The sequence below is a fragment of the Nostocoides jenkinsii Ben 74 genome (genome assembly GCF_001046875.1).
Taxonomy (GTDB): domain Bacteria; phylum Actinomycetota; class Actinomycetes; order Actinomycetales; family Dermatophilaceae; genus Nostocoides_A; species Nostocoides_A jenkinsii.
This window is the reverse complement of record NZ_HF571038.1, coordinates 1810300-1851500: the sequence shown is the minus strand read 5'-3', so window position 1 is coordinate 1851500 and position 41201 is coordinate 1810300. Positions and strand designations below refer to the sequence as shown.

General features: G+C 68.6%; 38 protein-coding genes and 1 tRNA gene. 23 read left to right on the top strand and 16 right to left on the bottom strand.

Annotated features, from left to right (window positions below):
* Positions 1-7: 7 nt before the first annotated feature.
* Positions 8-1057, bottom strand: coding sequence for an IS30 family transposase (locus BN13_RS08615; protein ID WP_235433932.1), 1050 nt, complete (start codon positions 1055-1057; stop codon positions 8-10).
* A gap of 342 nt (positions 1058-1399) precedes the next feature.
* Between BN13_RS08615 and BN13_RS08610 the strand changes: the two genes are divergently transcribed.
* Positions 1400-2545: a glycine amidinotransferase gene (locus BN13_RS08610; RefSeq protein ID WP_048546054.1), complete on the top strand. Its 1146-nt coding sequence runs from the start codon at positions 1400-1402 to the stop codon at positions 2543-2545.
* Positions 2546-2554: 9 nt separating this feature from the next.
* On the opposite strand, the gene BN13_RS08605 is transcribed toward BN13_RS08610, so the two are convergent.
* Together BN13_RS08605 and BN13_RS08600 are read right to left on the bottom strand one after the other, a co-directional pair.
* Entirely contained in the window at positions 2555-3775 is a 1221-nt protein-coding gene (locus BN13_RS08605) for a cytochrome P450 (RefSeq protein ID WP_048546052.1), read from the bottom strand.
* Positions 3772-4488: an SDR family NAD(P)-dependent oxidoreductase gene (locus BN13_RS08600; RefSeq protein ID WP_162199934.1), complete on the bottom strand. Its 717-nt coding sequence runs from the start codon at positions 4486-4488 to the stop codon at positions 3772-3774. The genes BN13_RS08605 and BN13_RS08600 overlap by 4 nt, the downstream gene beginning before the upstream one ends.
* A gap of 22 nt (positions 4489-4510) precedes the next feature.
* Between BN13_RS08600 and BN13_RS08595 the strand changes: the two genes are divergently transcribed.
* Positions 4511-5482 (top strand): phosphotransferase, encoded by a 972-nt coding sequence (locus BN13_RS08595; RefSeq protein WP_048546048.1) that lies wholly within the window; start codon positions 4511-4513, stop codon positions 5480-5482.
* A 153-nt stretch (positions 5483-5635) separates the two neighbouring features.
* Here the strand turns inward: BN13_RS08595 and BN13_RS08590 are convergent, their stop codons facing one another.
* Together BN13_RS08590 and BN13_RS08585 are read right to left on the bottom strand one after the other, a co-directional pair.
* Entirely contained in the window at positions 5636-5977 is a 342-nt protein-coding gene (locus BN13_RS08590) for a hypothetical protein (RefSeq protein ID WP_235433992.1), read from the bottom strand.
* A gap of 250 nt (positions 5978-6227) precedes the next feature.
* A complete protein-coding gene (locus BN13_RS08585; RefSeq protein ID WP_048546044.1) occupies positions 6228-6608 on the bottom strand; it encodes a winged helix-turn-helix transcriptional regulator in 381 nt (126 codons plus the stop codon).
* Positions 6609-6689: 81 nt separating this feature from the next.
* On the opposite strand from BN13_RS08585, the gene BN13_RS08580 reads away from it, so the two are divergent.
* The gene (locus BN13_RS08580) at positions 6690-7298 is read left to right on the top strand and encodes an NAD(P)-dependent oxidoreductase (protein WP_048546042.1); all 609 of its coding nucleotides are present in this window, start codon (positions 6690-6692) and stop codon (positions 7296-7298) included.
* A gap of 49 nt (positions 7299-7347) precedes the next feature.
* On the opposite strand, the gene BN13_RS08575 is transcribed toward BN13_RS08580, so the two are convergent.
* From BN13_RS08575 to BN13_RS08565, 3 genes are all read right to left on the bottom strand, one after another.
* Positions 7348-8115 (bottom strand): peptidylprolyl isomerase, encoded by a 768-nt coding sequence (locus BN13_RS08575; protein ID WP_048546040.1) that lies wholly within the window; start codon positions 8113-8115, stop codon positions 7348-7350.
* A 124-nt stretch (positions 8116-8239) separates the two neighbouring features.
* Positions 8240-11764, bottom strand: coding sequence for a TM0106 family RecB-like putative nuclease (locus BN13_RS08570; RefSeq protein ID WP_084733646.1), 3525 nt, complete (start codon positions 11762-11764; stop codon positions 8240-8242).
* 67 nt (positions 11765-11831) lie between these two features.
* Entirely contained in the window at positions 11832-13394 is a 1563-nt protein-coding gene (locus BN13_RS08565) for a dolichyl-phosphate-mannose--protein mannosyltransferase (RefSeq protein WP_048549020.1), read from the bottom strand.
* Between the two features lie 105 nt (positions 13395-13499).
* Between BN13_RS08565 and BN13_RS08560 the strand changes: the two genes are divergently transcribed.
* The 3 genes from BN13_RS08560 to rsmI are packed head-to-tail and all read left to right on the top strand — an operon-like array spanning position 13500 to position 16547.
* Positions 13500-14255: an ABC transporter ATP-binding protein gene (locus tag BN13_RS08560; RefSeq protein ID WP_235433991.1), complete on the top strand. Its 756-nt coding sequence runs from the start codon at positions 13500-13502 to the stop codon at positions 14253-14255.
* Positions 14252-15673, top strand: a complete 1422-nt coding sequence (locus BN13_RS08555) for a hypothetical protein (RefSeq protein WP_048546036.1) — start codon at positions 14252-14254, stop codon at positions 15671-15673. The genes BN13_RS08560 and BN13_RS08555 overlap by 4 nt, the downstream gene beginning before the upstream one ends.
* A 43-nt stretch (positions 15674-15716) precedes the next feature.
* Entirely contained in the window at positions 15717-16547 is an 831-nt protein-coding gene (gene rsmI / locus BN13_RS08550) for a 16S rRNA (cytidine(1402)-2'-O)-methyltransferase (protein WP_048546035.1), read from the top strand.
* 31 nt (positions 16548-16578) lie between these two features.
* Here rsmI and BN13_RS08545 read toward each other — a convergent pair whose 3' ends face one another.
* Positions 16579-17271, bottom strand: coding sequence for a spermine/spermidine synthase domain-containing protein (locus BN13_RS08545; RefSeq protein WP_157038509.1), 693 nt, complete (start codon positions 17269-17271; stop codon positions 16579-16581).
* Positions 17272-17497: 226 nt separating this feature from the next.
* Here BN13_RS08545 and BN13_RS08540 point away from each other — a divergent pair, with 226 nt between their 5' ends.
* From BN13_RS08540 to BN13_RS08525, 4 genes are read left to right on the top strand one after another with little or no spacing between them, the layout of a single operon-like run.
* On the top strand, positions 17498-18193 hold the full coding sequence (locus tag BN13_RS08540) for a succinate dehydrogenase cytochrome b subunit (RefSeq protein WP_048546034.1): 696 nt from the start codon (positions 17498-17500) through the stop codon (positions 18191-18193).
* A gap of 7 nt (positions 18194-18200) precedes the next feature.
* Positions 18201-20225, top strand: coding sequence for a fumarate reductase/succinate dehydrogenase flavoprotein subunit (locus tag BN13_RS08535; protein ID WP_048549017.1), 2025 nt, complete (start codon positions 18201-18203; stop codon positions 20223-20225).
* 27 nt (positions 20226-20252) lie between these two features.
* Positions 20253-20996 (top strand): succinate dehydrogenase/fumarate reductase iron-sulfur subunit, encoded by a 744-nt coding sequence (locus BN13_RS08530; RefSeq protein WP_048546032.1) that lies wholly within the window; start codon positions 20253-20255, stop codon positions 20994-20996.
* A gap of 23 nt (positions 20997-21019) precedes the next feature.
* Positions 21020-21535: an ASCH domain-containing protein gene (locus BN13_RS08525; RefSeq protein WP_048546030.1), complete on the top strand. Its 516-nt coding sequence runs from the start codon at positions 21020-21022 to the stop codon at positions 21533-21535.
* A gap of 13 nt (positions 21536-21548) precedes the next feature.
* Here the strand turns inward: BN13_RS08525 and BN13_RS08520 are convergent, their stop codons facing one another.
* From BN13_RS08520 to BN13_RS08510, 3 genes are all read right to left on the bottom strand, one after another.
* On the bottom strand, positions 21549-22772 hold the full coding sequence (locus BN13_RS08520; RefSeq protein WP_053079760.1) for an MFS transporter: 1224 nt from the start codon (positions 22770-22772) through the stop codon (positions 21549-21551).
* Positions 22773-22919: 147 nt separating this feature from the next.
* Complete coding sequence (locus BN13_RS08515) at positions 22920-23693, bottom strand: CPBP family intramembrane glutamic endopeptidase (RefSeq protein WP_048546029.1); 774 nt, start codon at positions 23691-23693, stop codon at positions 22920-22922.
* An 11-nt stretch (positions 23694-23704) separates the two neighbouring features.
* Positions 23705-23893, bottom strand: coding sequence for a hypothetical protein (locus BN13_RS08510; RefSeq protein ID WP_048546027.1), 189 nt, complete (start codon positions 23891-23893; stop codon positions 23705-23707).
* A 93-nt stretch (positions 23894-23986) separates the two neighbouring features.
* Between BN13_RS08510 and BN13_RS18320 the strand changes: the two genes are divergently transcribed.
* On the top strand, positions 23987-24610 hold the full coding sequence (locus BN13_RS18320; RefSeq protein WP_053079759.1) for a TetR/AcrR family transcriptional regulator: 624 nt from the start codon (positions 23987-23989) through the stop codon (positions 24608-24610).
* On the opposite strand, the gene BN13_RS08500 is transcribed toward BN13_RS18320, so the two are convergent.
* Both BN13_RS08500 and BN13_RS08495 read right to left on the bottom strand, forming a co-directional pair.
* Entirely contained in the window at positions 24601-25233 is a 633-nt protein-coding gene (locus tag BN13_RS08500) for a DUF4126 domain-containing protein (RefSeq protein WP_048546026.1), read from the bottom strand. The genes BN13_RS18320 and BN13_RS08500 overlap by 10 nt on opposite strands.
* Before the next feature lie 209 nt (positions 25234-25442).
* Positions 25443-25769: a hypothetical protein gene (locus BN13_RS08495; protein ID WP_048546024.1), complete on the bottom strand. Its 327-nt coding sequence runs from the start codon at positions 25767-25769 to the stop codon at positions 25443-25445.
* A 243-nt stretch (positions 25770-26012) separates the two neighbouring features.
* On the opposite strand from BN13_RS08495, the gene metG reads away from it, so the two are divergent.
* The 6 genes from metG to BN13_RS08465 all read left to right on the top strand — a co-directional run bounded on the left by metG (position 26013) and on the right by BN13_RS08465 (position 33790).
* Positions 26013-27806 (top strand): methionine--tRNA ligase, encoded by a 1794-nt coding sequence (metG, locus tag BN13_RS08490; protein ID WP_048546023.1) that lies wholly within the window; start codon positions 26013-26015, stop codon positions 27804-27806.
* Positions 27807-27814: 8 nt separating this feature from the next.
* Complete coding sequence (locus tag BN13_RS08485) at positions 27815-28663, top strand: TatD family hydrolase (protein WP_048546020.1); 849 nt, start codon at positions 27815-27817, stop codon at positions 28661-28663.
* Positions 28664-28901: 238 nt separating this feature from the next.
* Positions 28902-30074, top strand: a complete 1173-nt coding sequence (locus tag BN13_RS20760) for a resuscitation-promoting factor (protein ID WP_053079758.1) — start codon at positions 28902-28904, stop codon at positions 30072-30074.
* Between the two features lie 46 nt (positions 30075-30120).
* Positions 30121-30975 carry a 16S rRNA (adenine(1518)-N(6)/adenine(1519)-N(6))-dimethyltransferase RsmA gene (gene rsmA / locus BN13_RS08475; RefSeq protein ID WP_048546018.1) on the top strand — a complete coding sequence of 285 codons (855 nt, stop codon included), beginning with the start codon at positions 30121-30123 and terminating at the stop codon, positions 30973-30975.
* A gap of 59 nt (positions 30976-31034) precedes the next feature.
* Complete coding sequence (locus BN13_RS08470; RefSeq protein ID WP_048549013.1) at positions 31035-31967, top strand: 4-(cytidine 5'-diphospho)-2-C-methyl-D-erythritol kinase; 933 nt, start codon at positions 31035-31037, stop codon at positions 31965-31967.
* Entirely contained in the window at positions 31967-33790 is a 1824-nt protein-coding gene (locus BN13_RS08465) for an ABC-F family ATP-binding cassette domain-containing protein (RefSeq protein WP_048546016.1), read from the top strand. The genes BN13_RS08470 and BN13_RS08465 overlap by 1 nt, the downstream gene beginning before the upstream one ends.
* A gap of 3 nt (positions 33791-33793) precedes the next feature.
* On the opposite strand, the gene BN13_RS08460 is transcribed toward BN13_RS08465, so the two are convergent.
* On the bottom strand, positions 33794-34294 hold the full coding sequence (locus BN13_RS08460; protein WP_048546013.1) for a MarR family winged helix-turn-helix transcriptional regulator: 501 nt from the start codon (positions 34292-34294) through the stop codon (positions 33794-33796).
* Positions 34295-34357: 63 nt separating this feature from the next.
* On the opposite strand from BN13_RS08460, the gene BN13_RS08455 reads away from it, so the two are divergent.
* Positions 34358-35158 carry a methyltransferase domain-containing protein gene (locus tag BN13_RS08455; RefSeq protein ID WP_048546012.1) on the top strand — a complete coding sequence of 267 codons (801 nt, stop codon included), beginning with the start codon at positions 34358-34360 and terminating at the stop codon, positions 35156-35158.
* A 30-nt stretch (positions 35159-35188) separates the two neighbouring features.
* Here BN13_RS08455 and BN13_RS08450 read toward each other — a convergent pair whose 3' ends face one another.
* Positions 35189-35788 carry a TetR/AcrR family transcriptional regulator gene (locus BN13_RS08450; protein ID WP_048546011.1) on the bottom strand — a complete coding sequence of 200 codons (600 nt, stop codon included), beginning with the start codon at positions 35786-35788 and terminating at the stop codon, positions 35189-35191.
* Between the two features lie 103 nt (positions 35789-35891).
* On the opposite strand from BN13_RS08450, the gene BN13_RS08445 reads away from it, so the two are divergent.
* The 5 genes from BN13_RS08445 to BN13_RS08425 all read left to right on the top strand — a co-directional run bounded on the left by BN13_RS08445 (position 35892) and on the right by BN13_RS08425 (position 41165).
* Positions 35892-35970 (top strand) — tRNA-Gln (locus tag BN13_RS08445).
* A gap of 170 nt (positions 35971-36140) precedes the next feature.
* A complete protein-coding gene (locus BN13_RS08440; RefSeq protein WP_235434141.1) occupies positions 36141-37571 on the top strand; it encodes a substrate-binding domain-containing protein in 1431 nt (476 codons plus the stop codon).
* A gap of 149 nt (positions 37572-37720) precedes the next feature.
* On the top strand, positions 37721-39187 hold the full coding sequence (gene glmU, locus BN13_RS08435) for a bifunctional UDP-N-acetylglucosamine diphosphorylase/glucosamine-1-phosphate N-acetyltransferase GlmU (RefSeq protein WP_048546007.1): 1467 nt from the start codon (positions 37721-37723) through the stop codon (positions 39185-39187).
* A gap of 9 nt (positions 39188-39196) precedes the next feature.
* The gene (locus tag BN13_RS08430; RefSeq protein WP_048546005.1) at positions 39197-40174 is read left to right on the top strand and encodes a ribose-phosphate diphosphokinase; all 978 of its coding nucleotides are present in this window, start codon (positions 39197-39199) and stop codon (positions 40172-40174) included.
* Between the two features lie 325 nt (positions 40175-40499).
* Positions 40500-41165, top strand: coding sequence for a 50S ribosomal protein L25/general stress protein Ctc (locus BN13_RS08425; protein ID WP_048546003.1), 666 nt, complete (start codon positions 40500-40502; stop codon positions 41163-41165).
* Positions 41166-41201: the final 36 nt, after the last annotated feature.

Below are 41201 nucleotides of genomic sequence, written 5' to 3'. Positions count from 1 at the left end.
GGCGGTGTCAAGGCGTCGTAGCAACGTGGGGTTGGCCGAGGAGGAGTCGTTCGAAGGATTCGCGGGGGGTGAGGTAGCCCAGGACGGCTCGGGGGCGTTCGTTGAGTTCTTCGGCGATGGAGTTCAGGTAGGGCTGATGGGCGGGGATGTTCTCGCCCTTGGGGATGTACTCACGGATCAGGCCGTTGGTGTTCTCGTTGCTGGGACGCTGCCAGGGGCTGTGTGGATCGGCGAAGTACACCGGCAGGTCGGTGGCGACGGTCAGCGCGGCGTGGCGGGCCATCTCGCTGCCTTGATCCCAAGTCAGCGAGGCGCGCATCATTTCGGGTAGGGCGTTGACGTGCTCGATCAGGACCTCGGCCAGGTCGTCGCTGGACTTGCCGTGATGCAGGGCCACGATCACGGTGTACCGGGACATCCGCTCGACCATGGTGGCTGCAGCGCTGGCGCCGTTCTTGCCGATGATCAGGTCGCCTTCCCAGTGCCCGGGTACCCTCCGCTCGGCGCTGCCGGGGTGTTCGTTCTCCCGGGCGGTGATGGGACGCATCCCCACGATCGGGGCCCCGCGCCTGCTCGATGAGCGGGGCTTTCGCTGGGTGCGCTTGGAGCGCAGGAAGACCCCGTGGCGGACCAGCTCGGCGCGGGGCATGGCGTAAATGAACTGGTAGATCGCCTCGTGCGAAGCCAGCAGGCCACCGGCCGGTAGGGAACCCTTCATGACCTCCACGGTGGCGTCCTCGGCCTCCAACTTCAACCGGCCGGCGATCTGACGGGGCGTGCGAGACTGCCGCAGATCGGCCAACACCCGCTGACCCAGCAGCGGATCGGCGGCCACCTTGCGCGGCTGCGGACGGGCGCGGCGCCGTTGGGCCCGCACGTCGGCGCTGACCACCCGATACCCACACGTCTTGGTGGAGTTCCGGGCAATCTCCCGGGTGATCACTGACCGATCCCGGCCCAGGTCACGCGCGATCCGCGCCGGGCTCCAGCCCGCCTTCAACCCAGCCGAAATCTCCGCCCGGTCCTTGATCGTCAACTGCCGTCTCGTGCCTGCCACCGGTCCAGCCTCCCAGCCTTCAGCCCCGATCCAGTGGAGGCTGTTGCTTGGACGCTATGACCCTGCCGACAAGTTCGTCGTTGAATTGGCTGACGCTCCAGTTGCCGAGGCGTAGGCCATGAACGTTCATTCGATCATCGGTGCTCGCTCGGGATCGGGCTCAATGGTGCGGACTTCGCGCTCGAGCTCGTCGCGCTTTCATACGTTCAGATAGCTGATGGGCCGCGGCCGCCGACCCCCCTGCCGTGCCTCACCGAAGGATGGTCCCGAGGATCGAGAACTGGTCTACTTGTCGTTTGCACGTCCTGCTGCCCGAACCCGTACGAGAGGTCGTCCCACCCGATGAAGGCCAACAGCTTCAACGAATGGTCGCGCCTGCGCGAAGCGATCGTTGGCACCTCCGCTGGCTACGAGGCACACGAGCTGGAGTTGTCGTTCCGGCTGTTCTTCAACGATGTCGCGCACTCGTCGTTCTTCTACCCGAGCATCACGGCTCGTGGCCCGCTCGACGCCGCCGACTCGCGTCGAGATCTCAACCACCGCTACGTGGAGGAGCTCGCGGAGGATGTCGAGGGGCTAGCCCAGGCGCTCGCGTCAGCTGGCGTCGTCGTGCACCGCCCCGAGGCGCTTCCGCCGGGAGCGCGGTTCTCGACGCCGCACTGGGAGGCGACAATGATCCCGGCACTCAATGTGCGCGACCAGACGATCGTTGTCGGTGACGAGATTATCGAGACGGCGCCGCAGGTGCGGGCCCGCCAGCTCGAAGGCGACCTGCTTAAGCCCGTGCTGTCGCGCTACTTCCGCGAAGGGTCGCGGTGGACGTCAATGCCGCGCCCACGCATGCTCGACGCGTCGTTCGACACGTCTTACGTGTCGGGCCACGCGACCCCGGCGATCGAGGACGTTGGGGAGTCGACTGATGGGTCGCCCGATGCGTTCGAGATCATGCTCGACGGCGCCCAGGCCGTGCGGTTCGGAAAGGACATCCTGGTCAACGTCTCGACAGCCAACCATCTGCTCGGTGCGGAGTGGCTCAAGCGCCATCTCGAGGGCCGGTTCCGCGTGCAGATCATGCACCGCTTCGCCGACAACCACATCGACAGCCTCGTGCTGCCGCTGCGTCCCGGCCTGCTGCTGCTACGCAACCCAGCCGTCGCCGACCGCCTGCCCGCTCCGCTCCAGGCGTGGGACCGTATCTACGCTCCGACGCCGTCCGAGGTGAACTTCCCGGTCTACGGCGACGATGACGTCATCATCAGCAGCCCGTACATCGACATGAACGTGCTCTCGGTTGACGAGGACACCGTTGTCGCGAACTCACTGTTTCCCGAGCTCATCAGCGAACTCGAGCGCAACGGCTTCGACGTGATCCCCGTGCGGCACCGTCACCGGCGGCTCTTCGGCGGAGGCTTCCACTGCTTCACGCTCGACACCGTGCGTGACGGCGGACTCGAGGACTACTTCGGCTATGTCGACTGGGGCCTCTGAGGAGGATGCCTAGAGTGGCGAAAATCGCAGCGACGCCGTTCGGGGGATTAGGTTGAGCCCCACGCGGAAGCCCGATTGCAGTGGCGTCGCGGCCTCGACGCTCGAAGTGCGCACGACATCGGCCAGCACGCTCGCGATCGCGTCGAACGAATAACGCTGCGCCACGCACAGGCGCGAGGCGCGGCCGAAAGGCATCCACGCGCGCTTCCAGTCTTGGTTCGCGAGATAACGCTCGGGACGGAATTCGCCGGGCGCCTCCCAGAACTCCGGATGCCGGTGCACGCTCGGCAGATGAATGATGACGCGGTCGTCGACGGCGACTGCGGCTCCCGCGAGAACGTCGGGGCGCGCGGCGCGACGCTGCACCCAATACGTCGACGGGCACAGTCGCAGCGCCTCGCGCACGATTCGGCTGAGCAGGTCGCTTTCAGGGTCGTCGAGGGATGCTCGCAGCTCGCGCTGAATGTTGGTGTGGGTGGCGAGTAGTCGAAGCGCCCACTCGGTCGGGATCGCGAGGGTACCGACGCTCAGCAACTGGGAGAGCACCTCGTCGCGGACGCGCTCGGTGCCGAGGTCGGGGAGGTGGTGGCGGAGGGGCGCACCGACCGAGGAGTCCAGGATCCAGCGGTCGACGGTCGCCTCCAGGTCGGCGGTGACCAGGGCCGCGCGACGGGTCCGCAACGGCTGCGGCCACGGCAGCTTGCCCGACCAGAAGTCGCGTCCGAGGGTGCGGAACCCGTCGACGACCGTGTCGATGTCGCGCGGGTCGGCGTCGACGCTGAGGAAGTGCCGCACGAGGTCGCCGACGACGCGCCGCTCGAGTCCGCGCCGCAGGGTACTGCCGTCGACGACGCTGAACGGCACCGACCACGAGGCCGGCGGACGTGAGGACCGGAAGACCCGGGCCGCGGCTGAGCGTCGGCGCCGCCACTCCGGGTCCATCGCGTTCCAGGTCGAGAGGCCGGATCCGACAAACGGCAGCGACAGCCGCCGGAACCCGCTGCTTCCGCCCTTGTCGGGATAGGCGTCGTTGACGTTCTCAAGCACACGAGCGGCCGCCTCGGGATGCCCGACCACGAGCACGCGTTCGCCGCAGAGATACAGCCAATAGGCGTCGCCGAGACGGCGGCCGGTCTCAAGCAGGAAGTCGTGCCCGCCGAACCGCAAATGAGCGAGCGCGCCGACGAGCGGCAGGCGAGGCGCGGTCGGTGTGACCTGGGCGGTGGTCACAGGCGTCGCAACGAGGCGCCGCCGTCGACCCCGAGCACCTGACCACTCAGCGCGTCGGGCGCTCCGTCGAGCAGGTAGGAGACAACGTCCGCGACCGCGCCGGGCGCAACGAGCGCGGCGTCCGGGATGCGCGCCGCGGGACCCGAGAACAGCGGATCGCCGTCGGTGCGGTGGCTGCGGATGATGCCCGGCGCGACAGCGTTCACCCGCACCGGCGCGAGGTGCAGCGCGAGGGCACGGGTAAGGGCGTCCGTCGCGCCCTTCGAGGTCGTGTAAGCAACCGATCCAAGGTCAGCGATTGAAGCCGCGATCGACGACAGCAACACGACATCGCGCAGGGTGCCCCGCTTTGCGAGCTCGCGCGCGAGGGCGAAGGCCGCCGTCACGTTGACGGTTAGCACCTCGGCGAAGTGCTCGGCGTCGAGCGACGCGACGGGGGTGTGGTCGACGAGGGCTGCCGCGTGAACGAGCGCCTCGACGGGGCCGGCGCGATCGGCCACCTTGTCGAGTAGCTGGGCGATGTTGAGAGACCGGAGGTCGGCTCTCACCGCGACGAGCCCGGGCGCCTCGGCGACGAGTCTCTCGGCGACGGTGGAGTTCGCGCCGTAGGTGAGGCACACTCGGCGTCCTGTGGCGAGCAGCCGACGCACAACCGCCTGCCCGACGACGCCGGTGCCGCCCGTGACGAGGGTGCATGCGGTAGCTTCTGTCACGACCATTCCCCCTGGAGTTCGAGTGCCGACACCCTATCCTCCCACCTCGCTGGAGCACATTCGGGAACTGCGACGGTTTACCGGGCACGACGGTCTGTCGGGCGCCGAGCTCTACCGCGGCGTTCTGATCGACGGCACACCGGTGGTCGCGAAACGCTCGGTTGCCGACGGCGACGTATTTCAGCGGCTGCTCGGGCACCGCAATAGCCTTGAACTCGCGCTGTGGCGCGAAGGCGTGCTCGACCGTCTGCCCGACGGCGTCTCCTCACCGACGATCGGCGGCTGGACCGAGCACGACGCGAGCTGGATCGTGATGCGTGACCTGGGCGACACGATCGTCGGGCCCGACCATCCCTTTGATGATGCCGAGGTCGACCGACTGCTAGACCGGCTCGACCGCCTGCACTCCTCGGGACTGCGACCGGCAGCGACGACATCGCTCGCTGCAGCGATCGCGATGTTCTCCCCGCCCCGGGTCGCCGAGTTGGGCACGGTCGACCTCGCTACCGCTGTCGAAGGCGGCTGGGCGGTGTTCCGCGATCTCGCCCCGGCCGGTGTCGCCGATTCGGTCGTCGCCCTCGCGCGTGACCCGGCGCCCCTCGTCGCGGCGCTCGAAGCTCGGCCGATCGGATTCTGCCACGGTGACATCGCCGGAGTAAACCTCGCCTGGCAGGGAGACGGTCTCGCGTTGCTCGACTGGGGCCAGGCCGTGCTCGCGCCGCCCGCGTTCGACATCGCGCGGTTCCTGCCTTCGGGACTCCGAAGCTCGATTCTCACCAACGACGACCTGCTCGACCGATACCGGGCTGTCACCGGGACCCGGTTCGACGAGTTCGCACTTGAGCTCTCGCTGCTCGCCGCGTTCGTCTGGTATGGCTGGCAGAAAGCGCTGGATGTCGTCGAGGTCCGTGATCCGGCCCGTCGGCGGGTCGAGGCGGATGCCTTCGCGTGGTGGGTGGATCGGCTGCCGCGCGCGATCAGCCTGCTGACGTGAGGGCTTGGAGACGCGTGCCGCGGCGCGCTCCAGGACTCGTGAGCCTGGTGCTGCTCGGACGTGCGCGCCTGCGCGATGCCGTGATCCGTGGTCATCAGCGCCGCGCGGTGCTCGTCGAGGCAAGCCCCGTGAGCCTGCCCTTTGTCTCTAGGCTCAACCGGCAGCGGATGCCGTGATCCGCGAACGACGGCCCCCACCCGGCCGGATCACGACACCGTGCGAAGCGAGCGCTCGCCGGACAGCCTGAGGCCCTGCCCCAACCTTCACGCCGACCTCTACCAGCGTCAACCCGCTGAGGTAGAGGTCGGCTGCTTCGTGGATGCGAGAAGAGTCGAACCGTCCGCGTCGGATGGTGACCTCCCGTCGGGTGATGTGGGTGGCGACCGTGCGGCGGTTCACTCCGAAGATGGATGCCAGCTCGACGAGCGTCGCGCCCTTGCGGTACTGCGCCACCAGATCGTCGACCTGCTCGGGGCGCAGAAGGGTTTGAGCCATCCCAAGTGATCGCACCACTCGACCCCTGGAATCGGAAACGTTAGGCTCAGCGGAGCGCCAGTCGTGGTTGTAGAAGCCCCGTGACCTGCGTAAAGACAAGGTTTTCAGGTGTGGGCAGGGGTTCTCAAACTCTCTACGGAGGTCCACCACCAAGAAATGGACCGACTCCGTCGGTCCGTTTTCTTGTTGGCGAAGCAGTGTGGCCCCACCCTCAGCTCCACCACCAAGAAATGGACCCTCGGCCAGTTTCTCAGTGTCCACGGGTGGCCGCGTGACCACAGTCATAGCGGGCCCGATTGGCCAGGACGGCCTCCACGTTGGACTCCGCCCACTCCCGGAGCGTCTCGACCGGCGTGGTCAAAGTGCGTCCCAGTTCACTCAGCTCGTAGTCCACGCGCGGGGGAGATGAGGGGGTCACGGTGCGCACAACGAGCCCGTCGCGTTCCATCGAGCGGAGTGTCTCGGTCAGCACTTTTGGCGTGATGGTGCCTATCCGGGCGCGGAGTTCGCCGAAGCGAAGAGCGTTGGGGACGAGGGCCAGCACAATCAGTGGAGCCCACCGGTCGGTGAGGTGGCGCAGGACGGTTCGCGAATCGCACGCCGGGTTGAGGACATCCGGGACTTGGTTCATCTCATTCTTGGTTACGTTGAGGTATCTGATATCCAATCCATACCATTATGCCCGGTCGCTTTCCACCACCAAGGAGTCATCATGAGAATTACTGTCATCGGAGCTACCGGGATGATCGGATCACGCGTTGTCGCCGAAGCCGCGCAGCGCGGCCACGACGTGACCGCGCTCAGCCGGTCCGGACGCGATGTGCTAGGCGCATCGACCGCCGGCAAGCTCGACTTGAGCGACACAGCAGGAGTCCGCGAGGCGATCGACCAATCGGACGCGACCGTCATCGCCGTGCCGTCCGATCGCACCGGCGGCTCGCATGAGCCGACGATCGAGGCCCACCGCAACCTCATCGCCGACCCGCCGCGGCAGCGCGTCCTCGTCGTCGGTGGGGCCGGGTCACTCGTCGTCGACGGAATCGCGCTTAAGGACTCCGCTGGGTTCCCCGTGGAGTACCGCGCCGAAGCCGAGACATTCACCACAATCCTGGAGCTCTATCGCGAGTCCGAAGGTGTTGATTGGACCTTGCTTTCCCCAGCCCCGGCTATCACCCCCGGCGTGCGCACCGGCGGCTATGTGACGGGCGCTGACAGCCCCGTCGGCGCCGAGATCAGCGCGGAGGACTTCGCGGTCGCCGTAGTTGACGAGTTGCAGTACCCAGCGCACCGCTTGGCTCGCTTCACGGTGGCCGCACGCTGATGACCGAGCGTGCCCGGCGCCTGGCGCGCCGGGCACGGGTCACGGCAGGTCAGAGGCCGCCGGTCCGTTTGGCCCGCTCGATGGTCGTGGCCATCGCGGGGGCGCCATCCTCCGGGTAGCCCTCGTCACCCGGGGCCACACCGGCGTCGGCGATCTTGTCGAGGACCGCCATCCCGGCCTCGGTGACCTCCCCGAAGACGGTGTAGTCCGGGCGGAGGCGGGAATCGGCATACACCAAGAAGAACTGGCTCCCATTGGTATCCGGGCCCCCATTGGCCATCGCGAGCAGGCCGCGCGTGTAGTTCTTGCGCGATCCGTCCGCGAAGCCTGGCCAATTGGGCAGCGCGTGGGCTGTCGTGAGTTCGTCCTTGAACCAGTAGCCAGGGTCGCCCCAGCCGCTACCGAGCGGGTCACCGCACTGCAGAACCGAGAGGGCGGATGGCGTTGTGTGATAGGCGGTCAGCCGGTGGCAGTCCGTGCCGTCGTAGTACTTCTGGCGGGTGAGGTAGAGGAAGCTCGCGACGGTGCACGGGGCGCCGGCCTTGTCGAGAACGACCGGGATGTCGCCGTGATTGGTCTTGAGGACGACCGAGGCGTTGCCCTTGGTTTGCGCGTTCTTCGGGTCCGGCGGCAGGCCGACCCAGGTCGAGTAGGTCTGGTCGTCCAGCGGCGTGAAGGCGCAGGCGCCGGTCGTCGGAGGCGAGGTCGGACTGTCCGGCTTCGCTTGGGCGGCCGGCGCGATGGCGGCGGTCGTGGCCAGGGCCAGGGTCGCGATAGCGGTTCTCGTGAGGGTGCGGGCGCGTCGTGTGGTCAGCATGATTTCCTGCCTCTCGGATGCCGAGGCCGGGTGGGCCTCCCTTGGCACCATAGGCCCGTCTGATCGGTCGGGCACCTCGAAGCGCCCGCCCAGCTACCGCCGCCGCAGACGCTGCTGCTCAACGTCAGCTACTGGTGAGCCGCAGGAAGTCGCCCAAGAGCATCAACTCGTCCGGGGTCGCAGGGGTGAAGTCGGTCAACTCGGGGGAGTGGATCACGAACGCGGCCCACTTGCCTCGCGAAAGCGCCACATTGAGCCGGTTGCGGTTGAGCAGGAAGCCCATTCCCCGGGACACATCGGTGCGCGCGGACGCGGCCATCGAGATGAAGACGAGCGCGCCCTCCTGACCTTGGAACTTGTCGACGGTCCCGATAGGCACGCCGGTCAGACCGGCCGCGTCGAGGACCGTGCGCAGCACGTGCACCTGCGCGTTGTAAGGCGTAACCACACGAATGTCGCTCTCCCGCAACGGGCGAGGTCCCTCTGCGTCGTCCGGGTCGTCCCAGAGCAGGCCGAGTAGTCCCGCGATGCGTGCGGCGATTGCCTCCGCTTCCTCCACCGACTCCGTGGTGTTGTCCCGATGGACCACGGGTATGACGTGCACTCCCGCCTCGATCCCGGCCAGCGATCGGCGGGTGGTGACGGTGGGCTCGGCGGCGAGGGAACCGGCATACGACAAGGCGGACACCCGATCCGCCAGGGCCGGGTGCATGCGGTAGGTGGTCGCCAGGAAGTAGCCCCGGGACTCCGCAAGCGTGGGTCGGCCCTCGATGAGCCAGCCGAGGGCCGAGGTATCGATCGGCTCCGGGTGACTGCCCTGGCTCACCTCCGGAAGCTGTTGCGGATCACCCAACAGCAGCAGCCGGTCGGCGACGACCGACACCGCAACCGTGTTGGCCAGGGAGTATTGCCCGGCCTCGTCGATGACGAGCAGGTCGAGTTGGCCGCGTTGGAAGCGCCGGGGATGGGTGAAGTCGTATGCCGTGCCACCGATCACATAACCCGACTCGGCGTGCTCGACGGCGAAGGCCACGGTGTCCTTGTCGCGCTCGACCAGGCGTTGCCAGGCAACGCCTTCTCGGTCGGGGGCGTACTTCGCGACGCGGTCGGGGTCCAGGCCGGCCTTGACCACCGCGTCCAGCACATTCTCGACGGCGGCGTGGGCTTGGGCGACGACCCCGATCTTCCAGTGGTGCTCCGCGACGAGGCGGGCGATGACGTGGGCGGCGACATACGTCTTGCCGGTGCCGGGTGGGCCCTGGACGGCGAGATAGGAGTGATCGAGGTCCAGCGTGGCGGAGCCGATGGCGTGGACGAATTGGTCGGCGCTTCCGTCGAGCGGCGGCAGCGTGGAACCGCTGGCCAACCGTGGCGGGCGGCGGGCCAGCAGATCGAGCGCGGGTCCCGCCGGCAGCATCGGCCACGATGTGGCCACCGACTCGGCGACCTCGGCCAGGGCCGTGTCGAGGTGCATCGTCCCCGGTGGCGGTTTCGGGACAAGGGCCAGTGGCAGGTCGCCAAACGGCGTGAACCGGGTCGGCAGCGTCTCCTCGACCTGCCACACCTCCTGGCCGTCCGGACCGGCATTGACGGCAAGCACCTTCGCGCCGGTCTCGGCCGCACGGACGCCTCGATCCGCAGGAGCGAGCTCGGCAGGAGCCGGGATGTCATAGAGGACCGTGAAGTCCGAGCCGACCCGGACGGGGCGACTGCCGCGACCCAGGCGTCCGGTGATCTCCACGACCCGTCTCAGGGTGCGTTGCTTGCCCTCCTTCCCCCAATCGCTCAGGGCCGTGGCGTGGTGAATGTGGAACACGTCGGCCTGCCCCGCCCACTCATCCACCGGGTGGCGCAGCCGATCGAAGTGGGTCCACCAGAAGGGTTTCTGCTCGCGCCGGTTGTATTGGACCGCGGCCGCCATCAGGGCCAGCGCCTGCTGGTCGGCGTCACGATCCTGGACGGGGATGTCGCCGAGCAGGGCACGCAACTCCGCCTCGACCGCCTCCGCCCGTTGCCAGGTCGCCGACCGGACGGGGGGCGTGGCCTCCGCCGACTCAGGCAGGCTTGAGGCACGCGACGACTCCGCCTCGGCAGCGGACACCGGATCGCGACCGATCTGGCTGAGGAGCCAGTCGCGCAGCCTCAGTGTGGAGAGGCAGTCGTATTCGTTGTAGGCGCGAATGGCCTCCAATCGTGCATGTGCCTCATCCTGGCGTCCCTCGATCACGGCCTGACTGAACTCGTGATAGGCCACGATCGAGTCGCCGCCGGTGGCCACCGACCCCGTCCGCAGATCGTCGCCCATGTAGAGCGGCTCGAGCTTCTTGATCGAGTAGGAGTCCTGGGAGACCCGGATGGCGGCGCGGACCACGGCATACAAATCGACCAGCACGCCTGCGCGGAGGAGGTCGTCCACGGCCTGCTCGCCCACGCCGTAGCGGGCCGCGAGCCGCAGCAGGGTGGTTTTCTCGTAGGCCGCGTAGTGGTAGATGTGCATGTCCGGAAAGGTCGCCCGCCGGGCCTCCACATAGGCCAGGAAGTCGGCGAGAGCCTGCCTCTCCTGCGCTCGGTCGTGCGCCCAGAACGCCCGGAAGACCGGCTCGGCCCCGTCGACAGGCGCCTCGATGATCCCGAACAGGTATTCCAGGCCCCAGCGATGCGAGCCTGGCTCGGTCCACATCGGGTCGCCCTCGAAGTCGAAGAAGATGTCGCCCGGGCTGGCTGGTGGGAGGGTTTCGAGTGGGAGTGGATCGATCACCTCGGCGCTGACCCGACCGGTCTCGGCCTGGGAGCGTTGCATCCGGGCCTGGGCGACGACCTTGGCCAGCGTGGTGTCGGGCAGGTCAGGCACGGACTCGGTGCGGACCGCCAGGTCCGCCATCGTCTCGACTCCGGCCGCGATCAGGCGTTTGCGCTGGCTGGGATAGACGCCGGCGACCAGGAGGACGTCGTCGGTGGCCTGCAATTCGGCAACGCACTCCGGGCAGTGACCGCACGCGTGGACGCCGGTCGCCCCCCATCGCGCAGGCTCGCCGGAGTCGTGGTGGGCATCCAGCAGCTCCAACAGCCGGCGCCGGCGGCTGCGCTGGACGGGCCCGACGACGGCGAGGGGATAACTCTGGCGCTCGCCGTGGCCGAGGATCAGCATCGCGTCGGGAGCCACCGGGACCCCGCTCTCGGCGAGCTCCTCGGCATACGCCGCGAGTTGCAGCAGGCTCGCGACCGACTCGTGTCGGGAGAGTTTGGTGTCCCACACCTGCCAGCGGCCGCTCTCGTCCCGGACCACGAAATCGGCGAAGCCGACGAAGCGCTCGTCGACGAAGGCGGCTTGATAGATGACGTCCGCCTCGCCGGACAACGACTCCCGCGTATGCCGCGCCGCGCCTTCCAGCGCGGCCCTCGTCAGGCGGGGGCGGGGGATCTGCACGACCCGCCCGGGATGGTCCCGCATCAACTCCCGGAGCACGCGTTGCTCGTGCGCCAGGCCCAAGGCGGCGGTGCGCTCGGTGAGGGCATCCGCCCCGCCGGCGGCCGCGCTGCGCCCGAGGACGGCATCGAATGATCGCAGCAGCGACCACTCGCACGCCGCGGCGGCACGCAGATCGGTTGCGCTGACCATGACGCGCGACTCGCCGGGAAGGATGAACACAAGGGGGACCATATGCGCTGCCGCCGACAACCCCTTTTCCGGCGTGGCGCGTCCGGCAGTCGGCCGATCAGATCCAGCTCGGCAGCCACATGCGCAGTCGCCAGGAGTCGTACGGAATGACCTGGGCCGTATAGATCGGCCAGTAGAACGCGAAGAGTGCCAGGGAGGCAAGGCAGAAACCGCCCACCCACAGCAACCCGATACGCCGTCGGCGAGGGCTGTCGGTGGCCTTGCCCAGAATCAACCCCAGGACAAAGACGGCGGAGAGGACGACCCATGGCTGGAACGCAATGGCATAGAACTGAAAGATCGTCCGGTGCTGCAAGTTGAACCACGGCAGCCAGCCAGCGGCGAGGCCACACAAGATGGCGCCCGCCCGCCAGTCGCGCCGGATCGCCCAGTGATAAACCAGGAAGAAGATCCCGATCGCGGCCAGCCACCAGATCGTGATCGTGCCGAGCGAGGAGATCGCCTTCGAGCACTCCGTGACCGTGCAGCCGTCCTGGCCCTTCTTGGGGCCTTCATAGAAGAACGATGTCGGTCGTCCCTGCACGATCCACGTCCACGGATTGCTCATGTAGTCGTGCGGGGAGGTCAGCGTCTGGTGGAAGCGATACGCCTCCGTGTGATAGCTCCACAGCGACCGGAGCGCGTCCGGGATCCAGCCGTGGGTCGCCGGGTGGGTCTCGGCCCACTGTCGCTTGTAGCCATATGTACTGAGGAACCAGCCCGTCCAGGAGAGCAGATACGTCACGAGGGTCAGCCCGACCATCGTGATGGCGGCAATCGGGGCTTGGACGAGGAGGGTCGAGGCGACCCAGCGGCGCACCCCGGCGGCCCGATAGGCACCCATGTCCCACAGGACGGTCATCAGTCCGAAGGCAACCAGGAAGAACAGCCCGGACCACTTCGTGCCGGTGGCCAGGCCAAGGCAGATTCCGGCCACCCAGCGCCATGGGCGGAAGCCGAGGATGGGTCCCCACGTCTCATACGTATGGACCGAGACCCGCCCCACGTGTTCGGCCAACCGCTCGCGGGCCTGATCCCGGTCGATCAACAACGCGCCGAATGCGCTGAGCACGAAGAACATCAGGATCAGGTCGAGCAGGCCCGTGCGGGACTGCACGAAATGGTGGCCCTCGAAGGCCGTCAGAAAGGCCGCGATCGTCCCGAGCAGGCTGGAGCGAAAGAGTCGGCGCGCGATGCGGCCGATCATCAGGATCGAGAGGGTGCCGAGCGTGCAGACGGAGAACCGCCATCCCCAGCTCGAGGTCCCCCCAAATATCCATTCGCCGATCGCGATGACCCATTTGCCGACCGGCGGGTGCACGACCATGTCGCCATTGGCCGTGCTGAAGACGCTCAGATTCCCGTGCGTGAAGAGCGGGTCGACGACCTTGCCCTCGCCGAGCCAGCGCATCTCGACGCCGTACTCGAGCATCGAGATGCCCTGCTTGACGTAGTAGGTCTCGTCGAAGACCAGTTGATGCGGTCGATCGAGCCGCCAGAAGCGGATCAAGCCCCCGAGGACGGCGAAGAGCAGCGGCCCGAACCAGCCCATGAACCGGTCGGTCGGGCGGTATCCGAGCAGCCGCAATTGCAGTTGCTCGGTCCTGGTCACGCGGGTCATCGTATGTTGCGCGCCCGAGTCTTCCGGTGAGGTCGCGACCGCGCAGGCGATCCACCCGGCGAGCCGCGAGGGCGCAATTCGTGTGGGGTCCATAGGCTCGCGGGTGTGAAGCCCCGAGCCACTGCGGATCAAACAGCGGATCAATCCGGGTCGACGGGCGTCGGTCCGCGGGTGACCGTCGACGAAGTGTCCAAGGTCGTCGGTGATGTCACACTGCTGGCTCCGGTGTCGCTGGTGGTCGAGCCCGGCCAGTGTGTAGTCGTTCGCGGCCGCAACGGAATCGGCAAGACCACCTTGCTCAAGATCATCGCCGGGCTGCTCGAGCCCACCACCGGCTCGGTGCTGATCGGAGACCGCCGCGCCGACGAGCGCGACCAGGCCATCCGGGGTCGGGTGGCGGCACTGTTGGGGGCGCCCGCGGCATACCGCGATCTGACCTTGGCCGATCACCTCACCTTGATCGACGCCACCTGGGGACGCGACGCGCAGTCGTGCGAGGAGCGCGTGGACGCCGCCCTGCACCAGGTCGGCATCGGCGATCTCGGCGGCCGGTTCCCGCACGAGTTGTCGTCCGGACAAGGCCAACTGTTCCGGCTCGCCTTGACGCTGTTCCGCCCGGCCGATCTGCTCATCCTCGATGAACCCGAGCAGCGGCTCGACACCCAGAAGCGGCGCGCGCTCGCAGCGATCCTGAGCGAGCGGCGCGATGCCGGCGCCACGCTGCTGGTCGCCAGCCACGACCCCCTGCTCACCGACGCGATCGCCGACGAGGTGCTCGACCTCGGCTGGGGTGAGGGGAATCCCGAGGGCGCGGAGGGCCACGCCGATGAGGTAGACGACGACCCTGCCGGCTCGCCGTGACCAGGCGCCCCGCAAGCATCGACATCGCGCGTCTCGACGATGCACTCCACGTCCTGCATGGCGAGGAGGGCACCGGCACGATCCGCCGATTGCTCTACGCCTTCTATCTGGTGGCGATCTTCGGCGGCGTCTATGGCTTCAACCTGCTCCGCGCCCTGCTGGTGACCTCCGATCCGCAGTGGGTCAGGTCCGCCGCGCAGTCCGTATGGGGAGTGCTCGCCCTCCTCGCGACATCGGCGGCTCTCACCGCGCTCGCCTGGGCGACGGGACGCGTGCGCGGGCCGGTGGTGCCACCGCTGCCCTTCATCGATTCGGTCGTGGCCTCGGCGATCGACCGGGCCGAGGTTCTGCGCGAGCGCGCGCTCGCGCTCTTGATCGCGGGGGCCGGAATCGGAGCGCTGATCGGCGCCCTGGTCGGGGGAGCGGTCGTGGGGGCGGGGCTGGGTGGCGTTGCCGCCGTCATCGTGACCATCGTCGCCGCGACGACCCTTGGCCTGCTTGTCGCGGTGACGGCCTTGCTGGCCCAAGCCGCAGACTCGGACGGCCTGCGCCGCGACACCCGGGCAGCCGACCCGGCCAGCCGCCACCGCCTGACTGTCGCCAACCTGCTGCGCAGCCTGCGCCTTGAGCAACTCCGCGTCCACGCCGTGCGCACCACCCACATCGGCGGCGCCGTCCTCGCCGGGGACCTCCGCGCCGCGCGCCTCGACGTCGCCGCGCCGATCACCCGCGCACGGAATCGCCGGCTCCGGCCAGGCTCGCCGATCCTGACGGTCGTGCGGCGCGACCTGCTCGGTCTGCGGCGCACCCCACGACGCGCGGTTGCCGGGCTGCTCGGGCTGGGCGCGGCATACGCCCTGATCGCGGTCGCGGCCGGGCAGCCGGCGGCCCCGCGCATCCTCGGCCTCCTCGCCCTGGTGGTGGCGTATTTCGCGTTTGGCGCGCTTGCCGAGGGGGTGCGCCTCGTCGCCGACAACGCCGGGACCCCGCCACTGATCGGCCTCGCCTTCCGCACCGAGGCGGCCGCCCACCTGGTCATCCCGGTCCTCGGTGCCCTCGTCATCGGTCTGCCCGTGGTCGCCCTCGTCTCCGGCGCCACCGGCCTCGACCCTCGGATCCCCCTCGGCGCCGCCGGCGCCGCCACGCTCATCCTGGCCGGCACCACCTTGATGGCGGCATTCCGCGGCTCCCCGCCGGACCTCTCGTTCGTCGCCGAGGTCGGCCCGATGACCATGGCTTATTGGTATGCCCGTCCGGTCACCGTCGCGGCCTTCTCCGGCGGGTTGCCCCTCGCCGCACTGGCCGACCGGCCCCTTCTCGCGCCGTTGACCATCGGGTTCGTCCTCGGGGCGGGTGTGTTCACCATCTGGTACGGCCTGCGCCTCGCCCGCCAACTCGAGCTCGGTCACCGCATCTGAGTTCGCTCACCGACCACTGGATTGCTCGCCGACCACTGGAAGGATGGCGGCCATGCCACTGGTCCTTGCCGCCACACCGATCGGTGACCCGCGCGATGCCAGCGCCCGCCTCATCGCGGAGCTCGCCGGCGCCGACGTCATCGCCGCCGAGGACACCCGTCGCACCCGCCGACTGTGCGCGGCCCTCGGCGTCACCCCGCAGGGTCGATTGCTGAGCTACCACGAGCACAACGAGTCGGCGGTCACCGCCGATCTCATCGCCCGGCTCGCCGCCGGCGAGCGCGTCCTGCTCGTCACCGACGCCGGGATGCCGTCGGTCTCCGATCCCGGCTATCGCCTGGTCGCCGCCGCCGTCGCCGCCGACCTCCCCGTCACCTGTGCCCCCGGTCCCAGCGCGGTTCTGGTCGCGCTCGCCCTCTCGGGGCTGCCGGTCGACCGCTTCGCGTTCGACGGCTTCCTGCCGCGCAAACCGGGGGAGCGGGCCCGCGTCCTCGCCGACCTCGCCACCGAGCGGCGCACGATGGTCTTCTTCGAGGCGCCCCATCGCACCGAAGCCACGCTGCGCGCGTTGGCCGAGGCATTCGGTGCCGACCGCCCGGCCGCCGTCTGCCGCGAACTCACCAAGACCTACGAAGAAGTCCGCCGCGGTTCGCTCACCGATCTCGTCGACTGGGCGGCGAACGGCGTCCTGGGCGAGGTCACCATCGTGGTGGCGGGTGCGACGGCGCCGGTCACCGACCTCGCCACCGCGGTGGCGCAGGTCCGCGAGCTCATGAATGACGGCCTGCGTCTGAAGGACGCGTGCGCCGAGGTCGCCGCGCTCACCGGGCAATCCAAGAAGGCCCTGTATGACGCGGTGCTCGCCACCCGTTAGACAGGGCAGCCCCCTGGCGGACGCCCCACAGCTATGCCGCGGGGCGCGTCACCACGTAGAGCGCGTAGTCGAACGCCCTCCCGTCCCGGTGGATCGGCAGCACGACCTCGCTCACCCGGTCGGGTCCCGCCACCTCACCCAGGAGCGCCAGCAACGCCGGCTCGCGCTGCGCGGCCCAGATCACCAGCACCCCGCCGGGTGCCACCCGGGCGAGGGCCGCGCGGAGGGCGGGCTCGCCATACAGAAGGTGGTTGGGTTCGTGGACGAGGAACGAGGGTCCGTTGTCGACGTCTAGCAAGACCACGTCGTATTCGGTGCCCGCCGTCCCAAGGAAGGCACCGACATCCCCCTCGACCAGGCGAACCCGCGGATCCGCGCCGACCGCGGTCAGCGCCGGCACCAGGTCGGCGCGCGCCCAGTCGAGCAGCGCGGGTTCGAGTTCCACGACGGTGACCTCCTCGACCCTCGCATCCCGCAGGACCGCGAGGGCGGTATGCCCGAGCCCGAGCCCGCCGATGAGCACCCGGTCGGGCCGGGGACAGCGGGCGAGCGCCACTTCCGCTAATGCGATCTCGCTGGAGGTTTCGGCGTCGTCCATCGCGAAGATGCCGGCCACGATGAGTTCGTGCACCGGCCCGGCCGGACCCTGCCGAACCCGAAGTGCCACGACGCCGCGCGCACCGTCGGCGCGGGCCACGGTTCGTGGAGGCTCAGCGGGCAGCACGCCGCGATCGTATGCGGCGCCAGCCGGCCAGCTACGGGAGGCTTTCCGGCGCTATGCATGGCAAACCCACAGTCAGAAAGCCTCCCAAAGCGCCGGGTAGTGGGATTGGGCGGGAATCCGACACCCTCCGGCGGCGTGGGAGGCTACCGGCCGGTAGACCTAATCTCACACGCCACGCGGGGGGTCCGGGGCGGCGATTGTGCGAGGTGAGCGATAGGTTGCCCTCGTGGCAACCTCGACCCTTCCCGCAACGAAGCCGGCATCGCGGTCGTCGATCGGCTTGAAGCTGCTCATGGCGGCGACCGGCTTGATCTTCGTCGGCTATGTGCTCCTGCACGCCTACGGCAACCTCATGGTGCTCGGCGGCGCGGACACTTTCAACGCCTATGCACACCACCTGCGCACCTTCGGTGAGCCCATGCTGCCCTATGGCGGCCTCCTCTGGATCGTGCGCATCGTGCTGCTGGTGAGCCTGGTGCTGCACGCCTATTCGGCGATCACCTTGTGGGGACGGGCCAATTCCGCCCGCAGCACGCGCTACGCCGTCAAGAAGAATGTCGGCTCGACACTGGCCTCGCGCACGATGCGCTACGGCGGCCTCGCCCTGCTGCTCTTCGTGGTCTTCCACATCCTGCACCTGACCACCCACACCATCCACCCGCAGGGCGAGCAGCCGACGCCCTATGCCAATGTCGTCAACAGCTTCGACAAGTGGTGGCTCGTGCTGATCTATGTGTGCGCGGTGCTGGCGCTCGCCTTCCACCTCTTCCATGGCGTATGGAGCGCCGCCCAGACCCTGGGCCTGACCTCCACCGCCGCCTCCCGTGCTCGGGCGAAGCTCGTCGCCCACTTCGTCGGCGCGCTCGTCGCGACGGCCTTCTTGATCCCCCCCCTGGCCATCTTGTTCGGAATCGTGGAGTGAGTTGCTGATGACCGACACCACCACCGTGAGCACGCCCGCGGGCGTCGACGCGTCCTACTACCGTCTCGGTAGTCCGCTGGCCGACACCAAGGCCCCGGCCGGCCCGATCGAGAAGAAGTGGACCCAGCGCCGCTTCGACGCCGCCCTGGTCAACCCGGCCAACCGCCGCAAGCTGTCCGTCATTATCGTCGGCACCGGACTGGCGGGCGGCGCGGCCGCCGCGACCCTCGGCGAGGCCGGCTATCACGTCAAGTCCTTCTGCTTCCAGGACTCTCCGCGCCGGGCCCACTCGATCGCGGCACAGGGCGGCATCAACGCGGCCAAGAACTACCAGGAGGACGGCGACTCGATCTATCGCCTGTTCTACGACACGGTCAAGGGCGGCGACTACCGCTCCCGCGAGACCAACGTCTATCGCCTCGCCGAGGTCAGCGCCAATATCATCGACCAGTGCGTGGCCCAGGGGGTTCCCTTCGCCCGTGACTACGGCGGGCTGCTCGACAACCGCTCCTTCGGCGGCGTGCAGGTCTCCCGCACCTTCTATGCCCGCGGCCAGACGGGCCAGCAGTTGCTCATCGGCGCCTACCAGGCACTGGAGCGCCAGGTGGCCGCCGGCACCGTCGAGGCGTTCACGCGCCACGAGATGCTCGAACTCATCGTCGAGGACGGCCGCGCCCGCGGGATCATCGCCCGCGATCTCGTCAGCGGCGAGATCGAGACTCACCTGGCCGACGCCGTCGTGCTCGCCTCGGGTGGCTACGGCAACGTCTTCTTCCTGTCCACCAACGCGATGGGCTCCAATGTCACCGCGTCCTGGCGGGCGCACCGCAAGGGCGCCTACATGGCCAACCCGTGTTACACCCAGATCCACCCGACCTGCATCCCGGTCTCCGGCGATCACCAGTCGAAGCTCACCCTGATGTCGGAGTCGTTGCGCAACGACGGGCGCATCTGGGTGCCCAAGCGCCGCGAGGACTGCGAGAAGGACCCGCGGCAGATCCCCGAGCAGGACCGCGACTACTACTTGGAGCGGATCTATCCGGCCTTCGGCAACCTCGTGCCGCGCGATATCGCCTCCCGCCAGGCCAAGAACATGTGCGACGAGGGGCGCGGCGTCGGCCCTAAGGTCGGCGACTTCCGGCGCGGGGTCTACCTCGACTTCGCCGACGCCATCGCCCGCCTCGGCCGGTCAACGGTCGAGGAGAAGTACGGCAACCTCTTCGACATGTATGCCCGCATCACGGGCGAGAACCCCTACGAGACACCGATGCGGATCTATCCCGCGGTGCACTACGTCATGGGTGGCCTGTGGGTCGACTACGACCTGCAGTCGACGATTCCCGGGCTTTTCGTTGCCGGTGAAGCCAACTTCTCCGACCACGGCGCCAACCGCCTCGGCGCCTCGGCGCTGATGCAAGGCCTCGCCGACGGCTACTTCGTGCTCCCCAACACCATCCGCGACTACCTCGCCAAGGGCCCCTACCCCAAGATCGATGAGTCCAGCGAGGCGGTGGCCGAGGCCAAGCGCTCCGTGGAGGAGCGCACCCAGCGGCTGCTCGCGGTCAACGGCGAGCGCTCCGTCGACTCCTTCCACAAGGAACTCGGCAACATCATGTGGGAGTACTGCGGGATGGAGCGCACCGAGGAGGGCCTGCTCAAGGCGATCGACCTCATCCGCTCGTTGCGCGCCGAGTTCTGGCGCAACGTCCGCGTCCTCGGCAGCGCCGACACCCTCAACCAGAGCCTGGAGAAGGCCGGCCGCGTGGCCGACTTCCTGGAACTCGGCGAGTTGATGTGCATCGACGCGCTCCACCGACGCGAGTCGTGCGGCGGTCACTTCCGTGGCGAGTCCCAGACCGAGGACGGGGAGGCGCTGCGGCATGACGACCAGTTCCTCTACGTCGCGGGCTGGGAGTGGGGCGCCGGAGACAACGACCCCAACCAGCCGGGAGAGTCGATGGGCACTCCGGTGCTGCACAAGGAAGATCTCGTCTACGACGCCATCCAGCTCAAGCAGCGCTCCTACAAGTAGCCCGCCCCGCGACGAAAGCAAGCCAACGTGAAACTGACTCTGAAGATCTGGCGCCAAGACGGCCCTCGCGCTCGCGGTGAGCTGAAGACCTACGCCGTCGACGACATCTCCGAAGACATGAGCTTCCTGGAGATGCTGGACGTCCTCAACGAGCGACTCAACGCCAAGGGCGAGGAGCCGATCGCGTTCGACTCCGACTGCCGCGAAGGCATTTGTGGGATGTGCGGGCTGATGATCTCCGGCGAGGCCCACGGCCCCGAGAAAACCACCACCTGCCAGCTGCACATGCGCAGCTTCCGCGACGGCGAGACGATCACCGTCGAGCCGTGGCGCGCCGACGCCTTCCCGATCATCCGTGACCTGGTCGTCGACCGCAGCGCCTTCGACCGCATCATCCAGGCTGGCGGCTTCATCTCGGTCAACACCGGCGCAGCCCCGGAGGCCAACGCCGCCCCGGTGCCGAAGCCGCACGCCGACCGCGCCTTCATGGCGGCCGAATGCATCGGCTGCGGTGCGTGCGTCGCCGCCTGCCCCAACGCCAGCGGCATGCTCTTCATGGGCGCCAAGGTGACCCACCTCGGCGAGCTTCCGCAGGGCCAGCCGGAGCGCGCCAAGCGTGTCCAGGCCATGGTCGCCACCCACGACGGCGCCGGTTTCGGCGGCTGCACCAATATCGGCGAGTGCTCGCACGCCTGCCCCAAGGGCATCCCGCTCGATGTGATCAGCCAACTCAACTCCGACCTGCGCAAGTCCGCCAGCGGTCGATTCTGACCGGGTCGACCGGGCCAGCAGCCATGGACCAGAGCGAGCAGCAGCACGAGATCGAGGTCTTCTGGGAGCTGGCCAAGGTCAAGGCCAAGCTCAACCGCTTCGAGGTGTATGCAGGGGTCAACGCCCGGTCGGCGCTCATCCCGCCGGCCTGGGCGTTCGGCGCAACCCCTGAGCAGGCCGACTCCCTCCTCGCTCTGGTCCTCGACGGCATCAAGACCGGGACCGCCGGTGCACTGTGGGACTACGAGGTCGAGAACGAACCCGTCCCCGAGCCGGGCACCTTGTCGATCATCCTCGACGGCGCCGGCCACCCCCGGGCCCTGATCGAGACGACCGCCGTGTCGGTGGTCCCGTTCCACGAGGTCGACGCCGACTTCGCCGCCGCCGAGGGTGAGGACGACCGATCCCTGGCGAGTTGGCGGCGTATCCACCAAAAGTTCTTCACCGAGGTCGCCGACCACGACCGCGGCTTCCATCTCGACATGCCGGTCGTCTGCGAACGCTTCCGACTGCTCTATCCCACCCGCCGCAACGCCTAAGTGGCCGTCACGCCTAGGCAGCCGTCACGCGGGCCGAGACGGCCGGCAGCCGATGCCCGAGCGACTGGACCAGCGACGCGCCGACCGTGGCAATCAGAATCAGGGCTCCCCATACGCTGAAACGGTCGTGGTCGAGCAAGGTGAGATACAGGGCCGGCGCCACGATCCCGGCCACCACCCACGACAGTTGGTATGCCGCGAGGTAGCGCCCGCGAAGCTCCTCCGGCGCCGCCTCGACCGAGGAGGCGGACAGCGGTGGCCCGCCAAGCATCTCCCCGAACGTATAGATCCCCACCGCGACCAGCACTCCGGCGACCGCGGCGGCGCGCGGCAATGTCCCGCTGGCGGCGAGGACGAGGAAGCCGGCGGCATACATCCCGAAGGCGAGCACGATGATGCGGAACCGGCGATGCCCGCTCATCCGGCGCACGACCAGCCCTTGGCCGAGGCCGACCATGATCGTGTTGACCGTGAACAACGCCCCGCTCACCCACCCGGGCAGGCGCAGGACGTCGATGGCATAGACCGGCATCGCGATATTCAGCGACACCGTGCTCAGGGCGTATGCCGCGTTCGTCGTCACGAGGACGAGGTAGGGGTGGTCTCGTAGCACCATCCCCCATCCCGGGCGGGCGACCCCGGCGTCGCGCGGCACCGGGCCACCGGCGGGGACGCGGGTGAGGGCGGCGAAGGCGAAGAGATAGCTGACCGCATTGGCCAGCACGAGGGCATGGAAGGCCCGGTCCGTGCCGATCATGACGACGGCGCCGGCCGCGAGCCCACCGATCGCGAAACCGACATTGCGCAAGGCGCCGAGGAAGCCGAACCACACCTCCCGCTCACCGGGCTCCGTGCTCGCGGCGACGAGATTGGAGTAGGCGCTCCAGAACGCGCTCTGCCCGAGGGCGGCGAGCGTCTCCACCGCCACGATGGCCCAGAAGGTGTCGGCGAAGACATAGCCGACGAACGCGACGGCCTGAATCAGGTTGCCCGCCAGGATAATTCGCTTGGCGCCGAAGCGGTCGACGAGGCCGCCCGCGACGAGCACGAAGGGCACCGCCATGACGGCGGCGAGGCTCATCGCGAGCCCGACGCGGGTCTTGCCGGCGTCAGTGGTGACAAGGAAGTAGAGCACCGAGACCGGGATGAAGACGCCGCTACCGAGCGCGTCGATCCCGATTCCGGTGACGAGGGCGGGGTGCCGGCGCGCGTCCGGGAACCCCAAGCGCTGCAGCACCCGCCGAGTCTCGCATCTCTCGCCGCTGGCCGCAGGCTAATTCGAGGTCGCGCGATGCTGGGGTGTCCTTGTCCCTGTTGCGAGATTCCCGGAGGGGGTCCCCGCGGAGTATCGGAGCGAGGGACGAGCGGAGAACTTCGTGGGGTTTTAGAGCCAGGCCCAATGCTCGTGCAGCAACGTGTAGCCCACGAACGCGACGATGTCGAGCACCGCGTGCGCGATGACGAGCGGCAGGACCCGCCGGGTCCGGGTGTAGACATAGCCGAAGATCATCCCCATCACGAGGTTCCCGACGAAGCCGCCGAAACCCTGATAGAGGTGGTAGCTCCCGCGCACGAGGGCCGAGACGCCGATGGCGACCGGCGTGCTCCAGCCGGCCTGCCGCCATCGGGTGAGCAGGTAGCCCACCATCACGACTTCTTCGAGGATGGCGTTCTGGAAGGCGGCCAGGATCAGCACGGGGATGGTCCACCAGTGGTCGGCGAGGTTCGCCGCCGCGATGGTGGTGTTGAGACCGAGGGCGCGGGCCACGGCATACAAACCCAGGCCGGGTATGCCGATCACTCCCGCGAGCAGGATTCCTCGCCCGAGATCCCTCCCGGGCTCGCGGGCGTCAAGGCCGATGAAGGCGGGGGCAGCGGGATCGTCGCGCCGGAGCAGGTGCACCGCCAATGCCGCGGGCAGGACGCCGAGGGCGATGGGGAGCAGTTGGTAGGCGAGATCGAGCCACGGCCGGTCGGGGGTGACCGAGTTGTTCATCGAGGTCGTCTGCTGGGCCAGCGCGATGTGCTTGGTGAGCTTGTCGATCAAGCTCAACAGCGACCACAGGGCCGACGCGCCCAAGCTCAGTCCCAGCAGGAGCCACGTCTCGGCCAGGAGGGTGGCCCGCTGCAGGCCAGTGGCGGGCAAGGCATCGGTCATGCAGGCCAGTATCAGTGGCCGAGGACGAGACCGCGGTAGTAGGTCGGGATCGACTCGTGGCGGGTGATGCGCGCCGTGTGGTTGCTGCGGATGGCCGGGGTCGCGAGGGCGATCAGGGCGATGCCGAGGACGATGGCGGCGGCAGAGACGAGGCCGGTGAGGAAGGTGGTGACAGTGGCGAGGTAGGTCATGGTGCCCATGGCTGCTTCTTCTTTCTCTACAGGTGTAGTGCTTTCTCCAGAGACTACATATGTAGTGGTCGCGATACAACTCCAGACCGGCACAATGTCTGCGTGCCGTCGAAACTTGCCCCTGACTTCGGGTTGGGGCCGCCCGCCACGGGCCGCCGTCGTGAGCTGCTCGATGCGGCAGCGGATGTCGTCGCGCATGGCGGGCTGCGGGCATTGACGCACCGCGCGGTGGATGCGCAGGCCGGTCTGCCCGAGGGGTCAACGAGTTCGTCCTACCGGACGCGGCTTGCGCTGCTTACGGCCCTGATGGAGCACATCGCCTGGCTGATGGCGCACCGGATCGAGGCCGCGCGGACGCGCATTGCCGACATTCCGGCGCAAGAGCACGAGCAATGGGTCGAGGAGATCGTCGCGCTCGCGGTGGATTTGGCCAAGCAGCCCCGGCTGGTGCGCGTGCAGGCCGAACTCACGCTGGAGGCGGTGCGTACGCCGGAGCTTCGGCTCACCTTTGCCCCCTGGCGTGGCCGGTTCCTGGATTTGGTGGGACGAATTGCCGAGGCCGTCACTCCGGGAGTAGTTGAAGGGCGTGTCGAGACCGTGGTGGCTGCCTTCCAGGGCGTGCTCACGACGTCACTGATCCAGCCGGATGACGAGCGGGCGGCCTATGTCGAGCGAGGCACCCGGCAGTTGTTGGCTCTGCTTGAGCAGCAGCCGCCTCAGGCGTAGGACGCGCCCGAATCGCCATACGAGCCCGGTCCGTCGATCGGGTCGCCCCGGCGGCGGCGCCACCGGCGAACGCGTCGCCACAGCCAGAAGAAGAGTCCGAAGAGCGCGATCAGGGCCAGGATCACCAGAATCGGCAGGAAGATCGCGATGAGGGACAGGCCGACCGAGGCGCCGTCCTCCAAGGTGGATACCACCGGGGCCCCCGCGCCCAGGGTGCCCGCGTTGATGGCCGGGCGCGCGACGACCTTGCCCGAGTGAACCAGGCCGGAGACGACGACGCCGAGGACGATGCCGATCCACGAGTGCTCGCGCATCCAGGCGGAGTTGTCTAGTTGCTCGGCCGCGGAGGTCGCCGCAAAAATCAGGCCACCCATGCTGGGGCGGATGAACGTCTGGATGCCGTCGTTGAGGGTGTCGATGGCCGGGATCTTGTCGACGACGACCTCGGTGAGCAGCAGGACCGCACCGATGCCGATCGCCCACCAGCTCTCGATCCAGGCGTAGGACTGGGGCAGGGTCAGGACGTCGGTGAAGCGAGCCAGCAACGCGACGATGAGGAAGGGGATGTAGGCGTTGAGGCCGGCGGCGGCCGAGAGCCCCATGCCGGTCAGGGCGGCGATCATGAGCCGAGGGTACGCGCGCCGCGGACGCAGCGGGTCGCTAACGATCGGTGCGGTTACTGATTAGTAGCCGACCGACTGTTATCAGATTCTGCTCGCGGCATTCTTACTGATTAGTAGTTAATGGCTAAACGAACAAAGGCGGAGCGGGGAAAGATCCCCGCTCCGCCGTTGTTGTCGAGCGTTAACCGCGACAGGCTAGTGCCTGGCGATCAGCGCCACTGGAAGGCGCCGTTGTAGGCGCGGTTCGGGTAGTAGCAGTTCGCGACCGAACGGCCACCCCAGACCTGGTTCTTCCAGGGGCCAACCGCGCTGAACGTCGCGCCGTTCGGGCGCTGGCAGTAGGCCACCGCACGGAACTGCGTGCCGGGCGTCGAACCGGGGCAGTCGACCCAGACCGAGCGGAACTGCACCCGGCCGGGGCAGGTGATCTTGGCGTCGCTCGCGCCGACCTGGGCGGCCGATGCGGAGGTAGCCGCGCCGACACCGAGGGTGCCGGCGAGGGCAACGCCTGCGAGAACTCCAGTAATACGCTTCATTGTTTTCCCTCCTTGCAGGTCCCAATTCAATGGTTGACCTGGGGACCGATTCTTTGGTGTGCCAACCATGCAGGAAAGACCATATACAGGCACTTCCGGCAAGCGCAAAGGCAAGAGTTAGTTGATTTGTCAACCCTGTTGGGGGCGTCGCCGGCGCCTGGGTCGGCGCCGGTGGAGGCGAACCGGGGCCCACCGCCGGCCGGCCGAACTGGCCGGGCCCGGAGGGCAACCTAGGATTCCGGCATGACCAAGGTCCTCACCGCCGTCGCCTGGCCCTATGCCAACGGCCCGCGCCACCTCGGGCATGTCGCGGGTTTCGCCGTGCCCTCTGATGTGTTCAGTCGCTACCTGCGTATGGCCGGCGACGAGGTGCTGATGGTGAGTGGCTCCGACGAGCACGGCACGCCGATCCTGGTCCTGGCCGACAAGGCGGGGGTCACCGCCCGTGAGTTGGTGGACGTCAACCACGCGATCATCGCCCACGAACTCGCCGACCTCGGCTGCTCCTATGACCTCTACACCCGCACCACGACTGGCAATCACTACGCCGTCGCGCAGGAGTTGTTCACCCAGGTTTGGCGCAACGGCTATATGGTCGAACGCACTCAACGCGGCGCGATCTCCCCCTCCACCGGGCGCACCCTGCCGGACCGCTATATCGAGGGCACCTGCCCGATCTGCGGCTATCGCGAGGCGCGCGGCGATCAGTGCGACAACTGCGGCAACCAACTTGAGCCCGAAGACCTGATCGAGCCGCGCTCGAAGATCAACGGCGAGGTCCCGGATTTCGTTGAGACACAGCACTTCTTCCTGGACCTGCCGGCGCTCGCAACGAGCCTGCGCGCCTACCTCGACGGCCGGGAGGCCAGTCGCACGTGGCGGCCGAATGTCATCAAGTTTTCCCTCAACATCCTCGACGACATCAAGCCACGCGCGATGACCCGAGACATTGACTGGGGCATCCCGGTGCCGCTGGACGGCTGGCGCGATCTGCCGACCAAGAAGCTCTACGTGTGGTTCGACGCCGTGATCGGCTACCTCTCCGCCTCCATCGAATGGGCCCGCCGCCACGGCGACCCGGAGCGTTGGCGCGAGTGGTGGAACGACCCGGAGGCGCTGTCCTACTACTTCATGGGCAAGGACAACATCACCTTCCACTCCCAGATCTGGCCGGCCGAGCTGCTCGGCTATATGGGCAAGGGCGACAGGGGCGGCGACCCGGGGATGTATGGCGAGCTGAACCTGCCCACCGAAGTGGTCTCCTCCGAATACCTCACGATGGAAAGCCAACAGTTCTCCACTAGCCGCGGCCACACGATCCTCGTGCGCGATGTCCTGACCCGCTACCAGCCGGACGCGCTGCGCTACTTCATCTGCGCCGCCGGACCGGAGACTTCCGACGCCGACTTCACCTGGCGCGACTTCGTCCAACGCACCAACTCCGAGCTCGTCGCCGGCTGGGGCAATCTCGTGCAGCGCACGGCGACCATGCTGCACAAGAACTTCGGTGAGATCCCCGTATGCGGACCGCTCGAACCCGAGGACGAGGCCGTCCTCGCCGCGGTGGAGACCGGGTTCGAGGTCGTCGGTGGGCTGCTGCGTCGCCAACGGCTGCGGCAGGCAACCGCCGAGGCGATGCGCGTCGTCGGTGAGGTCAATGCCTACATCTCCCGCACCGAGCCCTTCCGGATGAAGGGGGAGGACCAGCGCGAGCGGCTCGCCACCGTCCTGCACGTCTTGGCTCAGTGCGTCAGCGACTGCAACACCATCCTGGCCCCGATGCTCCCGCACTCCAGCAATGCGGTCCACCGGGTGCTCGGCGGCGAGGGCGAGTTCATGCCGATGCCGACGGTGACTGACGTCACGGACCTAGACAACGGCAGCGCCTACCCGATCATCACCGGCGACTACTCCGCGACGCCCACCTGGGCCCGCCGCCCGGTGGTGGCGGGCACGCCCATCGGTAAGCCCGCACCCGCCTTCGTCAAGCTCGACGAATCGGTCGTCGCCGAGGAACTGGCCCGGATGGCGAACTGAGCAGCCGTATGCCGCGCGACACCTCCCGCCGCTCCCGCCCCGAGGCGCCGGAGCCGTTGCCGATGCCGTTAGTGGACAACCACACTCACCTCGACATCGTGCGCGACGACGTGCCTGCGGTGGAGGTGGACGATGCGCTCATCGCCGCCGCGGCGGTCGGCGTCAACCGCGTCGTGCAGATTGGTTGTGAGGTGGCCAGCGCCCGGGCGAGCGTCGCGATGGCGAGGGTGCATCCGGGCGTCGTCGCCGGCGTCGCCCTGCACCCGAACGAGGCACCCCGGCTGGCCGCCGCTGGGGGGCTGGGCGCGGCATACGCGGAGATCGAGGCGCTGAGCGCCGATCCCCGGGTGCGGGTCGTCGGTGAGACCGGCCTGGACTACTTCCGGACGGGGGAGGAGGGCCGGGCCGTGCAGCACGAGTCCTTCCGGTGGCATATCGACCTGGCCAAACGTCGCGGGCTCCCGCTGCAGATTCACGACCGGGACAGCCACGCCGACATCCTGGCGGTGCTCGACGAGGTCGGCGCGCCCGATCACGTTGTCATGCACTGCTTTTCGGGTGACATGGCGTTCGCGCGTGAGTGCCTGGACCGGGGGTTCTTCCTGTCCTTCGCCGGGCCGGTGACGTTCAAGAACAATCACGCGCTGCGGGACGCGCTCGCGGTGACCCCGATCGAACGCGTGCTGCTGGAGACGGACGCGCCCTACTTGACTCCGCATCCCTGGCGCGGCGCGGTCAATTCGAGCTATCTCTTGCCGTTGACGGCCCGCGTGGCGGCGGGCGTGCTCGGCGTGGCTACTGCGACCCTCTGCGCGGCCGTCTCCGAGACCGCCGACGCCCTCTACGGCCCCTGGTAGTTCTGTGACGGGTGTGACGACCGTTATCCAAATTTGACCTTTCGCCACGGGCCCGGGCACTCTTGAGGTGTTAGCCGTGGCAGCGCAGGTCGCGAACACGGCGGCACGAAGCGCCGACACAGTGGTCGGCCGGCCTCGACATACGGCCTGAATCGTCCCCCGATCCACGCCCCACGCCCGGGTCTTCTCGTGCTGCCCGCGAACTCCGCCGATCGGGAACCACAACATTGGAGCACCTTTGAATTTCCTTCCGGCTCGTCGCGTCGCCCAGTTCGGTATCGCCGGCGCCCTCGTCGCCGGGGTGGCCGGCGTTGCCCACTTCGACAAGTCCGTCGACCTCTCGGTCGACGGCAAGACCCAGTCCGTTCACGCGTTCGCCGGCACCGTCGGTGACCTGCTCGCCGACGAAGGCGTCAAGGTCGGCTCGCACGACCTCGTCGTCCCGGGTCTCAACAGCCCCCTCTCGGACGGCCAGAAGGTCGTCGTCCGCTACGGGCGCAAGCTCACCGTCACCATCGACGGTGCGAAGAAGGAGTACTGGACCACCGCGATGACTGTTGGTGACGCCCTGGCCGAGCTCGGCCTGCGCGCCGACGACGCGGTCCTGTCCGCCTCCCGCTCCTCGATCCTGGGCCGCGAGGGCCTGGCGATGAGCATGATCACCCCCAAGAGCATCACGGTCCGCGCCGACGGCAAGACCACCAACAAGACCACCACTGAGCCGGACGTCAAGTCCCTCCTGGCGCTGCTGAAGATCAAGGTCGGCAGCAAGGACCTGGTCAACCCCAGCCTCGACACCCCGCTCAAGAGTGGCATGAAGCTCACGGTCACCCGCGTCGACACCAAGACGGTCAAGAAGACGACCAAGATCGGCTACGACACGATCCGCAAGAACGACTCCACGCTCTACAAGGGCGAGACCAAGGTCGTGACCGCGGGCCGCGAAGGCACCCGAGTGACCACCTACGCCTACGTCCTGCACGACGGCAAGGTCGTCAAGAAGACCAAGGTCTCCTCGAAGGTCACCGTGACCGCGCGCGACGCCGTGCTCGCGGTGGGCACCAAGACCCGCCCGGCCACAACCACCCCGAGCACCGGCGGTGGCAGCACCCCCACCACGACCACGCCCACGAGCGGCGCCGGGATCAACCTCGCCAACGCGGCGATGTGGGACCGGATCGCCATGTGTGAGTCCGGTGGCAACTGGCACATCAACACCGGCAACGGCTACTACGGCGGTCTGCAGTTTGCCTCCGCCAGCTGGCTCGCGTGGGGCGGCTGGCTCGCGTGGGGCGGCGCGGACTTCGCGCCGCGCGCCGACCTGGCCAGCCGCGAGCAGCAGATCACCGTCGCCAACCGCTACTACGCGGTGGCCGGGCTCTCTCCGTGGGGCTGCGCGCACGCCGCCTGATCCCCTTCCACGCCGGCCGGCATGGCGCCCGACTATCTTGGGCGGCATGCCGGCCGACGTCATTTATCTGGGAGCCGGCGCGATCCGGGAGATCGCCGCCCGCCTCGGCGTGAGGCCGACGAAGGTGTGGGGCCAGAACTTCGTGGTCGATGCCAACACCGTCAAGCGCATCGTCCGCCTCGGTGAGGTCGGCGAGCGCGACGTCGTGATCGAGGTGGGGCCCGGGTTGGGCTCGCTCACCCTGGGGCTGGCCGACGCGGCATACGCCGTGTATGCCGTGGAGATCGACCCCGTCCTCGCCGCCGCACTGCCGACCACCCTGGCCGAGCTCGCCGGCGAGCGCGCGGCGCGCGTCCACGTCCTCAACCAGGACGCGCTCACGCTCACCGAGTTGCCCCGGGCACCGACCCGGCTCGTGGCGAACCTGCCCTACAACGTCTCGGTGCCGGTCGTGCTGCACCTCTTGGAGCGCTTCCCGAGCATCGAGCGCGTCCTGGTGATGGTCCAGTTGGAGGTCGCCGAGCGGCTCGCCGCGCCTCCTGGGAGCCGGACGTATGGCGCGCCCAGCGCCAAGGCGGCGTGGTACGGCTCCGTGCGCCTCGCCAGCACGGTGCCGCGCAGCATCTTCTGGCCGGTCCCCAATGTCGACTCCGGGCTGGTGTCGATCACGCGGCACGAACCGCCCGCGACGACCGCCACCCGGGCCGAGGTGTTCTCAGTCGTCGACGCCGCCTTCGCGCAGCGCCGCAAGATGCTGCGCTCGGCCCTCGCCCGCCTCGCGGGCTCCCCGGCGGCGGCCAATGACGCCATCACCATGGCCGGGATCGATCCGACGCTTCGCGGCGAACAACTGACCATCACCGACTTCGCCTCGATCGCCGCGGCCATACCGCATGGCTGAGCCGCAGGTGTCGTCGGGGACCCCTCCGCCGGGCGTCGGTTCATGATTAGGTGGGCACCATGACGGGGTCAACGACGCGGACGACGGCGGTCCACGTGCGCGTCCCCGCGAAGGTGAATCTCGAACTGCGCGTTGGGCCTCCGCGCGCCGACGGCTTCCATTCGCTCGCCACGATCTATCAGGCCGTGAGCCTTTTCGACACTGTTTCGGTGACGCCGGCCGAGGACTGGCAGATCACCCTCAGCGGCCGTACGACCGAGGGGGTGCCAGCCGATGCGGGCAACCTCGCGGTCCGGGCGGCCGCCGCCCTCGCCGAGGCCGCCGGCATCCGCCAGCGCGCCGCCATCCGGCTCACCAAGGAGATCCCGGTCGCCGGGGGCATGGCCGGTGGGTCGGCCGACGCGGCCGGCGCCCTCGTGGGCTGCAACCGCCTGTGGGGGCTGGACTGGCCGCTCGATCGGCTCGCCTCGATCGCGGCCGAACTCGGCAGCGACATTCCCTTCCTGCTGCACGGCGGCACTGCCCTCGGCAGTGGCCGCGGCGAGCAGGTTGTGCCCGTGCTGGCCAAGGGCACTTATCACTGGGTGTTCGCGCTCGCCGACGGCGGGCTGTCCACCCCGGCGGTGTATGCCGAGTGCGACCGCCTCCGCGCCGGGACGCACGTTCCCGAGCCTCGCCCGAGCGTCGGTCTGCTCGGTGCCCTGCGTTCCGGCGACGTCCTCGACGTCGCCGAATGCCTCGGCAACGACCTCGAACCCGCCGCCATCTCGCTGGCCCCCAAACTCGGAGACGTTATCGAGGAGGGCCTGTCGTATGGCGCTCTGGCCGCCCTGGTGTCCGGCTCCGGGCCCACGGTGGCTTTCCTGGTCGCCGGCCGCGAGGCGGCCATCGACCTGTCCGTCGCCCTCGTCTCGACCGGGGTCGTGCGCGACGTCCGCCGCGCCACCGGCCCGGTCCCGGGGGCCCAACTCGATGGCGGCGCCGCAAGCTGATGGCCAACCTGATCAACCTCGAGCGCGCGACGCTCGCGGCCGGCACGCGGCTGATCCTGGACGAGGTGTCGCTCGGCGTCGGCACGGGCGAGCGGATCGGCGTCGTCGGCAGCAATGGCGGCGGCAAGACCAGCCTGCTTCGCGTCCTGGCCAAGGAACGCGACCTCGACGCGGGACGGTGCACCCATACGAGCTCTTTGCGCCTGGCCGGGGTGGCTCAGGACGACGAACTCGCCCCGGATGCAACCATCCGTGACGTCCTGCATGGTGACCAGGAGACGCACGTCTGGGCCGGTCAGGCGCACATCCGGGAGATCAGCGCCGGCCTGCTCGGTGACGCGCAGGCGAGCGCCGTCGGCGGGTTGGACGCCACGGTCGGGACGCTTTCCGGCGGCGAGCGGCGCCGGGTCGCGCTGGCCCGGGCCCTGGTCGCCGACGCCAACGTGCTCTTCCTGGACGAGCCCACCAACCATCTCGACGTCGAGGGCGTCGCCTGGCTGGCCGACTACCTGACTGGCACGTGGATGACGCCCGAGCGCAGCTTGATCGTCGTCACGCACGACCGCTGGTTCCTCGACGCGGTGACCACGATGACGTGGGAAGTAGTCGACGGGCGAGTGGAGGCCTACGAGGGGGGCTACGCGGCATACGTCCTGGCGCGCGCGGAGCGCGAACGCATCGGCGCCGTGACCGCCGAGCGGCGCGCCAACCTGCTTCGCAAGGAGTTGGCGTGGCTGCGCCGGGGCGCGCCGGCCCGCACGAGCAAACCGAAGTTCCGGATCGAGGCCGCCAGCGCCCTGATCGCCGACGAGCCGCCGCCACGCGACAGTGTGGCGCTGGCGCGCTTCGCCAGCGCCCGCCTGGGCAAGGACGTCGTGGACCTGCACGATGCGTCGTTGGCGCTGGGCGGCACGACGCTGCTCGATCGCGTCACCTGGCAACTCGCCCCGGGGGAGCGACTGGGCATCGTCGGGGTTAACGGCTCCGGCAAGTCCACCCTCCTGCGCGTCCTGACCGGGCAACAGCCGCTCGACTCCGGCCGGCGCAAGGAAGGCGTGACCGTCAAGATCGGCTTCGTCACCCAGGAGGTCCGCGAACTCGACGCGCTCGGCGACGCGAGGGTCATCGACGCGATCGAGTCGGTGCGCACCACGACGACGATCGACGGCAAAGCCGTCAGCGCGAGTCAGCTCGCCAAGCGGCTCGGCTTCCCGGGGCCGCGACAGCAGGCGCGCGTCAGCGACCTGTCCGGGGGCGAGCGGCGGCGGCTGCAGATCCTGCGCGTCCTGCTGGACGAGCCGAATGTCCTCTTCCTCGATGAACCCACCAACGACCTCGACATCGACACCCTGACCGCGCTGGAGGACGTCCTGGACGGCTGGGCCGGGACGCTGGTCGTGGTCTCCCACGACCGCTACCTACTCGAACGCGCCACCGACAACCAGGTCGCGCTGCTCGGCGACGGCCGGGTGCGTCGCCTGACCGGGGGAGTGGAGGAGTACCTCACTCTGCGCCACGCCGGCATCGGCGCGACCCGGCCACCTGCGGCGAGCCCCGCGGGAGGCGGGGGTGGGGGAGTGTCCGGGAGTACTGCCCATACGGGCTCGGCGGCGGAGGTCCGTGAGGCGCGCAAGATGATCGCGCGGGTGGAGAAAGCGTTGCAGCGCATCCACGAGAAGGAGGCCCGGCTCCACGCGGAGATGGCCACGGCGGCCAACGATCACACCGTCCTGGCCCGGCTCACCGGGCAACTGCGGGAGTTGGCGGCGCAGGAAAGCGCGCTGGAGGAGGAATGGTTCGTCGCGGCGGAGATCGCCGGGTGACGTTCAGTCGAGTTGGGCGCCGAGACCCCGCAGCAGCGTGGCGAGCTGCGCCCGGTCGGCATCGTTCAGGCCGCGCAGTAGATCCTTCTCGTGGGCGAGGAGGCCGATCATGGCCCCGTCGACGTGCTCGCGCCCCTGCGTCGTCAACGTCACGATGACGCCGCGCCGATCGCGCCGCGACGGAGATCGCCGCACCAGCCCCTTGGCCTGGAGACGGTCGATGCGATTGGTCATGGTCCCCGAGGTCACCAGGGTCTCCTCGGCGAGTTGCCCGGGGGAGAGTTCGTATGGCGTTCCCGCCCGCCGCAGCGCGCTCAGGACGTCGAACTCCCACGACTCCAGCCCGTATGCCGCGAAGGCCACCCCCCTGTCCTGCTCCAGTCGGCGAGCGATGCGGGAGACGCGGGAGAGGACCTGCAGGGGGGAGACGTCGAGATCGGGACGCTCCCGCTGCCACGCGGCGACGATGGCGTCGACGTCGTCGGGGTGCGGCCGGGCGTCCATTCCCAAAATGGTAGCCGTCAAGTATCTTGACGTCGAGAGACTTTGCCGACGGAAGGTAGTGGGATGTCGACGACCTGGGATCCGCAGCAGTACGCGCTGTTCTCTGACGAACGCAGCCGTCCGTTCGGCGACCTGCTCGCGCAGGTGGGTGCGGCCTCGCCGGGACTGGTTCTGGACCTGGGGTGCGGCAATGGCCCCCTGACGCTGGCCCTGGCGGAGCGATGGCCACAGGCCCGCGTCGTCGGCGTGGACTCCTCGCCGCAGATGCTGGCGAAGGCGGCGTCTCTCCCTGGTGCCGACCGGGTCGAGTGGCGAGAAGCCGATCTCACGGACTGGGACGTCACTTCGATCGACGGCCCGCCCGACGTCATCGTGAGCAATGCCACACTCCAGTGGATCCCGCGGCATTTGGAGTTGCTGACCGAGTGGGCCGAGGGGCTGGCTCCCGCCGGTTGGTTGGCGATCCAGGTGCCGGCCAACTTCGACGCCCCCAGCCACGCCCTCATGCGGGAAGTCGCCCGCGAGCATCCTCGATCCGCGGACCTGGCCCAGGCACTGCGCCGCCCGGCGAGCGCCGAGGCAACGACCTATCTGCAACTCCTGGAGCGCGCCGGCCTGCGGGCAGACGTGTGGCAGACCACCTATCTGCATGTCCTGGACCGGGCGGGGGAGTCCGACGATCCGGTGCTGGAGTGGGTGCGCGCGACCGGGCTGCGCCCGGTCTTGGAAGTGCTCACCGATCCCGCGGAGCGGGCGGCTTTCGTGGAGCCGTATGCCGCGCGCCTCCGCGAGGCCTACCCTCGCACGGCCGTCGGGGTCGTCCTGCCGTTCCGGCGCACCTTCGCGGTGGCGCAGAAGGCGTGACGCCCGGCGAACGCCCGGCAACCGCTCGGTTCAGGGCGTGCGGGTGAGCGTGGGTGACGCCTCCATTCCGGTCAGGCCGTTCCACGCGAGATTGACCAGATGCGCCGCGACCTCGGTCTTCTTGAAGGTTCGTTGGTCCATCCACCACTGCCCCGTCAGCGCGACCATGCCGACGAGCATCTGGGCGTACATCGGGGCGGCGCGGGCGTCGAGATTGCGGGCCGTGAACTGCTGGGCCAGCAAGTGCTCGACCTGCGAGGCGACATCGCTCATCAGGCTGGCGAAGTTGCCCGTCTGCTGCCCCGGCGGTGAGTCGCGCACCAGGATGCGGAAACCGTCGGTGCTCCCCTCGACATAATCCAACAAGGCGAGGGCCGCCCGCTCGATCAGATCGCGGGCGCCGCCGGTGGAGGCGAGGGCCGTGGTGATCCGCGACGTGAGGTCGGCGATCTCGCGATCGACGACCACGGCATACAGACCTTCTTTGCCGCCGAAGTGCTCATAGACAACCGGCTTCGACACCTCTGCCCGCATCGCGATCTCTTCGACGCTCGTGCCTTCGAACCCGCGCTCGGCAAAGAGGGCGCGGCCCACCTCGATTAGTTGGGCGCGTCGCTCGGTGCCGGTCATCCGGGCTCGTCCCTGGCCCCTGCGCCCCGACCCTCGCGCCTGTCTCACGACGTCCATTCTCGCAGCAGGGCTTAGGCTTGGCTCCCGCGCGTCTCACTCGCGTTCCCCGGTTGGTCTGCTGGCAGGGCCCGCCTGACTTTGAATCAGGATTAGCGACGTTGGTTCGATTCCAACCCGGGGAGCAGCAGTTCGGCGTCTCCGCTGAGCGCGGCTCGCGCGCTGGGAGGCTGTCGGCGGTGCGTTCGATACTTCCCATTCACGCCCGCCAAGCCGGGCAGTCACCAACCATTTCGAGGGGAAGCACGCGGCCAAGCGGTCCAACGCGCCGGTCCTGATTCTCGTCGCCTTGTTCGTGCTGGCGCTCGTCTTCGTCGGCACGAAGCTCTTCGGCAACCGAGACAGCTCGCACAACCAGGCCAAGAACAGCGGCGGCGTGAGTGCGTCGGCCAGCGGGTCGGCAAGTGGCAGCGCCAGCAATTGCGGTGACTATCAGATCGTGGCGCCCGCCGAGGTGGCCTCGATCGTCACCGAGACCGTCGGTCCCAAGCTCGGTTGCCACAACGTCAAGGTCACCACGGCTTCCTCGCTCGCGTTCTTGGAGCAGTCGTCCGCGGGCACGGTGCACCCTGACGCGTGGATCACCGGCCGCAGTGTGGCTGTCGGTCTACAACGAGCGTCGCGCCGACGACACCGACCTCGCGGCCGCGTCCGTCGGCCGGGCTTCGCCAGCACCCCGGTGGTCCTTGCCGTCCCCGCCTCCCTCGCCAACGCAGACACCACCGGCCCGCACAACTGGATCGACGCTCTGGCCAAGCTGCAGCTCTCCGCGGCGGCCCCCGGCGAGTACGCCCCTGCGGCGCTGGCGTTCACCGCGGTCTGGCAGATGTTCGCCAATCTCCCGGGCGGCGAGCAGGCCGTCAGCGAGCCGTTCTTCGAGATCGTGCGTGCGCAGGTGCCGGTCGCGGCGTCCTTCGAGCGTTCTTCCAACACCTCCACGGCGCGGGCCTTCCCCACGACGGAGCAGCAGATCCGGGCGTGGAACACCGCGCACACGGCCGCCCCCATCTCGGCGATGACACCCAACGAGGGCGCGCCGATGATGAACTACACCCTCGTCCGGTTCGACCAGAGCACCACGGACGCCGACGCGTTCAGCGCGCTGGAGACGGCCCTCACCACCGACGCGGCGACCAAGGCGTTCACGGCGGCAGGCTTCCGCTCGGCCGACGGCAAGGTGGCGGCCGAGCTCGTCCCGGGCGTCCCGGTCGTGCTGCCCGGCACCGCGCCGCAGATCGGCACCAAGACCCTCGTCCGGCTCCTGAGCGACATGCAGTGGATCACCCGCAAGGTCTCGATCCTCAATGTCGTGGACGTCTCGGGATCGATGGTCGAGAAGTCGGGCGACCAGACCCGCATCGAGCGAGCCATCGACGCAGTCAACGAGACGACCTCGCGCATTCCCGACAACGCTCGCGCCGGCCTGTGGGTCTTCTCCAGCGACCGCCGTCCCGGCGGGCGCGACTACGAACAGTTGGTCGCCACCCTGGGGGTCCGCCAAGGATTCGGGCAGCCAGCGCGTCGCGCTGACCCAGGCCGTCAACTCGATCGGCACGCTGATGCGCGGCGACACGGGCCTTTACGACACGATCGCGGCCGCCTTCGAGTCCGCCCGCAAGAACTACATCGACAACACCCAGAACCTCGTGATTGTGCGCGCTCGGCCGCATCGCCATGCAGGTGCACGGCATCACGGCGAGCGCCCGCAACCCCGAAGACCTCCTGACGGCCTTCGCCTCGGCAGTGTGGACCGTCGGCACCACTGGCAACTACGACGTCAAAACCGACTGAGGCGCCCCCGCGGGACCGGGCCGCCCAAGGGGTCCGGGTAGCATGACGCGACCGCTTCGGACCAGCAATGGGAGCCCCGCGACCATGACCGACACCCGACCCGCCGCCGTCATCATCCTCGCCGCCGGCGAGGGGACGCGGATGAAGTCGACCCTCCCCAAGGTGCTCCACCGGATCGGCGGACGCAGTCTCCTCGGGCATGCGATCGCTGCCGCACGAGACACCGGCCCCGAGCATCTGGTCGTCGTCGTTCGCCACGATCGCGACCGCGTGGCGGGCCACGTCGGCGAGGTGGACGCAGCCGCCCTCGTCGCTGACCAGGACGACATCAAGGGGACCGGTCGAGCGACCGAGTGTGCGTTGGCGGCCCTCCCCGCGGACCTGGCCGGCACTGTCCTCGTGACGTATGGCGATGTCCCCCTCCTCACCGGCGAGACCTTGCGTGGGCTCATTGCGGCGCACGAGGGGGCTGGTAGCGCCGTGACCGTCATGACGGCCGTCCGGCCGGACCCGAGCGGTTACGGGCGGATCGTGCGCGCCGGGGATGGCAGCGTGCAGGCGATCGTGGAGCACAAGGACGCGACCGCCGAGCAACTCGCCATCCGCGAGATCAATTCGGGGATCTACGCCTTCGACGCCGCCGTCCTGCGCTCGGCCCTGACCCGAGTGACCACCGACAACGCGCAGGCGGAGAAGTACCTCACGGACGTCCTCGGGATCGCGCGCAGCGACGGGGCCGGCGTCGCGGCATACTCCTGTGACGACGTCTGGCAGTCCGAGGGAGTCAACGACCGCGTGCAGCTCGCCGAGCTGGGGCGCATCCTCAACGAGCGGCAGGCCGCCAAGTGGATGCGCGCCGGGGTCACGATCGTCGACCCGGCCACGACCTGGATCGATGTGGACGTCACGATCGGCCAGGACACCACCATCCTGCCCGGCACCCAGTTGCTGGGCGCCACGACGATCGGCGCCGAGGCGATCGTCGGGCCAGAAGTCACCGCGCGGGACAGTGAGATCGGCCCGCGCGCCCATGTTCGCCGCGCCGAACTTGACCTCGCGGTCGTCGGTGAGGGAGCCAGCGTCGGTCCGTTCAGCTACCTGCGGCCGGGCACCGAGCTGGGCGCCGGCGGCAAGATCGGCGGCTTCGTCGAGACCAAGAACGCCAAGATCGGACCAAAGGCCAAGGTCCCCCACCTCACCTATTGCGGCGACGCCACGATCGGCGAGGGCGCCAATATCGGGGCCGGCACGATCTTCGCGAACTACGACGGCGTGAAGAAGGCGCACACCACGATCGGCCGCCACAGTTTCGTGGGCTCCAACTCGGTCATCGTCGCACCGGTCACGGTCGCCGATGGCGCCTATGTCGGCGCCGGGACCACGCTGACCGGCGACGTCGATCCCGGGCAGATCGCGGTGGCGCGGACGAAGCAGCGCAATGTCGACGGCTGGGTGGAGCGGGCCCGGCCCGGGACGGCCACGGCGATCGCCGCGGCTGAAGCCCGAACCAATGCTGAATCCCGAACCAATGCCGAGACGGGAAAGGCCTAAGCCACCAACATGGGCATCCAGAAGAAGACGCGCAAAACCCTGATGGTCTTCGCCGGGCGCGTCAACAGCGAGTTGTCCCACGAGGTCGCGCGGATCCTCGGCACCAAGCCGGTGCCCACCCAGGTCTTCGACTTCGCCAATGGCGAGATCTTCGTGCGTTATGAGGAGTCCGTGCGCGGGTGTGACGCCTTCGTCATCCAAAGCCATGCGGCGCCCATCAACGAGGCGATCATGGAGCAGTTGATCATGGTCGACGCGCTCAAACGCGCCTCCGCCAAGCGCATCTCGGTGGTGCTGCCGTTCTATGGCTACGCCCGCCAGGACAAGAAGCACCGGGGGCGCGAGCCGATCTCGGCCCGGCTGATGGCCGACCTGTTCAAGACCGCCGGCGCCGACCGGCTGATGGCGGTGGACCTGCACACCGACCAGATCCAGGGCTTCTTTGACGGTCCGGTCGACCACCTGATGGCGCTGCCCACCCTGTGCGATTACGTCGGCAAGAAGTATGGCGCGCAGTCCCTGGCCGTGGTCTCCCCGGACGCCGGGCGGATCAAGGTCGCGGAGCAGTGGTCACGCCGGCTCGGCAATGCGCCATTGGCCTTCATCCACAAGACGCGCGACATCACCCGGCCCAATGAGTCGATCGCCAACCGCGTCGTCGGTGACGTCGCCGGCCGGCTCTGCATCTTGGTCGACGACATGATCGACACCGCGGGCACGATCGTCAAGGCCGCGGACGCGCTGGTCGGGGCGGGCGCCGCGGGCGTCGTGATCGCTGCCACGCACGCGATCTTCTCCGACCCGGCCATCGAGCGGCTGACCTCCTCCAGCGTCACCGAAGTCATCGTCACCAACACCTTGCCCATCGCCGAGGACAAGTACTTCGAGAAGCTCACCGTCTTGTCGATCGGCCCGCTCATCGCCGAGGCGGTGCGCGCGGTCTTCGAGGACGGCTCGGTCACCTCGCTCTTCGGCGGAAAGGCCTGAGACACCCCACGAAGTTTCCTCGCTCGCAAGCTCACTCCGGTACTTCGCGAGGACCCCGTCTGGGCCTAAGTCCCGTCCGGGAGTTTCGCGACCGGGCGTGACCGGGGCAAATCCGCGACGCGGACGGGCGACGGGGGCCGATTTCTTCCCCTGGGTTGCTCCCCGGTAGCATTGGGTCAAAGCCTCGGCGAGGGTGTCGGCGCGTCAGCGCCGTCCCGTGATCGACGCGGTGGTGCTCGATGACGCGCCGCCACGCGCCGCTCGTCTAGGCCCACCGCCCACGACAACGGCTGACTGTGTCTGCCGGACTGCCTAGGAGTTTGTCTTGTCCAACCACAACCACCTCACCGTCGAACTGCGCACGGAGTTCGGCAAGGGCGCTGCCCGCCGCGTACGCCGTGCCGGCAAGGTTCCCGCCGTTCTTTACGGCCACGGCACCCAGCCCGTGCACATCACGATGCCGGGCCATGACGCGATGATGGCGCTCAAGCACGCCAACGCCCTGCTCACCCTCGACATCGACGGCAAGGAGCAACTCGCCCTTGCCAAGGACGTGCAGCGCAACCCGATCAAGCCGATCATCGAGCACGTCGACCTGGTCATCGTCCGCAAGGGCGAGAAGGTCACCGTGGATGTCGCCGTTCACACCGAGGGTGAAGCGGGCCCGGAGACCGTCGTCACGGTCGAGTCCGCCACCGTCCAGGTCGAGTGCGAGGCCACCCACATCCCCGAGTCGATCGTCGTCGACATCGAGGGCGCCACGGCCGGAACCCAGATCCACGCGTCCGCCTTGGCCCTCCCCGAGGGCGTGACCTTGGTCACCGACGGCGAGACGCTGGTCGTCAACGTTGCTGCGATGATCTCGCAGGAAGTCCTGGACGCCGAGTTGGCCGACGCGGAGTCCGAGGCGGGCATCGAGCACGAGGAGCCCGTCGGCGAGGAGACCGCCGAGGCGGCCGCCGCCACCGACGAGGCTGGTGGTGCCGAGTAGGACCAGCAATGACCATCACCTCGCGCTGCGCCGACG

Excerpts from the sequence above, each read along its gene's own strand:
- BN13_RS08430 (WP_048546005.1), top strand. The coding sequence starts at position 39,197 with ATGGGCATCCAGAAGAAGACGCGCAAAACCCTGATGGTCTTCGCCGGG.
- BN13_RS08580 (WP_048546042.1), top strand. The coding sequence starts at position 6,690 with ATGAGAATTACTGTCATCGGAGCTACCGGGATGATCGGATCACGCGTT.
- BN13_RS08465 (WP_048546016.1), top strand. The coding sequence starts at position 31,967 with ATGGCCAACCTGATCAACCTCGAGCGCGCGACGCTCGCGGCCGGCACG.
- BN13_RS08460 (WP_048546013.1), bottom strand. The coding sequence starts at position 34,294 with ATGGACGCCCGGCCGCACCCCGACGACGTCGACGCCATCGTCGCCGCG.
- BN13_RS08610 (WP_048546054.1), top strand. The coding sequence starts at position 1,400 with ATGAAGGCCAACAGCTTCAACGAATGGTCGCGCCTGCGCGAAGCGATC.
- BN13_RS08500 (WP_048546026.1), bottom strand. The coding sequence starts at position 25,233 with ATGATCGCCGCCCTGACCGGCATGGGGCTCTCGGCCGCCGCCGGCCTC.
- BN13_RS08525 (WP_048546030.1), top strand. The coding sequence starts at position 21,020 with ATGGACCAGAGCGAGCAGCAGCACGAGATCGAGGTCTTCTGGGAGCTG.
- rsmI (WP_048546035.1), top strand. The coding sequence starts at position 15,717 with ATGGCGGCCATGCCACTGGTCCTTGCCGCCACACCGATCGGTGACCCG.
- BN13_RS08535 (WP_048549017.1), top strand. The coding sequence starts at position 18,201 with ATGACCGACACCACCACCGTGAGCACGCCCGCGGGCGTCGACGCGTCC.
- BN13_RS08585 (WP_048546044.1), bottom strand. The coding sequence starts at position 6,608 with ATGAACCAAGTCCCGGATGTCCTCAACCCGGCGTGCGATTCGCGAACC.
- rsmA (WP_048546018.1), top strand. The coding sequence starts at position 30,121 with ATGCCGGCCGACGTCATTTATCTGGGAGCCGGCGCGATCCGGGAGATC.
- BN13_RS08510 (WP_048546027.1), bottom strand. The coding sequence starts at position 23,893 with ATGGGCACCATGACCTACCTCGCCACTGTCACCACCTTCCTCACCGGC.
- BN13_RS08575 (WP_048546040.1), bottom strand. The coding sequence starts at position 8,115 with ATGCTGACCACACGACGCGCCCGCACCCTCACGAGAACCGCTATCGCG.
- glmU (WP_048546007.1), top strand. The coding sequence starts at position 37,721 with ATGACCGACACCCGACCCGCCGCCGTCATCATCCTCGCCGCCGGCGAG.
- BN13_RS08495 (WP_048546024.1), bottom strand. The coding sequence starts at position 25,769 with ATGAAGCGTATTACTGGAGTTCTCGCAGGCGTTGCCCTCGCCGGCACC.
- BN13_RS08590 (WP_235433992.1), bottom strand. The coding sequence starts at position 5,977 with ATGGCTCAAACCCTTCTGCGCCCCGAGCAGGTCGACGATCTGGTGGCG.
- BN13_RS08515 (WP_048546029.1), bottom strand. The coding sequence starts at position 23,693 with ATGACCGATGCCTTGCCCGCCACTGGCCTGCAGCGGGCCACCCTCCTG.
- BN13_RS08470 (WP_048549013.1), top strand. The coding sequence starts at position 31,035 with ATGACGGGGTCAACGACGCGGACGACGGCGGTCCACGTGCGCGTCCCC.
- BN13_RS08455 (WP_048546012.1), top strand. The coding sequence starts at position 34,358 with ATGTCGACGACCTGGGATCCGCAGCAGTACGCGCTGTTCTCTGACGAA.
- metG (WP_048546023.1), top strand. The coding sequence starts at position 26,013 with ATGACCAAGGTCCTCACCGCCGTCGCCTGGCCCTATGCCAACGGCCCG.
- BN13_RS08485 (WP_048546020.1), top strand. The coding sequence starts at position 27,815 with ATGCCGCGCGACACCTCCCGCCGCTCCCGCCCCGAGGCGCCGGAGCCG.
- BN13_RS08565 (WP_048549020.1), bottom strand. The coding sequence starts at position 13,394 with ATGACCCGCGTGACCAGGACCGAGCAACTGCAATTGCGGCTGCTCGGA.
- BN13_RS08450 (WP_048546011.1), bottom strand. The coding sequence starts at position 35,788 with ATGACCGGCACCGAGCGACGCGCCCAACTAATCGAGGTGGGCCGCGCC.